47 protein-coding genes and 1 pseudogene (2 of these 48 running past the window's edge) are annotated in these 57671 nt (G+C 68.0%); 34 read left to right on the top strand and 14 right to left on the bottom strand.

The window, feature by feature from the left end; all coding sequences use genetic code 11:
* From hmgA to AC1RR5_RS21080, 9 genes are all read left to right on the top strand, one after another.
* A protein-coding gene (hmgA, locus tag AC1RR5_RS21120) for a homogentisate 1,2-dioxygenase (RefSeq protein WP_492924715.1) crosses the window boundary here: on the top strand, nt 1-1187 show its 3' portion. 115 nt of this gene lie to the left of the window's left edge; the window shows 1187 of its 1302 coding nt (coding positions 116-1302); the start codon falls outside the window, past its left edge; its stop codon occupies nt 1185-1187.
* Entirely contained in the window at nt 1184-2230 is a 1047-nt protein-coding gene (locus AC1RR5_RS21115; protein ID WP_492924713.1) for a fumarylacetoacetate hydrolase family protein, read from the top strand. The genes hmgA and AC1RR5_RS21115 overlap by 4 nt, the downstream gene beginning before the upstream one ends.
* A complete protein-coding gene (maiA, locus tag AC1RR5_RS21110) occupies nt 2211-2855 on the top strand; it encodes a maleylacetoacetate isomerase (protein WP_492924711.1) in 645 nt (214 codons plus the stop codon). The genes AC1RR5_RS21115 and maiA overlap by 20 nt, the downstream gene beginning before the upstream one ends.
* A gap of 29 nt (nt 2856-2884) precedes the next feature.
* On the top strand, nt 2885-3235 hold the full coding sequence (locus tag AC1RR5_RS21105) for a Rieske (2Fe-2S) protein (RefSeq protein ID WP_492924709.1): 351 nt from the start codon (nt 2885-2887) through the stop codon (nt 3233-3235).
* Nucleotides 3236-3319: 84 nt separating this feature from the next.
* Nucleotides 3320-4660: an MFS transporter gene (locus tag AC1RR5_RS21100; protein WP_492924707.1), complete on the top strand. Its 1341-nt coding sequence runs from the start codon at nt 3320-3322 to the stop codon at nt 4658-4660.
* Nucleotides 4657-6327: a dihydroxy-acid dehydratase gene (locus tag AC1RR5_RS21095; RefSeq protein ID WP_492924706.1), complete on the top strand. Its 1671-nt coding sequence runs from the start codon at nt 4657-4659 to the stop codon at nt 6325-6327. Before AC1RR5_RS21100 ends, AC1RR5_RS21095 begins: the two co-directional genes overlap by 4 nt.
* 66 nt (nt 6328-6393) lie before the next feature.
* Entirely contained in the window at nt 6394-6834 is a 441-nt protein-coding gene (locus AC1RR5_RS21090; RefSeq protein ID WP_492924705.1) for a nuclear transport factor 2 family protein, read from the top strand.
* Nucleotides 6831-7724, top strand: coding sequence for a fumarylacetoacetate hydrolase family protein (locus AC1RR5_RS21085; protein WP_492924704.1), 894 nt, complete (start codon nt 6831-6833; stop codon nt 7722-7724). Before AC1RR5_RS21090 ends, AC1RR5_RS21085 begins: the two co-directional genes overlap by 4 nt.
* The gene (locus AC1RR5_RS21080) at nt 7721-8743 is read left to right on the top strand and encodes a zinc-binding dehydrogenase (RefSeq protein WP_492924703.1); all 1023 of its coding nucleotides are present in this window, start codon (nt 7721-7723) and stop codon (nt 8741-8743) included. Before AC1RR5_RS21085 ends, AC1RR5_RS21080 begins: the two co-directional genes overlap by 4 nt.
* 4 nt (nt 8744-8747) lie before the next feature.
* On the opposite strand, the gene AC1RR5_RS21075 is transcribed toward AC1RR5_RS21080, so the two are convergent.
* The 3 genes from AC1RR5_RS21075 to AC1RR5_RS21065 all read right to left on the bottom strand — a co-directional run bounded on the left by AC1RR5_RS21075 (nt 8748) and on the right by AC1RR5_RS21065 (nt 11044).
* A complete protein-coding gene (locus tag AC1RR5_RS21075) occupies nt 8748-9452 on the bottom strand; it encodes a GntR family transcriptional regulator (protein WP_492924702.1) in 705 nt (234 codons plus the stop codon).
* An 8-nt stretch (nt 9453-9460) separates the two neighbouring features.
* Nucleotides 9461-10342: an NAD(P)-dependent oxidoreductase gene (locus AC1RR5_RS21070; RefSeq protein ID WP_492924700.1), complete on the bottom strand. Its 882-nt coding sequence runs from the start codon at nt 10340-10342 to the stop codon at nt 9461-9463.
* A gap of 93 nt (nt 10343-10435) precedes the next feature.
* Entirely contained in the window at nt 10436-11044 is a 609-nt protein-coding gene (locus AC1RR5_RS21065) for a VOC family protein (RefSeq protein WP_492924698.1), read from the bottom strand.
* Between the two features lie 174 nt (nt 11045-11218).
* On the opposite strand from AC1RR5_RS21065, the gene AC1RR5_RS21060 reads away from it, so the two are divergent.
* The 3 genes from AC1RR5_RS21060 (at nt 11219) to AC1RR5_RS21050 (ending at nt 15438) form a co-directional block, all read left to right on the top strand.
* Nucleotides 11219-13480 (top strand): TonB-dependent receptor, encoded by a 2262-nt coding sequence (locus AC1RR5_RS21060; protein WP_492924696.1) that lies wholly within the window; start codon nt 11219-11221, stop codon nt 13478-13480.
* A gap of 159 nt (nt 13481-13639) precedes the next feature.
* Entirely contained in the window at nt 13640-14878 is a 1239-nt protein-coding gene (locus AC1RR5_RS21055) for a multidrug effflux MFS transporter (RefSeq protein WP_492924694.1), read from the top strand.
* An 86-nt stretch (nt 14879-14964) separates the two neighbouring features.
* Nucleotides 14965-15438: a MarR family transcriptional regulator gene (locus AC1RR5_RS21050; RefSeq protein ID WP_492924692.1), complete on the top strand. Its 474-nt coding sequence runs from the start codon at nt 14965-14967 to the stop codon at nt 15436-15438.
* Between the two features lie 11 nt (nt 15439-15449).
* Here the strand turns inward: AC1RR5_RS21050 and AC1RR5_RS21045 are convergent, their stop codons facing one another.
* Nucleotides 15450-16124, bottom strand: coding sequence for a TetR/AcrR family transcriptional regulator (locus tag AC1RR5_RS21045; protein ID WP_492924690.1), 675 nt, complete (start codon nt 16122-16124; stop codon nt 15450-15452).
* A 149-nt stretch (nt 16125-16273) separates the two neighbouring features.
* Here AC1RR5_RS21045 and AC1RR5_RS21040 point away from each other — a divergent pair.
* The 4 genes and pseudogenes from AC1RR5_RS21040 to AC1RR5_RS21025 all read left to right on the top strand — a co-directional run.
* Nucleotides 16274-16717: pseudogene (locus tag AC1RR5_RS21040) on the top strand (TonB-dependent receptor plug domain-containing protein); the annotation flags it as partial.
* Nucleotides 16718-16849: 132 nt separating this feature from the next.
* The gene (locus AC1RR5_RS21035) at nt 16850-18445 is read left to right on the top strand and encodes a TonB-dependent receptor (protein WP_492924777.1); all 1596 of its coding nucleotides are present in this window, start codon (nt 16850-16852) and stop codon (nt 18443-18445) included.
* 20 nt (nt 18446-18465) lie between these two features.
* Entirely contained in the window at nt 18466-19413 is a 948-nt protein-coding gene (locus tag AC1RR5_RS21030) for an alpha/beta hydrolase (RefSeq protein ID WP_492924688.1), read from the top strand.
* 18 nt (nt 19414-19431) lie between these two features.
* Nucleotides 19432-21564, top strand: coding sequence for an MFS transporter (locus tag AC1RR5_RS21025; protein WP_492924686.1), 2133 nt, complete (start codon nt 19432-19434; stop codon nt 21562-21564).
* 323 nt (nt 21565-21887) lie between these two features.
* Here AC1RR5_RS21025 and AC1RR5_RS21020 read toward each other — a convergent pair whose 3' ends face one another.
* Nucleotides 21888-23057: a citrate/2-methylcitrate synthase gene (locus tag AC1RR5_RS21020; RefSeq protein ID WP_492924684.1), complete on the bottom strand. Its 1170-nt coding sequence runs from the start codon at nt 23055-23057 to the stop codon at nt 21888-21890.
* 122 nt (nt 23058-23179) lie between these two features.
* Here AC1RR5_RS21020 and AC1RR5_RS21015 point away from each other — a divergent pair, with 122 nt between their 5' ends.
* The 4 genes from AC1RR5_RS21015 to AC1RR5_RS21000 are packed head-to-tail and all read left to right on the top strand — an operon-like array spanning nt 23180 to nt 28435.
* Entirely contained in the window at nt 23180-25345 is a 2166-nt protein-coding gene (locus AC1RR5_RS21015) for a TonB-dependent receptor (protein ID WP_492924682.1), read from the top strand.
* Between the two features lie 36 nt (nt 25346-25381).
* Nucleotides 25382-26695, top strand: a complete 1314-nt coding sequence (locus tag AC1RR5_RS21010) for a CitMHS family transporter (RefSeq protein ID WP_492924680.1) — start codon at nt 25382-25384, stop codon at nt 26693-26695.
* 29 nt (nt 26696-26724) lie between these two features.
* Nucleotides 26725-28143, top strand: a complete 1419-nt coding sequence (locus tag AC1RR5_RS21005; protein WP_492924678.1) for an acyclic terpene utilization AtuA family protein — start codon at nt 26725-26727, stop codon at nt 28141-28143.
* A complete protein-coding gene (locus tag AC1RR5_RS21000) occupies nt 28127-28435 on the top strand; it encodes a DUF4387 family protein (protein WP_492924676.1) in 309 nt (102 codons plus the stop codon). Before AC1RR5_RS21005 ends, AC1RR5_RS21000 begins: the two co-directional genes overlap by 17 nt.
* Before the next feature lie 97 nt (nt 28436-28532).
* Here AC1RR5_RS21000 and AC1RR5_RS20995 read toward each other — a convergent pair whose 3' ends face one another.
* Both AC1RR5_RS20995 and AC1RR5_RS20990 read right to left on the bottom strand, forming a co-directional pair.
* The gene (locus AC1RR5_RS20995) at nt 28533-29624 is read right to left on the bottom strand and encodes an alpha/beta hydrolase (RefSeq protein ID WP_492924674.1); all 1092 of its coding nucleotides are present in this window, start codon (nt 29622-29624) and stop codon (nt 28533-28535) included.
* A gap of 380 nt (nt 29625-30004) precedes the next feature.
* Nucleotides 30005-30904: an SDR family oxidoreductase gene (locus AC1RR5_RS20990; protein WP_492924672.1), complete on the bottom strand. Its 900-nt coding sequence runs from the start codon at nt 30902-30904 to the stop codon at nt 30005-30007.
* A gap of 209 nt (nt 30905-31113) precedes the next feature.
* On the opposite strand from AC1RR5_RS20990, the gene AC1RR5_RS20985 reads away from it, so the two are divergent.
* Nucleotides 31114-32295, top strand: a complete 1182-nt coding sequence (locus tag AC1RR5_RS20985; protein WP_492924670.1) for a catalase family protein — start codon at nt 31114-31116, stop codon at nt 32293-32295.
* Nucleotides 32296-32666: 371 nt separating this feature from the next.
* Here AC1RR5_RS20985 and AC1RR5_RS20980 read toward each other — a convergent pair whose 3' ends face one another.
* Nucleotides 32667-33554 (bottom strand): helix-turn-helix domain-containing protein, encoded by an 888-nt coding sequence (locus tag AC1RR5_RS20980; RefSeq protein WP_492924668.1) that lies wholly within the window; start codon nt 33552-33554, stop codon nt 32667-32669.
* A gap of 187 nt (nt 33555-33741) precedes the next feature.
* On the opposite strand from AC1RR5_RS20980, the gene AC1RR5_RS20975 reads away from it, so the two are divergent.
* The 4 genes from AC1RR5_RS20975 to AC1RR5_RS20960 all read left to right on the top strand — a co-directional run bounded on the left by AC1RR5_RS20975 (nt 33742) and on the right by AC1RR5_RS20960 (nt 39932).
* Entirely contained in the window at nt 33742-35766 is a 2025-nt protein-coding gene (locus tag AC1RR5_RS20975) for a TonB-dependent receptor (RefSeq protein WP_492924775.1), read from the top strand.
* Between the two features lie 21 nt (nt 35767-35787).
* A complete protein-coding gene (locus AC1RR5_RS20970; RefSeq protein ID WP_492924666.1) occupies nt 35788-36936 on the top strand; it encodes a PepSY-associated TM helix domain-containing protein in 1149 nt (382 codons plus the stop codon).
* Nucleotides 36933-37142, top strand: coding sequence for a hypothetical protein (locus tag AC1RR5_RS20965; protein ID WP_492924664.1), 210 nt, complete (start codon nt 36933-36935; stop codon nt 37140-37142). The genes AC1RR5_RS20970 and AC1RR5_RS20965 overlap by 4 nt, the downstream gene beginning before the upstream one ends.
* A gap of 600 nt (nt 37143-37742) precedes the next feature.
* Nucleotides 37743-39932: a TonB-dependent receptor gene (locus AC1RR5_RS20960; protein ID WP_492924662.1), complete on the top strand. Its 2190-nt coding sequence runs from the start codon at nt 37743-37745 to the stop codon at nt 39930-39932.
* A 74-nt stretch (nt 39933-40006) separates the two neighbouring features.
* Here AC1RR5_RS20960 and AC1RR5_RS20955 read toward each other — a convergent pair whose 3' ends face one another.
* The 5 genes from AC1RR5_RS20955 to AC1RR5_RS20935 all read right to left on the bottom strand — a co-directional run bounded on the left by AC1RR5_RS20955 (nt 40007) and on the right by AC1RR5_RS20935 (nt 46757).
* Nucleotides 40007-42439 carry a TonB-dependent receptor gene (locus tag AC1RR5_RS20955; protein ID WP_492924660.1) on the bottom strand — a complete coding sequence of 811 codons (2433 nt, stop codon included), beginning with the start codon at nt 42437-42439 and terminating at the stop codon, nt 40007-40009.
* A 2-nt stretch (nt 42440-42441) separates the two neighbouring features.
* Nucleotides 42442-43422: a FecR family protein gene (locus AC1RR5_RS20950; RefSeq protein WP_492924658.1), complete on the bottom strand. Its 981-nt coding sequence runs from the start codon at nt 43420-43422 to the stop codon at nt 42442-42444.
* Nucleotides 43423-43534: 112 nt separating this feature from the next.
* The gene (locus AC1RR5_RS20945) at nt 43535-44062 is read right to left on the bottom strand and encodes an RNA polymerase sigma factor (RefSeq protein ID WP_492924656.1); all 528 of its coding nucleotides are present in this window, start codon (nt 44060-44062) and stop codon (nt 43535-43537) included.
* 147 nt (nt 44063-44209) lie between these two features.
* On the bottom strand, nt 44210-45403 hold the full coding sequence (locus AC1RR5_RS20940; RefSeq protein WP_492924654.1) for an LptF/LptG family permease: 1194 nt from the start codon (nt 45401-45403) through the stop codon (nt 44210-44212).
* A 10-nt stretch (nt 45404-45413) separates the two neighbouring features.
* Complete coding sequence (locus tag AC1RR5_RS20935; RefSeq protein WP_492924652.1) at nt 45414-46757, bottom strand: glycosyltransferase family 4 protein; 1344 nt, start codon at nt 46755-46757, stop codon at nt 45414-45416.
* A gap of 79 nt (nt 46758-46836) precedes the next feature.
* Here AC1RR5_RS20935 and AC1RR5_RS20930 point away from each other — a divergent pair, with 79 nt between their 5' ends.
* Genes AC1RR5_RS20930 through AC1RR5_RS20905 form a run of 6 tightly spaced genes read left to right on the top strand, consistent with a single transcriptional unit; the run spans nt 46837 to nt 53436 of the window.
* Nucleotides 46837-48003: a glycosyltransferase gene (locus AC1RR5_RS20930; RefSeq protein ID WP_492924650.1), complete on the top strand. Its 1167-nt coding sequence runs from the start codon at nt 46837-46839 to the stop codon at nt 48001-48003.
* Between the two features lie 5 nt (nt 48004-48008).
* Entirely contained in the window at nt 48009-48902 is an 894-nt protein-coding gene (locus tag AC1RR5_RS20925) for a hypothetical protein (RefSeq protein ID WP_492924648.1), read from the top strand.
* Nucleotides 48895-49779: a glucosamine inositolphosphorylceramide transferase family protein gene (locus tag AC1RR5_RS20920; RefSeq protein ID WP_492924646.1), complete on the top strand. Its 885-nt coding sequence runs from the start codon at nt 48895-48897 to the stop codon at nt 49777-49779. Before AC1RR5_RS20925 ends, AC1RR5_RS20920 begins: the two co-directional genes overlap by 8 nt.
* A gap of 55 nt (nt 49780-49834) precedes the next feature.
* Nucleotides 49835-51055 (top strand): CDP-glycerol glycerophosphotransferase family protein, encoded by a 1221-nt coding sequence (locus tag AC1RR5_RS20915; protein WP_492924644.1) that lies wholly within the window; start codon nt 49835-49837, stop codon nt 51053-51055.
* A complete protein-coding gene (locus tag AC1RR5_RS20910) occupies nt 51048-52205 on the top strand; it encodes a glycosyltransferase family 4 protein (RefSeq protein WP_492924642.1) in 1158 nt (385 codons plus the stop codon). The genes AC1RR5_RS20915 and AC1RR5_RS20910 overlap by 8 nt, the downstream gene beginning before the upstream one ends.
* Nucleotides 52206-52221: 16 nt before the next feature.
* Nucleotides 52222-53436 (top strand): glycosyltransferase, encoded by a 1215-nt coding sequence (locus AC1RR5_RS20905; RefSeq protein WP_492924640.1) that lies wholly within the window; start codon nt 52222-52224, stop codon nt 53434-53436.
* Here AC1RR5_RS20905 and AC1RR5_RS20900 read toward each other — a convergent pair.
* On the bottom strand, nt 53328-55466 hold the full coding sequence (locus AC1RR5_RS20900; RefSeq protein WP_492924638.1) for a TonB-dependent receptor domain-containing protein: 2139 nt from the start codon (nt 55464-55466) through the stop codon (nt 53328-53330). The genes AC1RR5_RS20905 and AC1RR5_RS20900 overlap by 109 nt on opposite strands.
* Nucleotides 55467-55670: 204 nt before the next feature.
* On the opposite strand from AC1RR5_RS20900, the gene AC1RR5_RS20895 reads away from it, so the two are divergent.
* The 3 genes in view from AC1RR5_RS20895 to AC1RR5_RS20885 are tightly spaced (at most 4 nt apart) and all read left to right on the top strand, a layout consistent with a single transcriptional unit that may run on beyond the window.
* Complete coding sequence (locus AC1RR5_RS20895) at nt 55671-55997, top strand: PepSY domain-containing protein (protein WP_492924636.1); 327 nt, start codon at nt 55671-55673, stop codon at nt 55995-55997.
* A 4-nt stretch (nt 55998-56001) separates the two neighbouring features.
* Nucleotides 56002-56679 (top strand): winged helix-turn-helix domain-containing protein, encoded by a 678-nt coding sequence (locus AC1RR5_RS20890; protein WP_492924634.1) that lies wholly within the window; start codon nt 56002-56004, stop codon nt 56677-56679.
* On the top strand, nt 56680-57671 hold the 5' portion of the coding sequence (locus tag AC1RR5_RS20885; RefSeq protein WP_492924632.1) for a sensor histidine kinase. 328 nt of this gene lie beyond the right edge of the window; 992 of the gene's 1320 nt are visible here — the first part of the coding sequence; it begins with the start codon at nt 56680-56682; the stop codon falls past the right edge of the window.

The following is a 57671-nucleotide window of genomic DNA, read 5'->3' as shown; positions in this document are numbered from 1 at the left end:
AACTGCTGTCGGGCGCGGCCTTCACCGCGCCGCGTCACGACAATCGCCGCTCCTGGCTCTACCGCCTGCGGCCCACGGCCATGCACGGCCGCTTCACGCCCTATGACGGCGCGCCCCGCCTGACCTCGGCGCCGTTCGACGAAGCCCCGCCCGATCCCAATCGGCTGCGCTGGGATCCGTTGGCGTTCGACGGCCACGCCGACTTCATCGACAGCCTGACCACCTATGCCGGCAACGGCGATGTCCTCCAGCAAGCCGGCATGGCCATCCACCTCTATGCCGCGACGCGCTCGATGCATCGGCGGGTGTTCTTCAATGCCGACGGCGAGCTCCTGATTGTGCCCCAGAAGGGGCGGCTGGATATCGAGACCGAGCTGGGGCGCCTGGAGGTTCAGCCAGGCTTCATCGCGGTGATCCCGCGCGGTGTGAAGTTTCGGATCGCCGTGCCCGAGGCCGGCGCGCGCGGCTATGTCTGCGAGAACTATGGCGCGCCGTTCCGCCTGCCCGAGCTTGGCCCCATTGGCTCCAACGGCCTGGCCAACGCTCGTGATTTCGAGGCGCCCGTCGCGGCCTTCGAAGACGTCGAAGGGCCGGTCGAGGTCGTCCAGAAGTTCGGCGGCCGGCTGTGGATCACGGCCCTCGACCGCTCGCCGCTCGATGTCGTGGCCTGGCACGGCAACCTCGCGCCCTACCGCTACGACCTGTCGCGCTTCAACACGATGGGCACGGTCAGCTTCGATCACCCCGATCCGTCGATCTTCACCGTGCTGACCTCGCCCAGCGAGATCCCCGGCACGGCCAACTGCGACTTCGTGATCTTCCCGCCGCGCTGGATGGTCGCCGAGGACACGTTCCGTCCGCCCTGGTTCCACCGCAACGTGATGAGTGAGTTCATGGGGCTGGTCCACGGCGTCTATGACGCCAAGGAAGGCGGCTTTTCGCCGGGCGGGGCCTCCCTGCACAACTGCATGAGCGGCCACGGCCCCGACCAAGCCACCTACGCCAAGGCGGTGTCGGCCGAGCTGGCGCCGCACAAGATCGGCGGAACCCTGGCCTTCATGTTCGAGAGCCGCTGGCTCATCTCGCCCACGCGCTTTGGCCTGGAGACCCCGTTGCTGCAATCCGACTACGATGCCTGCTGGAACGGCTTTAGCAAGGCTCAGGCGCCGCTGGAGGCCGACCAATGAGGCTGGCCTCTCTGAAGGGCGGGCGCGATGGGCGCCTGGTGGTGGTGTCGCAAGATCTCGCCTGGTGCGTCGAGGCTTCTGGCGTGGCTGCGACCCTGCAAGCCGCGCTCGATGACTGGGAGGTCTGCGAGCCGAAGCTGCGCGAGCTGTCGACCTGGCTGGAGGCCAACCTGGCCATGGGCGAGCCGTTCGATGCGGACGCCGCGGCAAGCCCCTTGCCGCGCGCCGTGCAGTGGGCCGATGGCAGCGCCTACGTCAATCACGTCGAACTGGTGCGAAAGGCGCGCGGCGCGCAAATGCCCGAGAGCTTCTGGACCGATCCCTTGATGTACCAGGGGGCCTCGGACGGCTTCCTGGCCCCGACTGAGGCTATCCCCCTGGCTGATCCGGCTTGGGGCGGCGACTTCGAGGCCGAGATCGCGGTGATCGTCGGCGATGTGCCGCTGGGCGCCGACAAGGCCACGGCCCTGGCGGCCATCCGCCTGATCATGCTGGTCAACGACGTCTCTCTACGCGGCCTGATCCCCGTCGAGCTGGCCAAGGGCTTTGGCTTCTTCCAGTCCAAGCCCGCCAGCGCCTTTTCGCCGGTGGCGGTGTCGCCTGACGCCCTGGGCGAAGCTTGGAAGGACAGCAAGCTGCACGGCGCGCTGGAGGTTACCCTAAACGGCAAGCCGTTCGGGCGCGCCGACGCCGGCGTCGACATGACCTTCGACTTTGGCGACCTGATCGCCCACGTGGCCAAGACCCGGTCCTTGAGCGCCGGCAGCATCATTGGCTCGGGGACAGTCTCCAACCGTGACGCCGACGGCGGGCCCGGCCGCCCGATCGATCAGGGCGGGCTTGGCTATTCGTGTCTGGCCGAGGTGCGGATGGTCGAGGCGATCCTGGAGGGCGCGCCGCGCACGCCATTCCTCAAGCGCGGCGACCATGTCCGCATCGAGATGCGCGACGGCGCCGGGCGCTCGCTGTTCGGCGCGATCGATCAGATCGTGGAAGGCCCGCTCGCCGAAGGGGAGGGCGCGCGTGCGACTGCGGCTGCATAGCTACTGGCGCTCGACGGCGGCCTATCGCGTTCGCATCGCGCTCGCGCTCAAGGGCCTGCCATTCGACACTGCCTATGTCGAGCTGCGGCGCGGCGAGCAGCGCAGTGAGGCCTATCGGGCGATGAATCCGCAGGGCCTGGTCCCCATGCTCGAAGCCGATGGCAAGGTCCTGACCCAGAGCATGGCCATCCTCGAATGGCTTGAGGAAGTTTATCCCGAACCCCGCCTTTTGCCCGCCGACCCTTTCGGTCGCGCCCATGTGCGGGCCACCGCCGCCATCGTCGGGGCCGACATCCACCCGCTGAACAATCTGCGCGTCCTTGAGCGTTTGCGCAGGGTGATCCTGGCGCCGGACCCGTCGGTGTCGGACTGGATCGCCCACTGGATCGAGGAGGGTTTTTCGGCGATCGAACCACGTCTGGCCACCCGGGGTTGGGCGTTCGGCGATCAGCCGGGCTTCGCCGACTGCTTCATCGTTCCGCAGGTCTATTCGGCCCGGCGCTTCGGCGTCGACCTGAAGGCCTACCCCCGTATCCAACGCATCGAGCGCCTGGCCGCCGAGCATCCAGCCTTCGCCGCCGCCCAGCCCGATCGCCAGGCCGACGCCGATCAGGTCGTGGCGTGACTGGTCATGGCGTGAGTGAGGCCGCATCGTTGCCCCGGCTGGACGCCACCCCGGCCGGGGTAGTGCTGTGCGAGCTGGCAGTCCTGGCCGATCCGGGCGCGCGCAACTTCGTCCTGGCGATCGGCGGCGGGCGCTTCCACGGTTTCGTGGTGCGCGAGGGCGATCAGGTTCGTGGCTTCGTCGATCGCTGTCCGCACCTGGGCCTGCCGCTGGCCAAGGCGCTCGACGACGATCTGGCGCCCGACGGGAAGATCGTCTGCGCTTGGCATGGCGCGGTGTTCGATCCGCTGGTCGGGACCTGTCTGGGCGGGCCATGCGTCGGGGCGAGCCTCAGCGCCTGGCCGGTCGCGGTAAAGGACGGCGAGGTCGTCACAGCCTGAGGCGAACGCTTGCATCGCGATCAAGATTGCATATTGTCGACAAAATAAGAACGATCCGGCAGGCCGGAACAGGGAGAAACCATCATGACGCCAGACCCCCAAGGCGCCGGCGGGCCTAAAGGTCCGATCGGGCCCTTTCAGATCCTGGTCTTCGTGCTTTGCTTCCTGATCGTGCTGGTCGACGGCTTCGACACCCAGGCCGTGGCTTTCGCCGCGCCCTTGCTGCGCCATGAACTGGCAGGCGGACCGCACGCCCTGGGCGCGCTGTTCAGCGCCGGGCTCTTCGGGGGGCTGCTCGGCGGGTTGATCTTTGGGCCGCTGGGCGATCGCATTGGCCGCAAGCCGATCCTGGTCGGGGCGATGGCGATCGTGGCGATCGGCAGCCTGGCCACGGCCTTCGCCCACGGCGTCGCCGCCCTGGCGGCCTTGCGCTTCTTCACCGGCCTTGGTCTGGGCGGCGCCATTCCGGGCGTGATCGCCCTGGCCGCCGAGTACGCCCCCGCCGGCCGCCGCAAGTCGATCGTGGCCCTGGTGTTCAGCGGCTTTCCGCTCGGCGCCGTCGTCGGCTCGCTGGTCAGCGCCTTGGTCATGCCCGATCTCGGCTGGCGGGCGGTGTTCATCATCGGGGGTGTGGCGCCGGCCATCCTGGCGCCGCTGACCCTGCTGGCCGCGCCTGAATCCCTGGCGCACCTGCGCGGCCGAGCCGGCGGCGAGGCCAGGGCCGCCAAGATCGCCGCGCGCATCGGCGCCGCCCAGGTGGAAGCCCTGGGCGCGGAACCGGCCCACGCCGCGCCGCGCAACGCCATCGCCGACCTCTTCCGGGAAGGCCGGGCGACCGGCACCGGCCTGCTGTGGGCGATCTGCTTCCTCAGCCTCTTGGCCACCTACTGCACCATCAACTGGCTGCCGACCCTGGTGCGCGCTGCGGGCCTGCCGTTGAAGACGGCCGTGCTGGCCGCCGGCGCTATCAACATCGGCAGCGTCGTCGGCAACATCATCCTGTCGCGCCTGGGCGAGCGCTTCTCGCCCTATGGCCCGATCGCGATCGCCTACCTGCTGGGCGGGATCTGTGTGGGCCTAATCGGCCAGGCGACATCGTCCTCGACCGCGATGCTGCTCGTCTGTCTGACGGCCGGCGCCTTCGCCGTCGGCGCGCAGCTTTCGATCACCGCCTTGATCGCCGCCTACTATCCGGCGCGGCTGCGCGCCACGGGTGTGGGCTGGTCGTTCGGCGTCGGGCGCCTGGGCGGCGTGGCCGGGCCGCTGTTCGCCGGCTGGCTGCTGGCCGCCGACATCGGCTTTTCGACCCTGATGTTCCTGATCGGCGGCATCTCGCTGCTGTCGGCCATCGCCGTCTTCATGCTCGGGCGCACCCAGCGTTCCGGCCAGGCCGATGTCGCTCCAGCCCTCGAGGCGGCGCGATGAGCCGGGGCAAGATCCATTCCCTGATCGTCACCGAAGGCCTAGACCGCGCGCCCCACCGCGCCTTCCTGCGGGCCATGGGTCATGACGACGAGGCCATCGCCCAGCCCTTCGCGGGCCTGGTCTCGACCGGGGGGGACGTCACGCCCTGCGCCATGACCCTCGCGCCGCAGGTGGCCGCGGCCAAGGCGGGGTTGCAGCGCGACGGCATCACGCCATTCGAGTTTTCGACCATCACCGTGGCCGACAGCATGGTGATGAACCATCCGGGCATGCGCTTTAGCCTGGTGTCGCGCGAGATCATCGCCGACTCCATCGAGGCGGTCGTGCGCGGCCATGGCTATGACGGGCTGATCGGCTTTTCGGGCTGCGACAAGACCTTGCCCGGCGTGATGATGGCCATGACGCGGATCAACCGTCCCTCGGTCTTCGTCTATGGCGGGGCGGCGCTGCCGGGCGGCGATCGCAACCGCGAGATCGGCATCGTCGATGTCTATGAAGGGGTCGGCAAGGTCTATGCCGGCGAGATCGATGAGGCCGAGTTGGCGCGTCTCGAGCGCGTGGGCATCGGCTCGCTGGGCTCGTGCGCCGGCCAATTCACCGCCAACACCATGGCCATGGCCGCCGAGGTCCTGGGCCTGGCCCTGCCGCATACGGCCATGACCCCGGCGGTGGCGGCCGCCCGGCGGGTCCTGGCCTCGGACGCCGGCCGCGTCCTGGCCCGGCTGATCCGCGACGGCGGCCCGCTGCCGCGCGATCTGGTCACCCGCAAGAGCCTCGAGAACGCCGCCGCCGCCGTCGCGGCCACCGGCGGCTCGACCAATGCGGCCCTGCACCTGCCGGCCATCGCCCACGAGGCGGGGATCGACTTCACCCTGGCCGACGTCGCCGAGGTCTTCGGCCGCACCCCGCTGTTGGCCGACCTCAAGCCCGGCGGACGTTTCTGGGCCAAGGACATGCATGCCGCGGGCGGGGTTCCGACCTTGCTCCGGGCCATGCGCCAGGCCGGCTGCCTGCACGAGGATACGCCCACCGTCGTGGGGCTGACTCTGGGGCAGATCGCCGACGCGGCTGAAGCCCCCGACGGCGAGGTCATCCGGCAGGCCGGCAATCCGATCTCGCCGACCGGCGGGGTCGTGGTCCTGACCGGAAGTCTCGCGCCCGACGGCGCCTTGCTCAAGACCGCCGGCCTTAAGCGCGCTCGCCATGAAGGTCCGGCCCGCGTGTTCGAGTGCGAAGAGGACGCGGTGGCGGCCGTGCGGGCCAAGGCCTATGCGCGCGGCGACGTCATCGTCATCCGCAATGAAGGCCCGCGCGGCGGGCCGGGCATGCGCGAAATGCTCGGCGTCACCGCGCTGCTCTACGGGCAGGGGGCCGGCGAGGATGTCGCCCTGCTGACCGACGGACGCTTCTCGGGGGCCACGCGGGGCATGTGCGTGGGCCACGCCGGCCCTGAAGCCGCCGCCGACGGGCCGATCGGCCTGTTGCGCGACGGCGACATCATCGTCATCGACGCCCAGGCTCGGCGCCTGGATGTGCTGGTCGCGCCCGAGGAGCTGGCGCGCCGCGCCGGCGAGCGGGCCGCGCCGCCGGCTCGTGAGCTTCCGCCGGTCCTGGCCAAGTACGTCCGCCTGGTCGGCCCGGCCCATCGGGGCGCGGTGACCTTCTGAACTTCCCCTTTCGAGCGGCCGCTTCGCGGCCGGCCAGATTGTATATTGTCTGCAAAGGAAATGGACATGTCCGACGCCAGTCCCGCCAGGGTCACCCTGGAGACCCGGGCCGAGATCGAAGACCTGATGAGCGAGTTCTCTCATCGGGTCGACAACGGTCTGGGCGCCACGATCCACGAACTCTTCGTGGAGGACGGCACTATCACCACCCCGGCGTTCCGGCTGGAGAGCCAGGAGGAGATCCGCGCGCGCTTCACCGCCCGCGGCGCTGATCCCAATCGCAGGACCCGCCACTACTGGACGAACCTGCGCCTGACCCGCCACGGCGACGCCATCCACGCGGTCAGCAACGTTGTCACCGCCGTCTCGGTGACGGGCCAGCCCTCGCAGCTGATGGGCGGCAGCTCCACGGATATCTTGGTCAAGACGCCGAGCGGCTGGGCCTTCAAGGATCGCAGCCTGGAGATCGTCTTCGACGGCTTCCTGACCCCGGCGGTGCACGCATGAAGATCGCCACCTTCACCCACGATGGCGTCACGCGCCTGGGTCTCGTCGAAGGCGACCAAGTCGCCGACCTGCGCGGCCTGACCCCCTATGGCGACATGATCGCGCTGCTCGACGCCGGCCCCGAAGGGCTGGCAACGATCAAGGCCGCCGGGACAAGCGCGCCGCGCCTTGCGCTGGCGGATGTGCGGCTCGAAGCGCCGGTCGGCCGGCCGCGCAAGTTCCTGGGCCTGGGTCTGAGCTTTAGGGCCCACGTCGAGGAGATCCGCGCCAAGGGCGTGCCGATCGAAATCCCCAACGCCCAGGTCTGGTTCAACAAGCAGGTGTCCTGCATCGCCGGGCCCTACGACGCCATCCACCGCCCGCGCGTCTCCGTCGAACTCGACTACGAAGGAGAAATGGCCTTCGTGATCGGCAAGCGCTGCCGCCACGTCAAAGCCGAGGACGCTCTGTCGGTGATCGTCGGCTACATGATCTGCAACGACGTTAGCGTCCGCGATTGGCAAAAGCGTTCGCCGACCGCACATCTGGGCAAGTCGTTCGACACCCATGGTCCGACGGGGCCCTGGCTGACCACAGCCGACGAGATCGCCGATCCGGGCGATCTGGGCATCCGCACCTGGGTGGATGGCGAACTTCGCCAGGACGGCCGCACGACCGACTTCATCTACTCGGTGGGCGAGATGATCGCCGAGCTCTCCACGGTCATCACCCTGGAGCCGGGCGACATCATCTCGACCGGCAGTCCGTCGGGCGTGGGCGCGCTGATGACGCCGCCGCGCTTTCTGCGGGCCGGCCAGACCGTCCGCATCGAAATCGAGGGCCTGGGCGCGATCGAAAATCCGGTGATCGAAGAGCCGGAAGGCTTCGTGTTCGAGGGCGGCAAGGCATGAAGGCAGTCCAGATCCATGGTTTTGGCCCGGCCGAGACCGCGCTCGAAATCCGCCGCGACGTGCCCGAACCGGCCGTCGGCCCAGGTGAGGTGCGCATCCGGGTGGCCGCCACCTCGGTCAATCCGATCGATGCGGCGGTGCGCTCAGGCTATGGCTCCAAGTTCTTCCTGGCCAAGGGACTGGTGCGGATGCCGCTGATCCCGGGTCGCGACATCGCTGGCGTGGTGGAGTCGGTTGGGGAGGGGGTTACCCGCTTTGCCCCCGGCGACAAGGTCTGGGCCGGCGTGCCCAACTTCGCCACCGCCGAGCTAGCGGTCGCGCCCGAGGCGTGGGTCGCGCCGTTGCCGGCGTCCTTGAGCTTTGTCGAAGCGGCGGCCTTTCCGTTCGCGGCCCTCACGGCCTGGACGGCGCTGGTGGATATCGTCGGCCTCACCCCGGACACCACACCGGGCAAACGCGTCGTCATTCCGCGCGGCGGCGGCGGAGTCGGCAGTTTCGCCATCCAGCTGATGAAGGCCTGGGGCGCGCACGTGGCCACCATCGTCAGCACCCGCAATGTCGCACTGGTCCGCGATCTCGGGGCCGATGAGGTCGTCGACTACACCAAGGACGACTTCGCTGAGCATCTGTTCGACTACGACATGGCTTTCGACACAGCCTTCGACACCGAGCAGAAGCTGCTGGGCACGCTGAAGATCGGCGCCAATGCGGCCTATGTCAGCATCGTCACTCCCAAGCTCCATCTGATCGACCAGCATGGCCTGGAAGCCGGGCTTGTGGCGGGCGAGGCCTTCCTCGCTGAACGCAAGGCGCAGCAAGCCAAGCTTGGCCGGCGCTACGACTGGTCGTTCATGGAGCCGAACGGCCCGGCCCTCGAGGCCATCGGCAAGCTGATCGACGCCGGCAAGATCCGGCCGGTGATCGATCGGGTCTACGCGATGGACGACATCGCGGAGGCCCACCGGTTCTGCGAAACCAAACAGGCCCAGGGCAAGATCGTCATCGAGATCACAGCCTGAAGGATCAGGCTGATAGGCGCCCGGCGGCCTGGGCGCTTTCTTCGGCCATGGTCTCGAGCCTCCGGCGCAGATTGGCCTCCACGGTGGTCAGGTGGCGTCGGAGGCCTTCGACCGCCGGGGCCACATCGCGCTTCATCAAGGGTTCGATGAAAGCGTCATGCTCGTGGACGGGCAGGTCGGGATGCAGATAGCCGGTGACGTTCTGCACCCGGATGATCTGGCGCGAAGCGATCAGGTGGGCGTTGATCAAGGGCCGGTTATGGCTGGCCACGACGATCGAGCGATGGAGCTCGTTGTTGAGCTGGAAGGCCAGGGCCTCGTCGCCGGCGGCCGCCGCGGCGCTTTCGGCCTTGTGGCGCTTGTCGATCGATTTCAGCTCGGCGTCGGTGGCGTTACGAGCCGCCAGCTCGATCCCCAGGCACTCGAGCGCCACCAGCAGGGCGTGGTTGTCCAGGACGTCCTCGAGCGTGGGCGTGGAGACGACCGCGCCGCGATTGCGCAGCAGTTCTAAGAGGCCTTCGGTGGCCAGCACCTGATAGGCCTCGCGCAGGGGCGAGCGGGAAATGCCATAGCGCTCGCACAGCAGCGCCTCCTGCAGCCGGGTGCCCGGCTTCCAGACCCCGCTGATGATCTCTTCACGCAGTTTGCCAAGAACCTCTTCCTGCAAGGAAGGGCGCGAGATCTTGAAGTCGTCTTTGGATCGAGCCATGGCCGTTCCTAGCAGGCAGTCGCAGGGTGCGCCGCCGAAGCGGCCGAAAGGCGGGGTAGAACCGCCAGGTCTTCATGAGCAAGGCCCTGGCGTGCGGCGTCTTCGTAGAGCGCCAGCGTGGTTTGCGCCAGACGCAGGTCCACGCCGTGGCCGGCGATGGCGGCGTGCAGGGCCCGCACATCCTTGAGCATGGTGGCCACTTCGCTGATCCGCGGCTCGCATGTCCCGGCCGCCATGCGCGGTCCGAAGATCTGCAAGGGCAGGGAGTCGGCATAGCCGCCGGCCAGGGCCGCGGGCAGGGCCGCGACGTCCAGGCCCAGGGCCCGCCCGGCGGTGACGGCTTCGGCGATGGCCATCATCGCCGAGGAGACGATCAACTGGTTGCAAAGCTTGGCGGCCTGGCCGGCGCCTGAAGGACCAAGATGGGTGTGAACCCGCGAGAGGGCCTCCAGCACGGGCCTGGCCTGGGCGATGGCGTCGGCCTTGCCGCCGCAGAGGACGGCCAGTTTGCCGGCCGCCGCCGCTGCGGGGCCGCCCGAGACCGGCGCGTCGATCCAGCGCGCGCCGTGGTCAGCCGACAGCCGTGCGGCCAGGGTCTTGGCCGCTTCCACCCCGATCGTCGAGAAGTCGACGACGACGGCGTGGGGATCCAGGTTGGAGGCCGCCCCGCCAGGGCCGAACATCACCGCCTCGACCGCGGCGGCGTCGGTCAGGCATAGGGCGACGATCTGGGCGCCTTGCGCCGCCTCAGCGGGTGTCGGCAACAGGCTCACCCCCTTGGTCAGGAGCCCAGCGGCCTTGCCCTGCGAGCGGTTCCAGCCGCGCACGGCAAAGCCCAAGGCGGCCAGGCGCTCGGCCATGGCTGCGCCCATGATGCCAAGGCCCAGCATGGCCACTATGCGTCCAGTTGCCGGAAGGGAGTCGCTGCTCATGGGTTCAGTCTCGCTTGTTTTTTGTAGATCGTCGACAAGATGCGCCCCAGATCAGGGCCGGTGCATGTCCCAGGGGCCCAGGCCCGGGGGTAGGGGCGGACGGGCCGTCAGGCTTTCGATCGCCTCGCCGGCCTCGAAGCGCGCGCAGATGTCGTCCGGGTCGATGATCACGCCCATGAAGTTTTCGACATAGCTGCCGGCGGCGAAGAAGGCGTTGACCTCGGCGGGGGTGCGCAGGATGTCGTACTGCAGCTCCACCTTCACCCCGTCTGGGTCGCGATAATAGAAAGACACGGTGGGGCCGTGAATGATTGGCCAGAACGGCTCGATGCCGATGGCCTTCAGGCGCCGATAGGTGGCCAGGAGCTCGCCCAGCTGATCATAGGTGAACGACATATGCTCCACGCCAGCCGATTGCGGCGACAGGGGCGTGGCGTCGGCGGCGTTGATGATGCCGATCCGGTGGTGCTCGTCGTCATAGGTCAGGAAGCAGACGAACTCATTCTCGAAGGCGATCTCGCCGTTAAGCACGGTCAGGTACCAGGCCTTGGTCTTCTCATAGTGGGCGGTGCGCACGACCACATGGGCCAGCTTGCACGGCTTGGGGGCGATGGGGAAAAGCGTCTCGATCGATCGGGTCAGCGTCGTGGTTTCGGTCATGGAATCCTCCCGGGTCGATAGATTGCATATTGTCGACGATATGTCATTTCGTGCTTGATGAATTGTCGACAATATGCAGTTTTAAAGCCAGGCGCGCGGCGCGTCGAGGAGGCATAATTCTCCAAATCCGCGCGAGGACCGACGAGCGCCCAAGAGCGCCGAGGGGAGGAAAACATGGATCGCTACACCCGTAATCGGGCGCGCCTGCTTGCCAGCGCCGCGCTGTTGTCCGGCTTGAGTCTGGCGTCCGTCGCCCAGGCCCAAGCTCAGAGCGCCGCGCCCGCTGTCTCCGACGGCTCGCTGCTCGAGGAAATCACCGTCACCGCGCGCAAGCGCTCGGAGAACCTGCAAGACACGCCAGTGGCGATCACCGCCGTCAGCGCCGCGGCGATCGAGCGCAAGGGCATGACGCAGATCACCGACATCGCCGCCAGCACACCGAGCCTCACGCTGCAGGGCTCAGCGCCGCTGTCGGGCAACTCCTCGGCCGCCATCGTCTTCATGCGCGGCATCGGCCAGATCGACTTTACGATCAACACAGAGCCGGGTGTGGGCGTCTATGTCGACGGCGTCTATGTCGCCCGCAGCGCCGGGGCGGTGCTGGATCTGGTCGACATCGAGCGCATTGAAATATTGCGCGGCCCGCAAGGCACGCTCTTTGGCCGCAACACCATCGGCGGCGCCGTCAATGTGGTCTCCCAGACCCCGGCGGCCGAGTTCGGCGGCTTCTTGACCGCCACCATCGGCTCCAGCGACCGCCGCCAGCTGCAAGGTTCGATCGACCTGCCAGTCAGCGACACCTTTCGCACCAAGTTTTCAGGCTTCGCCCACAAGCGCGACGGCTACGTCAAACGTCTCCTGACCGGCGAGAAGCTGGGCGACGATGACGCGCTGGCCGGCCGCGCGCAGTTTGAGTGGAAGCCCAACGACACCTTCAGCGCGCTGCTCTCGCTCGATGCGACCAAGAAACGCGAGGCGCAGGCCGGCGTGGTGGGGCTTAACATCGACGGCACGGCCTTCCCGCTGGCCTTCCTGATGAACGCCCGGGTGATCGGCGGGTCCTGCGCGGCCGCACCCAACACCAGCCGCAACTGCCTGGGCGCGGCCTGGCTAACCCACGATCCCTACACCACCAACGCCACCCATCCGACCAGCTCCGACGCCGACACCTCCGGCGCCAGCCTGATCCTCAACTGGGACACCGACCCGGTGGCGATCAAGTCGATCACCGCCGTGCGCCGGCTGGACGCGGCCTTCTCGCGCGACACCGACAACACCCCGCTGGAGTTCCTCTATTCGGATATCTCCCAGTCCCAGCACCAGTTCAGCCAGGAGCTGCAGTTCACGGGCCGCGCCTTCGAGGACCGTCTGAAGTGGCTCGGCGGCGCCTACTACTTCCGCGAAAAGGCCTTCGAGAACTATGTCAGCGCCGGCCTGGTCAATGGCGCTCAAGGCCTCAACCACACCCTCAACGACAACTGGGCGCTGTTTGGCGAAGCCACCTTCGACATTACCCCCAAGCTCCACCTGACCGGGGGCCTGCGCTACACCGACGAAACCAAGAAGTTCCGCACCGACGCCAAGATCATCTCGGGCATCCGTTCGCCGATCGGCACCCAGATCGTCACCGACACCAGCTGGCAGACCCGTCACTTCAAGGAAACCTCGCCGCGGGTCACCCTGGCCTATGACGTCAACGACGATCTGATGACCTATGTGACCTATTCGAAGGGCTTTAAGAGCGGCGGCTTCAACGCTCGTTATTCCTCGCCGGTGCCGGCCCTGATCTCGTTCGATCCCGAGTTCGCCACCCTCTATGAGGCGGGCGTGAAGTATCAGGCGCCGGCGCGCAATCTGCGCCTGAACCTGGCGGCCTTCCGCACCGACTATACCGACGTGCAGGTCGAGTTCAGCGTCCCGGGCGTTCTGGGCACCATCACTGGCAACGCCGCGGCCGCCAAGATCGACGGCTTCGAGGCCGAGGCCACCTGGATCCCGGTCGCCAAGTTCGAGATCGACGCCACCTTGAGCTATCTCGACGCGCGCTACACAGAGACCACCGGCACGACCGCCGGGGTGACGGCCGGTAAGAAGCTGCCCCTGACGCCCAAATGGTCGGGCAGCGTCTCGGCCTCCTATCCCTTCGACCTGGGAGCAGGCGGGACCCTGACCCCGCGCTTCGACTACGCCTATCGCGGGGCCGTCTTCAACACCGCCGACAATGCCCCGATCGTGCGTCAGAAGGGTTATGGCGTGCTCAACGGCGCCATCGCCTGGGAGCCGACGGCCGGGGACGTCACCGTCACCCTGGGCGGTCGCAACCTGACCGACAAGCGCTACCTCCTGACCGCGACCTACAGCGACGCGGCGGGCCTGGCCGAAGGCACCTATGCGCGGCCGCGCGAGTGGTACCTCAGCGTCAAGAAACGGTTCTAGGCCGCCTGGCGCCGGGCCGCTCCCTGGCCCGGCGTCCCTTTCTTTGGAAAGGCGTCTCTTGCAGGCGCAGGAGGTCCGTTAGGCGCATTAGATGTAATCTTGCATCTAATGCGCCTTTCGCCATAATTGAGCCTGTTATTCCAGTCGGGGTGTCAAAGCGTGGTTTCCGATCTATCGCCGTCGGCGGACGCCGCCGAGCCCTTGCGCGCCCAGGCCTCATCGGGGTCGCCGACGAAGACTAGGGATAGGCTGATCCACGTCCTGATCCTGGGCCTGCTCTGCGCTCTGCCGCCGCTCTCGATCGATATGGCGCTGCCGGCCATGGACGGCATCGCCGCTGAATTCGATGGCGCGGCGACCAAGACCGGCCTGACCTTGAGCCTCTTCATGCTGGGCTTTGGGATCGCGCCTATGATCTACGGCTTCGCCTCCGATCGCATTGGGCGCAAGACGCCGCTGCTGGTGGGGCTGGCGCTCTTCACCTTGGGCGGGATCTTCTGCACCCTGGCGCCGGGCATCGACGGTCTTCTGGCCGCCAGGGTTCTGCAGGGCGTAGGCGCAGCCGCCGGCCCGACCTTGGCCTACGCCTTGAGCCGCGATCGCCTTCAAGGACCGACCCTGCATCGGCGTCTGGCGCTTTTGACCATGATCCTGGGCGTCGCGCCAGTGATTGCGCCTAGTCTTGGCGCCCTTGTCCTGGAGCGCTTCGACTGGCGCGGCGTCTATGCGGTTCTGGGCGGCTCGGGCCTCCTGCTTTGCTTGCTAGTGATGCTTTGCCTGCACGAGCATCCCCGCACCAAACCCAGCCAAGGCGATGGCCCTGAAGACGCCCGCCGCCCCGACGGCCAAACGGTAGGCTATGCCGCCGTCCGGGGCTTAAGCGCCGGCTCGATGTTCGCTTATGTCGCCGGGTCGCCCTTCTTGCTGATCCAGACCTTTGATCTCAGCTACAGGGTATTTGGCGGGCTATTTGCCTTGACCGCCGCAGGCATCGTTGTCGGGTCAGCCGCCTCCGCGCGCCTGGCCAAGAACGGACGCGGGCGCGCCGTCGTGCGGCTGGGCGCCGGCCTGGCCCTGATCGGACCGATCATCGCAGGGCTGGGCCTGTGGGCTCATCTGGGCGGCCTGATCGTACCGATGACGGGCTTTGTCGTAGCGACCTTCGGCTATGGCCTGATCATGCCGACGGCCTCGCACGCGGCGCTTGACCGTGCCCCGAGGGCGGCCGGAATGGTGTCAGCGGCGATGAACAGTTTCCAGATGGGCTGCATGGCCGGAGCCAGCGCGCTGGTCGCGGTCGCCCTGGCGCCGTTCGGGGCCGCGGCCCTGGTCGGGGTGATGGGGCTCTTCGCCCTGGCCTCGCTCCTGGTCACCGCGTTCCTAGCCAAGGTCGGCTGAGGTGGGGTGGCGCGGGGGCGACCGTCAAGATTTTGGATTTGGCTGCGCCCTTGCACCTATCGCCGACGCGCCCTTAAAAACCGATCATGGATCAGCTCCGCTACGACCCGAAGCTTCAGGCCGCCCAGGCCCTGGAAGGGCTCTATGGCCGCATCGCGCCTCACGTCTTTGGCCATGCGGCAGGCATGCTGGACGGGGAGGTGACCTTCAGCCGGGTCATCGCGCTCTTCCGCCTCTATCGCCATGGGCCGCAGACGGTGGCGACGTTGGCCCAGGCGGCCCGGCTGAGCGCGACGGCCGGCAGTCGCATGGTCGATGGTCTGGTTTTGCTGGGCGTGGTCTCGCGCCAGGAATCGGCGGTCGATCGGCGGCGCAAGGATGTGGCGCTGACCGACCAGGGTCAGGCGCTGGTGGCGCGCCTGCGTCAGGAGACCGCTGTGGCTTTCGGGGCGGTGCTATCTTCGGCCCCGGACGATCTGGTCGCCAACCTGGCCTCAGCGCTGGCGGCGCTGTCGCCCTGGCTGCCGGCTGGTCCGGGCGCCGCGCCCCGAGAGGCCTAGAGCTAGCGGCCCTAGCCCTGCGACCAGATGATGGCGTCGCGCAGGGGTTTGGGCGGCGGAGCGGGCAGGGGGGCGTAGGCGATCTTGCGCGCCCGATCTTCGGCCACGCCAAAGGCCCGTAGCAACATCAGGCCGCAGGCGGCGACGTCTTCAGTGGCCAGGCCCTCGGTCATCGCCCTGCGAAGCGCCATCACCACCAGACCAAGGCCCAGGTCCATGGCCGGGCCGGCGGCGGGGACGGCGACGGCGCCGCGGGCGATGGCGCCGGCCAAAGCGGCCTCGGCATGGGCGCGCATGTGCGGCGTCAGGGCGCCGACCAAGGGCGTGACCCGCACCACCACCCCGCTGCAAGAGCGGTCGGGAGCTAGGCGCGCGATGCTGTACTGGATGTTGCGACAGATGCGTTCGGCAGGATCTTCGATGGTGTCGAAGAGGGCCGACTGTTCGCGGTTGAGCTCATCGGCGATGGCCGAGGCCATGGCCGCCAGCATGTCCTCGAAGGTCGAGAAGTAGTTGTAGAACGACCCCCGGGCCAAGCCAGCCGCATCCCGAACGTCGTCGACGGTGACCTTGTCCACGCCCTGTGCGTCGAAAAGCCCGAAGGCGGCCGTCAGGATCGAGGCGCGCGTGCGCGCCCGCTTTTCCCGGCCTGCCCGCGTGCGATGCGACTCGATCTGTGCGTCCAACTCGGCGCTCCGTCCCTCCGCACATCTCGTTCCAACGTACGGTTCCGTCAATCATGAAGATTATTGACGCATCGTCATTATGACGATACGTCATTCAAATAACAAGCACTGGGCGGGGCTCCGCACCGGCGCGACAAGGGAGGAAGCCGATGAACGGAAAGTTTTTGGGCGTGAGCCTGCTGGCGCTGAGCATCGCGCCGATGAGCGCGCTGGCGCAGACGGGCGCTGCCGATGACGCCCAGCGGATCGAAGAGATCGTGGTCACCGCCCAGCGCCGTAGCGAGAACCTGCAGTCGGTGCCGATCGCCGTCAGCGCCGTGACCGCCGCGACCCTCGAAGCCGTCGCCGCCCGCGACGTCACGGACCTCAACCGCCTGACTCCTGGCCTGCACATCCAGGCCGCCACCGGCTTCATCGCCCCGCGCATCCGCGGCATCGGCACCACGGCCCTGGGCGCGGGTCTGGAAAACTCCGTGGCCACCTATGTCGATGGCGTCTATTTCGCCTCGGGACCAGGCTCGCTGCTGTCGCTCAACAACATCGCCCAGGTCGATGTCCTTAAAGGCCCGCAAGGCACGCTCTTTGGTCGCAACGCCACCGGCGGCCTGATCCAGATCACCACCCGCCAGCCCGAGCACACCTTCGGCGGCAAGGCCGCCATCAGCTACGGCAACTACCAGACCGCGCGCGGCGACCTCTATCTGACCGGCGGCCTCACCGATGACTTGGCCGCCGACATCTCGGTCGCGCTGACCGCCCAGGGCAAGGGTTACGGGACGAACCTGGCCACCGGCAACGACGTCTATCGCAACGACTACGACCTGGCCGCGCGCTCCAAGTGGGTCTGGTCGCCCAGCGACGCCACCAAGGTCGAGGCGATCGTCGACTACATGCGCCGCACCGGCAACGCCACGGCCGGCGGCACCGAGGTTCCGGGCCGTAAGCCTTTGTTCGGCGCGCCCTATACGGGCTCGCCCTGGGATCAGAACAGCAATGTCGATCCCAAGCAGGACCTGACCGGCGGCGGCGTCAGCCTGCGCCTTGACCAGGATGTCGGCGCTCTGCGCTTCACCTCGATCACCGCCTGGCGCGAGTCGTCCTATTTCGTGCGCTTCGACACCGACACCACGCCGACCCCGGCCATGTCGCTGGAGAACTCGACCCTGAAGGACCACCAGGTCAGCCAGGAGTTCCAGCTGCAGTCAGGGGAGGGCGCGCCCTTCACCTGGGTCGGCGGCCTCTATCTCTTCGACGCCAAGGGTTCGTTCGATCCCAACATGCTGCTGTTGGGCGGGCCGTTGGTCGGACCGACCTCGCCGATCTCTCAGATCTCGACCTATGGCAGCCAGAAGACCCAGTCGGCGGCCGTCTACGGCCAGGCGACCTTCAAGCTTGGCGAGGCCACCAACCTGACCGCGGGTCTGCGCTACACGACCGAAAAGCGCCAGCTGGACTCGATCACCTACGGGGTGCTGTTCAACGGCGTGCCGCTGGGCGCCCTGGGTCCGCCGATTGCGGCCAAGCGCAGCTTCTCCAAGCCGACCTGGCGCCTGGCGATCGACCACAAGCTGGCCGCCGGCCCGATGATCTATCTGTCCTACAACCGCGGCTTCAAGAGCGGCGGCTTCAACGCCGGCATCCCGACCGACCCGCCGTTCAATCCCGAAGTGCTGGACGCCTATGAGGCCGGCATGAAATCGGAGCTGTTCGACCGGCGCGTGCGCCTGAACCTGGCGGCCTTCTACTACGACTACAGCAACATCCAGGTTGGCCGGTATCAGAACGGCCAGATTGGCTACTACAACGGCGCCTCGGCCAGAATCTACGGCCTGGACGCCGACTTCGAGGCCCACCTGGCGCGCGGCCTGACGCTGATGGGCGGGGTGAGCCTGGTTCACGACCGCTTCACCGGCTTCCCCAATGCGCTCTTCTACTATCCAATCCCGGTCGTGGGCGGGAACCGGGCGGTGATCGCCTCGGCCAAGGGCAATCGCCTGCCGTTGACTCCGGACGCCACCTTCAACCTCAACCTCCACTACGAGAAGCCGATCGCCTCGGGGACCTTCGGTCTGGACGCCGGCTACTATTACAACGCCGGCTTCTACGGCCAGTCGGACAACCTGCTGAAGCAGAAGTCCTACGGCACGGTGGACGGCTCGCTCAGCTGGCGCGCGCCCAACGACCGCGTGACCGTCCGGGTGTGGGGCAAGAACCTCTCCAACGAGGTCGTGTTCACCGCGCTGGGCGCCTCCGACATCTCCGATCTCGTCCAATACGCCGCGCCGCGCACCTACGGCGTGGCGCTCAGCACCTCGTTCTAGGCCTGAAGGCAGTACAGACCATGGCGTCCGATCCGATCTACGATCCCCTGCGTCGCTTTCCGGCCATGGACCTGAAGGGCCTGAAAATGGCCCGCATGATCATGAAGGCCGCCCAAGGCGCCAGGTCCAAAAAGACCTCGTCCAAGGTCGAGATCGATGATCGGATCGTCGAGCGGGCCGGGCGCAAGATCCCGGTCCGGATCTATCGGCCCAAGACCATCGAGCGCCCCGGCGTGCTCGTCTTCTTCCATGGCGGCGGCTTCGTCGTCGGCGATCTCGACACCGAGCACGAGCGCGGCGTCGACTATGCGGCCTTCGGCGAATGCGTGGTGGTCTCGGTCGACTATCGCCTCGCGCCGGAGAACCCGTTTCCGGCCGCCCATGAAGATGGCTGGGAAATCCTCTCCTGGATCCGTGAAGGCGGGCTCGGCGAAGGGGTGGATACCCGGCGCCTTGGCGTGGGCGGCGGCAGCGCCGGTGCGTGCCTGGCCGCGGGCCTGGCCCTGCGGGATCGGGATGAGGGCGGAAGTGTCATCGGCTTTTCGCTGCTGATGCAGCCGGTCGTCGACCACCTCTCGACCCAACCGTCCGCCAAGACCTTCACCGACACCCCGTTCTTGCGGGCCGGCGATCTGCCCCAGGCCTGGGGGGCCTATCTCGGCAAGTCGCCCCCCGATGACCGTCGGCTCAGCTACGCCGCGCCGTTCCACGCCAAGTCCTATCGCGGCCTTGGGCCGACCCTGGTGGTGATCGGCGAGGATGACCCCTCGCGTGACGAGGCTCTGGACATGGGGCTGCGCATGGTCGCCGACGGGGTCGAGGTCGAACTGCACTACTTCCCCGGCGCGCCCCACGGCTTCGAAATGGTCGAGACCGCCCCCGCCACCAAGACCTCGATGGCCCTGCGCGCGGCCGCGCTTCGGCGGGTCCTGGGTCGTCCCGCGCCGCGTCCGACGGCCGAGCGCTGAGCCTTTCTGGAGCAAGCCATGCGCGTGCACGATGATTTTGCGCCCCTGAGCGCCTTTCCGTCCCATGACCCGTCCGACCTGGCCGCCCTGGCCAGGACGCGCAGCGCCCTGACGGCTGCCGCAGCTCAGCGGCCCAAGCGTGTCTCCGACTGGGTCAGCGTCGAGGATCGCACGATCGAGGGGCCAGGCGGCCTCTTGGGCGTCCGGCTTTACCGTCCCACCGGCGGCCTGGGCGCCGTGCCGGCCATGCTCTATCTGCACGGCGGCGGCTTTGTGCTGGGCGACCTCGACACCGAGCATGACCGCTGCGTCGACTACGCCGAGCAGGTCGGCTGCCTGGTCGTGTCGGTCGACTATCGCCTGGCTCCAGAGCAGCCGTTTCCGGCCGCCTCCGACGACGCCCTGGCGGCTCTGACCTGGCTGGCGACGCACGCGGCTGAGCTGGGCGTCGATCCCGCGCGTCTGGCGGTCGGCGGCGGCAGCGCCGGCGCCGCCCTTGCCGCGGGTCTTGCCCTTCGCGTGCGTGACAAGGGCGGCCCGAAGATCGCCTATGTGTTGCTGACCCAGCCTGGCCTGGATCACACCCAAAGCCAGGTCTCGGCGCAGACCTTCCGCGACACGCCCTTCCTCAAGGCCGCCGACCTGGCCCCGACCTGGCGAGCCTATCTGGGCGCTAGTCCTCCGTCAGACGAACGTCTGTCCTGGGCGGCGCCGTTCGCGGCCAGGAGCCTCGAGGGCTTTCCGCCCGTCTGTCTGATCGTCGGCGCGGCAGACCCTGTGCGCGACGAAGGCTTGGCCTTCGCCCGCCGTCTGATCGCCGCCGGCGTCGAGGTGGAGCTGCATCTGCTGGCGCAGACCCCGCACGGATTTGATCTCGTCGAGGGCGCGGAGATCACTCGCAACGCCCTGGCCATCCGCGTGGCGGCCCTCACCCGCGCCTTCGATCGACAGGTCGCCGCGCCGGCGCCGTCGGCGGGGCGTGGAGTACTGGTCGCGGCCTGCATCGGCATGGCCCTAAGCATCCTGCCGATCTTCGCGGGCACCTTCCCGGTGTTCCTCGGGGCCCTGAGCGCCGAGCAATCCTCGCTCGCTGCGATCTTTCCGAGCCTCTTGCTGATCGCGGCGGTCGCTGGCTCCCTGGCCAATCTCGCCGCCGGCTGGGCGATCGATCGGATTGGACCGCGCCGCGTGGCCTTGCCGGGCGTGGTGTTGTTTGGCGCGGCGCTGGCCAGTCTATCTCTGGCCGACACGGTGGGGGCAGGGGTCTTCGGGCTGGCTGTCGCTGTCGGGGTGGCCTCGGCGCTTTGCGGACCGGTGGCCTACGCCAAGGCCGTGTCGGGATGGTTCACCGCCAAGCGCGGCGCGGCCCTCAGCCTGGCCGTCACCGCTGCGCCCCTGCTGTCGATGGCGCTCACCGCGCCGCTGGCCGCGGCCCTCGTCGAACGCTTCGGCTGGCGCGGCGCCTATGTGGTGCTGGGCGCCGGCGTGGCGCTGACGGGCCTGGTCGTCCTTGCCCCCTGGTTTCGTGATCCGCCCAAGCCAGCCGATGGCGAGGGCGCGCCCGATATCGGCGTTGATTTTGGCAAAGCGCTGTCTGGCTTGCCTTTCTGGCTGACCACCCTGGCCGTGGCCTTGGGCGGGGTGGTGGCTACGGCCGCGTCAGGCCAGATGCTGGTTGTCGCCGAGGCCTTGGGCCTGTCGCGCACCGTGGCGGTGGCGGGGCTTTCGGCCATGGCCGGGGCCGGCCTCCTGGGCGCCTTGGCGTTCGGTGCGGTCATCGACCGTCTACCCGCCCCACGCCTAGTCGCCATCAACTTTGTCCCCGCGTTCCTGGGCGTGGCGCTGATGCGGTACGGCCATGGGCCGACCGCCTTCGTCGCCGGCTGCGCGCTGCTCGGTGTGGGCAACTTCGCGGTCGGCTCGGCCTTGCCCTATCTGATGGCGCGGTTCTTCGGCCTGCGGCGGATGGGCGAAATCTTCGGAGCCTGCGCGGCGGTGGTTGCCATCGTCTCGGCGACCGGGCCGATGTGGTTTGGCTTGGCTCAGGCCAGTGGTCTTGGGGTAGCCCCGGTGCTGGAGGCGGGCTTGGTGGGTCTGGTGGCTGCGGGTCTGTTGCTGCTGCCGCTGAAACGCTACCCCGAGAGCTTCTAGCAGAGATAGGCGCTCTCCGCAGGCTAGCATTGGACGACGTTGACCATGGCGTGCGACCGGTCATGGCATAGGAATGGGTGAAGCTCAGGCATCAGAGGCGCGGGCGAAGGCCGCGATCAGGAAGGCGATCGACGGGGCCCTCGTCCTGGACGAGCGGCCTGCGGTGGCCCAGGCCGGTGCCAACGATCGGCTGATCGTGGTCGGTCATATTTGCCTCTAGAGCATCAGCCCTCTGGCTTTACGTAGTCCGAAGGCACGACGCGCCTCCACTAAACGTCGCGTTCTCGTAGGCGCACCAACGGCGGCTTCTGGCGCAATGCGGCTTAGGCGGGCAGTTGGCCGCCATAGGCCGCGCGAGGGCGGAACAGGGCGTGGTCCTGGTATTGCTCCAGGGCGTGGGCGATCCAGCCGACCATCCGGCCAACGGTCGAGACCGCCAGCTCCTCGCCCTTGAGGCCCAGCACCTTGCCCAGGAAGATCGTCGGCACGATGAAGTCGGGTCCAGCCCCCGTCAGGTCGTCGATCGTCTCGATCACCAGGCGCAGCGGTGCGAACAGGGACACGGGAATCCGGCGTTCCAGCGCGGCGAGCAGCGCCTGGGCGCGGGGGTCCTTGTCGGCATAGAGGTGGCCGCCGAAGCCGGGCAGCGCCTCGCCGACCCGAAAACGCGAGAGCACCGCTTCTTTCGGGTCGCCGGTCATGACCTCGTCCAGGAAGCGCGACACCGTCTCCGCGCGACCCAGGTGCAGGCGGCGGCCACGCCCAGCGACGAGGCCCGCCATTGCCGCCCCATAGGGCGTGACCCCAGTATTGGCGGCGGCCCGCACGGCGTAGGTCGTCGGATCCAGCTCGTGGTCGGCGGCCAGGACGATGCAGCGCCGGATCAGATCCTCATAGCCAGCCGGCGCGTTCAGCGAGCGGGCCAGGACCTCGTGAAGCAGACCCGGTTCCAGCGGGTCGCCGTCGCAGGCGATCGCCGCGAAGCAGCGGATCACCCCGGCCCCGGCGCGGGCGTAGCCGGCCGGCGTCAGGTCGTGGGCGCGGGGGTTGGCATGCTCGATCAGGCCCAGGAGGCCGATGGCGCGCGGAATGCGGGGAAGGGCGGCGAACGCCCGTCGCGCGGCCTCGTAGTCGTCGGGCAGTATCAGCGAGATCTCGGCGAAGGCGTCGGGCGCGTTCCACAGGCGGCACGCCACCTCTTCGAGGGTCGCGGTCTCGGCTAGGTCGATCGCCGAGACGCCGCGATAGAACGGCCCCTTGGCGGTCATCAGGGTGACGGAGGTCGACTTGATCAGACCGGCGGACGGATCGGCCGGACGGCTGCGACCGCGCGCCTGGTCGATGTCGGCGCGCCAGTAGCGGCGACTCCTGGAGCCGGGCTGCTTTTCCGAGCGAATGCCCTTGCGGCTGACATAGGCGTACAGGGTCTGCAGGCCGACCCCGAGGGCGTCGGCGGCTTCGTCCGCAGACATGAACAGGTCGTCGCTCTTCATATTGACGAAATCCGTACAGATTGACGCAGCCAATTACAGATGGCTCGTATCACCTCAAGCGCGTCAAGAAAATACACATTGACAGAAACCGTCAATGTGAAAGCGCAACGGAGGGAATGACCATGAGTGCTCGCTTTGGCTTGCTGGGATCGGCCTGCGTCCTGGCGCTATCCGCCGCGTCGACGGCGCTGGCCCAGACCGCCCCGACCCCCGAACCTTTCGCCCTGGACGAGGTCGTGGTCACCGCCCAGAAACGCTCCGAGAACCTGCAGGACGTGCCGCTGACCCTGTCGGTGTTTGGCGCCAAGCAGATCGAGGCCGCCCGCATCGTCCAGGTGCAGGACGTGGCCAACCGTACGCCGGGTCTGGCCTTCGACAACTTCCCGTCCAGCCAGCCGCGTCCGGTCCTGCGCGGCATCGGCTCGTCCGATCGCGGCGCGGCCGGCGACCCGTCGGTCTCGGTCTTTGTCGACGAGGTCTATTACGGCCGGCCTTCGGCGGCGGCCTTCGACGCCTTTGACGTCGATCGGATCGAGGTCCTGAAAGGCCCGCAGGGCACGCTGCTGGGCAAGAACGTGGTCGGGGGCGCGGTCAGCGTCTTCAGCAAACGCCCTGTGCTTGACGCCTTCGACGCCGGCGCGGCCGTGACGGTCGGCAACTACTCGCGGCTTGAAGGGGCGGGTTTCGTCAACGCGCCGGTCGGCGACAAGGCCGCCGTGCGCCTCAGCCTGAGCAAGCGGACCCACGACGGCTACACCAAGAACGCCTTCGCCGGCGGCGCGGCCGAGGACCAGGACACCACCAGCGGCCGCGCGCAGCTGCTGTTAAAGCCGACGGATACGTTCACGGCCTTGTTGGCCATCGACGGCACGCGCGATCGCGGCGCCGGCGACGCCCGCCACAGCTACGAGCTGGACCCGACCGCGCCGGCCAGCGCCCTATGGCGCGTCAACCGCAAGCGCGACCAGTTCTACGCCGAGACCAACGGCCGCAACGACCGCGACACCTGGGGCGCGCGCGCCAACCTGACCTGGGACCTGCCGGTGGCGACGCTGACCTATATCGGCTCGTACCGCCACCTTGCCTATCACTACGCCGAGGACTTCGACGGCGGCAATCCGACGATCTACGCCCTGAATTTCCGCGGCGGCCAGGACGAGAAGAGCCACTTCCAGAGCCAAGAACTGCGGCTGTCGGCCCTGCCCAGCTCGAAGCTGTGCTGGGTGGTCGGCGGCTACTACTACAGCGGCGACACCGACCGGATCGACACGCTGTGGGGCGACATCAAGTCCCGCCCCACCCCGCCGGCGACCTATGCCGCCCGCGACCGCTTCATCCAGGCCGCGACGACCAAGAGCTATGCGGTGTTCGGCGACGCCACCTGGCCGCTGACCGACCAGATCAACGTCTTCGGCGGCCTGCGCTACTCCAAGGACGACAAGGACTATGCGCTCAACAACCAGGACTCCACGGCCCTGCTGCGCGCCTCGGCCCGCTACGCCATCACCGCCAGCCACGACTGGGACAAACTGACCTGGCGGCTGGGCGGCGACTATTCGCCAAGCGACAATGTCATGCTGTACGGCGTGATCTCGACCGGCTTCAAGAGTGGCGGCTTCCAAGACACGCCTTCGACGGCGAGTTCGGCCGCGACGCCGTTCAATCCAGAGACCGCCAAGCTCTACGAACTCGGAGCCAAGACCACGCTGCTGGATCGCCGCCTGACCTGGAACACCGCGATCTACCAGACCGACTACCAGGACCTACAGGTGCGCAGCACGCGGGGCTTCGACACCATCACCACCAACGCCGGCAAGGCGCGGATCCGGGGTGTCGAGACCTCGATCGACGCGCGGGTGGACGAGCACATGCGTCTGTCGGCGACCTATGCCTATACCGACGGCAAGTTCCTCAGCCTGTTCGATCGCGGGGCCGACCGGTCCGGCAACCGCATGACCCGCAGCCCGCGCCACAAGCTGACCCTGTCGCCAAGCTTCACCCAGGCGCTGGGGTCCGGCGCGCGGCTTGAAGCGGCTGTGGACGCGACGATCGAGAGCAAGGTTTATGACGACCTCGACAACAACCAGATCATCACGCGCAAGCCTCGCACCCTGGTCGACGGACGCCTGGTCTACGACAGCGCTGATGGTCACTGGAGCCTGTCGGTCTGGGGCAAGAACCTGACCAACGACATCTCCAAAACCCATCAGGTCGTCTTCCAAGGCACGAACCTGGCGATCTACGCCCCGCCCCGCACCGCCGGCGCGACGCTGCGCTGGAAGTACTGAAATGATGGCGATCTGTGGGACCCGATGGAGGCAACCATGACGCTGGCGGTGCTGGGCTTCCTGATGGTGATCAGCTTCATGACGCTGATCATGACCAATCGCCTGTCGGCGATCACGGCGCTAATCGTCGTGCCGATCGCCTTCGGCCTCCTGGCCGGAGCCGAACCGCAACTGGGCGTGATGATGGTCAAGGGCGTCACCCAGCTGGCGCCGACGGCGCTGATGCTGGCCTTTGCGGTCCTCTATTTCGGGATCATGATCGATGCGGGCCTGTTCGACCCGCTGGTCCGCTGGGTGCTATCGATGGTCGGCGACGATCCGGCGCGCGTGACCTTGGGCACGGCGCTTCTGGCCATGGTCGTTTCGCTGGACGGCGACGGGGCGACCACAGCCTTGGTGACGATCTCGGCCCTGCTGCCAGTCTATCGGCGGCTGCGCCTCAATCCGCTGATCCTGGCCCTGCTGCTGGGGCTCAGTAACACCATCGTCAACCTCGTGCCCTGGGGCGGGCCGACTGCGCGGGCGGCCAGCGCCCTACACCTGGAGCCGAGCGCTGTCTTCCTGCCGATGATCCCGGCCATGGTCGCGGGCCTGGCCGGAGTCCTCGCGCTGGCATGGTGGCTGGGCCTGGGCGAGCGCCGCCGCCTCGGGCGTTTGTCCCTGGAACCGCTCGACCCCGTGTCCGCCGACGCGCCGCTGGTCGAGACCGGGGAAGCCGAGGCCAAGCGGCCGAGGCTGATCTGGTTCAACCTCGCCCTGACCCTGGCCCTGGTCGGCGGCCTCGTCACTGGCGCCGCGCCACTGCCGGCCCTGATGATGGGCGCCTTCGCGATCGCCGTGATCGTCAACTATCCCGACATCGCCACCCAGCGCACGCGAGTGGCCGCTCACGCCAAGAATGTGCTGGGCGTGGTGCTGCTGGTCTTCGCGGCCGGCGCCTTCACCGGCATCCTGTCGGGAACGGGCATGGTCAAGGCGATGGCCGACGCCACGCTCATGGCCATTCCGCCCCAGATGGGGCCGTACCTGGCGCCGATCACCGCCCTGATCAGCATGCCCATGACCTTCTTCATGTCCAACGACGCCTTCTATTTCGGCGTCCTGCCGGTGATTGCCGAGACCGCCGGCAAGTTCGGCGTGCCGGCCGAGGCCATCGCCCGCGCCTCGATCGTCGGCCAGCCGGTCCACGGCCTCAGCCCCCTGATCGCGGCCATCTATCTCGTCACCGGCCTACTGAAGGTCGAGGTCGGCGCCGCCCAGCGGTTCTCGCTGAAATGGGCCATCGCCGCGTCCCTGTTGCTGCTGGCCGCCGCCCTGGCGACCGGCGCCTTCCCCTTGCGCGCGGCCTGATGACCGCTCCCGTTCCGAAAGAGTCTTCGATGCACGACGGCAAGCTCCCCGACGGCGGGGTCAAGATCCTGGTGCCCTGTGGGGCGCTGGGGGGCGGGGTGCGCCCCGACGAGGTCGAGGCGGGTCTCGCCGCCGGAGCCCACGCCATCGCCCTCGACGCCGGCTCGACCGACAGCGGCCCGGCCTATCTGGGGACGGGCAAGTCCAAGTACAGCCGGGCGGCGGTCAAGCGCGACCTGTCGATCCTGATGGACGCCCGCGATCGCGCGGGGATCCCGCTGCTGATCGGCTCCTGCGGCACCTCCGGCTGCGACGAGGCCGTCGACTGGACCCTGGAGATCGTCCAGGAAGTCGCCGAGGAGCTGGGCCTGCGCCCCCGGATCGCCGTGCTCTACTCCGAACAGGACAAGGCGGCGCTGAAGGCCAAGAACGCCGGCGGCCAGGTCCGGCCGCTGCCGCCGCTGGGGCCGTTGGACGACGCGACGGTCGACGCCTGCGCCCACATCGTCGCCTTGCTGGGTCCCGAGCCCTACATCTCGGCCCTGCGGGGCGGGGCCGAGATCGTGCTGGGCGGGCGCACCACCGACACCGCCGTCCTGGCGGCCGTGCCGCTGATGCTGGGCGCGGCCGCCGGACCCGCCTGGCACGGGGCCAAGGTCGCCGAGTGCGGCGGCCAGTGCACGGTCAATCCGATGAACCCTGGCATCCTGTTCTCGGTCGACGCCGAGGGCTTCGAGGTCGCGCCGCTGTCGCCCGACAATCGTTGCGAGCCGCACACCGTGGCCGCCCACATGCTCTACGAGAACAGCGACCCGTTCCGCCTGATCGAGCCGGGCGGCGTGCTGGACGTGACCGCTTCGCAATACCAAGCCTTGGACGCACGGATCGTGCGCGTCACCGGCTCGCGCTGGGAGCCGGGCCCCTACACGATGAAGCTGGAAGGCTCTGGCGGCGGTCCGTTTCAGACCATGATGATGGTCGGCATCGAGGACCGGGCGGTGCTGGCCGATCTCGACGGCTTCATGGCCCGGATGGACGAGGTCCTGCGCGATCGCGTGCGTCGCTCCATCGGCGAAGCGGCCGGCGACTTCGACATTTCGCTACGCGCCTATGGCTGGAACGCCGTCTCCGGGATCACCCGGCCGCCGGGAACGCCGCCGCCCCTGGAGGTGGGCTTGCTGTTTGTCGCCACGGCGCAAAACCAAGCCCTGGCCACCCAGATCGCCAAGGCCTGCAATCCGTACTTCTTCCACTTCCCGGTGCGCAGGGACATCGAGCTGCCCAGCTACGCCTTCCCGTTCTCGCCGGCCGAGGTCGAGCGCGGCCAGGTCTTCGAGTTCAAGCTCAATCACGTCGTCGAGACGGCCGATCCGTTCGAGCTGGTCCGCATCCGCTGGGTCGACGCCGGCGTCCAGGACAAGGAGGTCCGCGATGGTCAAGCTGCATGAGGTCTGCCACCAGATCCGCTCCAAGAACGCGGGGCCGTTCTGGGTGACCATCGACCTCTTCTTCGACGGCCTGGAGAACTATGGGCGGTACAAGGATGCGCCGGCCCTGTCCGCCGCGGCGGTGGCCAAGACCTTCGACGTCGACCCTGCCCAAGTGAAGCGATTCGCCGTCGACGCCCTGAGCGTCGTGAAGCTCTCCTATCCCCGCAAGACTCCTCAAGGCGGGGTCGTTGAGCGCGACATGCACAGCGGTCAGCAATATATCCGCCTGATAGACACAGTCGTTGATTGAGCGGGCTCTGGGTCTGGCGCGTTGTCGACGCGGATCGCAGGGAGCCGTCCTGCCAAGCCAACAGCTCGGGCAGGACGGCGAGCCACATTGTCAAAGCCTATATCCCGAAGGCGGCCTTCAGCTTTCCGCCCGCATAGGCCTCGGCGTCCTTGGCGTCGGCCACGACGGAACCCATGCCGAAGAACTCGTGGGTGACCCCTAGATATTCCTTCAGGTCGGTCTGGACGCCGGCGGCCTTGAGCTTGTCGGCCAGGTTCGCGCCGTCGTCGCGCAGCGGGTCGATCTCGGCCAGGATGATCGTGGTCGGCGGCAGGCCGTCGAGCTTGGCGGCCACGAGGTTCAGGCGCGGGTCGGTCGCCTGGGTCGGGTTGGCCAGGGTGTTGGTGAAGAACCAAGCCAGCATCGGCGTGTTCAGCGGCTTGGCGGTCGCCTTGGCGACCTTGGAGCCGGTGGCCATGTTGCTGTCGGCGACCGGATAGACGGCGATCACGGCCTTGGGCGCCTGCAGCTTCTGGTCGCGGGCGGCGATGGCGACGTTCACGGCCATGTTGCCGCCGGCGCTCTCGCCGGCCACCGCGATGCGGGTCGGGTCGCCGCCGAGCGTCTTGGCGTTGGCCAGCAGCCACTTGTAGGCGGCGATGGCGTCGTCATGCGCGGCCGGGAACTTGGCTTCCGGTGCGTGGCGGTACTCGATCGAGACGACGATCGCGCCGCTTTCCTTGGCCAGGGCGCGGGCCCCGCCGTCATAGGTGTCGAGGTTGGCGATCACCCAGCCGCCGCCGTGGATGTAGAGCACGACCGGCGTATTGGCCCCGGCGCCGGCGGGTGTGTAGACGCGGGCCTTCTGCGCGCCGGTCGCGGCCGCGTAGGTGATGTCCTTGGTGGTCACCGTGGCGTCGGGCGCCAAGCCCTTCTCGGTCATGATCGCCTTCACCGCATCGGCGGGCGAGGGTTGAGCGCGGGCTTCGGTCGGCGACAGGGTCTCGATCGGCTTGCCGCCCAGCGAGGCCAACCGGTCCAGCACGGCCTGCATGTCGGCGTCGGGCTTGCCGTCCTGCGTGGTCTGGCTAGCCGCGGCCGGCGTGTCGCCTGTGGTCTTGGCGTCCTCGTGCTTTGGCGAGCAGGCGGTCGCCACGAGGGCGAGGGCGGAAACCGCGCCCATCAGGGCGATCATCTTGCGTTGGGTCATGAACCTCATTCCTGCTTTGCGAGGTCTGACAACGGAGGCTTGTGACGGAGGTTCCGAAAGGCGTCTGTCGCAAAGCGGCGTCGTCGTTTCTATGAGACAGGCAGGATCGGCGCCGACCCATGAGACAAATTCCTGGTCGTGCTCAGGCGCCGGCGAGAGCCATCGGCATCGCGGGCTTTCGCTTTCGAACGGCCGGCGGAACAGCGTGGAGAAGGACTGGAATGGACAGGGGGGGCGGCGGCCCAGTTCCTGCGTAAGGCGCGAGAGGACGGCTGCCGCCTGTTCGGGGTCACCGTTTCGGCGGACGACAACGCCGCCCGCGCCAACACCGCCCTGTGGCGGTGGGGCGCGGTGTGCTGCGCAGCTAGCCCGAGGTCAGGTCAGGCGATACCGGCGCCGCCGGTGACGCCATAGACCTCGCCCGTGATGAAGCTGGCTTCCTGAGAGGCCAGCAACACATAGACCGGGGCGATCTCCACGGGCTGGCCGGGGCGACCAAACTGCGAGTGTTCGCCGAAGTGCTGAACCTTCTCCTGGGTCTGCCCGCCGCTCGGTTGCAGCACCGTCCAGAAGGGTCCCGGCGCCACGGCGTTGGCGCGCACGCCGACCTTGATCAGCTGCTTGGCCAGGGCTTTGGTGAACGCCACGATCCCCGCCTTGGTGGTGGCGTAGTCGAGCAGGTTCTCGGACGGCTCGTAGGCCTGGACCGATGCGGTGTTGATCACGGCAGCGCCGGGACGAAGGTGGGGTTTGGCCGCCTGGGTGATCCAGAACATTGCGTAGAGATTGGTTTTCAAGGTCTGGTCAAACTGCTCGCTGTCGATCGCGCCGATATCTGGCCGGCTGACCTGCTTGCCGGCGTTGTTGACCAGGATGTCGAGGCCGCCCAAGCCCTCGACCGCCTTGGCGACGAGGTCGCGGCAGAAGGCTTCATCCTTGATGTCGCCTGGCAAGGCGACCGCCTTGCGGCCCGCCGCCTCGATCAGGGCGATGACCTCGCGCGCGTCGCTTTCCTCGCTCGGCAAGTAACCGATCGCGACATCCGCCCCCTCACGGGCGAAGGCGATCGCGGCGGCCCGGCCGATGCCGGAATCGGCGCCGGTGATCAGCGCTTTGCGGTTCTGGAGTTTTCCCGAGCCTCTGTAGCTCTCTTCGCCGTGGTCGGGCCTGGGATGCATCTTGGCGGCCAAGCCCGGCGCGGGCTGGGGCTGCGCCGGGAACGGCGGCTTGGGGTATTGCTCGCGTGGGTCCTGCATGCGCAGCCGGTCGTCCTGGCTCATCCGATATCTCCATGGCGTGGGGTCAGAGACCAACGGTGGGGAAAGGACGGCGTTCCGGCTTGGGGCAAGGTGCAGGGATCGGGCATTGGCCGGCTTGTTGTGCGCGTGCTGTCGGTCTCAGCCGGCGGGGACGCTGATACGCCGACGAAGCTCGGGGAACAGCGCTCCGTGCGGCGAGTTGAGCCAGGACGCCTTTGCCGGAGCCCTTCATGACCTTGTCGCCTCACGACCCTCTTGGCCTGCAGCCCGACGGCGACCGCCATGCGGGGTCCGCCCAACCGGCCGAGCTGCGCAGCTTCGCCGCTGGGACGCCGCTGCCGTTCGACGCGACGGATGAGCACCCGGAGAAGGACGAGGCGGAAACCACGGCGGGGTTGATCGAGACGCTGCGCAAGATCGCCGAGACGACCTATGCCGACGGCGATCGAGCGCTGCGCGGCGTCCATGCCAAGAGCCATGGCGTCGTTGGCGGGCGGTTGGAGATATCTGCGCTGCCGCCGGCCCTGGCCCAGGGCCTGTTCGCGCAGCCCGGCAGTTACCAGACGGTCATGCGGCTGTCGACCGCGCCGGGAGACATCCTCGATGACAACATCTCGACGCCGCGCGGCCTGGCCTTGAAGGTCTTCGGCGTTCAGGGGCCGCGCCTTTCCGGTTCGCAAGACGCCGCGACCCAGGATTTTGTGCTCGTCAATGGCAAGGCGTTCCTGTCGCCCAGCGCCAAACATTTCCTGGCCAATCTGAAGCTGCTGGCGGCCACCACCGACAAGGTCAAGGGCCTGAAGAAGGTGCTGTCGGCCGCGCTGCAAGGCGTTGAGAGCCTGGTCGAGAAGGCGGGCGGCGAAAGCGCGGCGATCAAGGGTCTGGGCGGGCATCCCAAGACTCATCCGCTGGGCGAGAGCTACTTCAGCGCCGCGCCGATCCGCTTTGGCGACTTTGTCGGCAAGATCGGCCTGCGCCCGGTTTCGCCTGCCTTGACCGCCCTGACCGATGCGCTCGTCGATCTCGACGACAAGCCCGATGGCCTGCGCGCGGCCGTCCGGGATTACTTCCGTACTCAAGGCGGGGAATGGGAACTGTGCGTTCAGCTGCGCACCGACGCCAAGACCATGCCGATCGAGAACTCGCACGAGGCTTGGCCCGAGGACGAAAGCGCATATGTCGCGATCGCCCGCCTGATCGTCGACGCCCAGGACGCGTGGGATCCGGAAGTCACGCCGCGGCAGGACGAAGCCCTAGCCTTCAGTCCATGGCACGGCCTGGCCGCCCACCAGCCGCTGGGCTCGATCATGCGCGTGCGAAAGGCTGTCTACGAAGCCTCGCAAGCCTTCCGCCTGTCGCGGAATGGTTGCCCGATGCACCAGCCGGTCAGCGTCAACGGCGTCGGTCGCTAGACGACGATCCGGACCGGGACGGTCTTGGCGGCCGGCGTCAAACTGTCCTTGGCGTAGTGGCCGACGCGGCTCTGGGGGTGCGCCATGCCGAGAAACGCTTCTCCGGCGCCGTCTCGACCTTCGCTCGCAAGGCGCCCTATGCCTCAGGCGTGGTCATCGCGACGGTCGGTCTGATCATGGCCGTGACCGCTCTGCATACAATCTTGCGATAGGCTACTTGGCCGTCGCCTCGCCCTGTTCGCGAACCTGGCGTTCACCCTCTGCGGCAAGGTTGTCCCAGGGTTTCAGCCAGGTGAGTACGCGCGGACCTGTGCTCAGTCGGCGCTCGCACGAGTGGTCACCTTGAACGGCTCATCGCGACGGCGGCCCGCTTAATCCAGATCAACGTCGTGATCGCGCCAAAGCGAGGGCGGCGCGCCGTGGACACGTGCGAACGCCGCCGCGAACTTGCTGGGGTTAGCGTAGCCTACGGCCATGGCGGTGCTGGTCACCGATAGGCCGCAGCGCAGATGTTCCAGAGCGCGATCCATCCTACGCCGCGTGAGATAGGCAAACGGCGCCACGCCCGTCGCGGCCCGAAACGCGCGTGTAAAGGTCGACGGGTCCATCTCCACGACACGAGCCATCGCGCCGACGCTGATATCCAGCGCCAAGCGCTCGTCGATCAGCGCCAGCACGCGATCCAGCCGTCGCTTCGACAGCGCGGCTACGGTTCGACGCGGCGCGGGCGCAATAGCAGGGGCCTCGGCCAGCCGCTTGAGAACTAGGCTCAGGCCATGATCGAAGAAGGCGCTGGAGAGCCCATGCGCTTCTGCGTCGCGCCACATGGCGGTCATCACCGCCGTCAGCAGCGGATCGGCGTGCAGCCTCGAGGCAGCCCCCACCAGCGCGTCCGGCTCGACCGGCAGGGAGCCGCGCGCCCTTAGCGCCTCCAGATCGACCGCGACGCCCAACATGCGGGTGCTGGGCCAGAATCCGCTCGCCGCATCTTCGGGCAAGGCGATGCCGATGGTGCCGGGACGCAGCGATCCTTCCACCCGGGCGCGCTGACCGATCCGTCGCAACTGACCGGGTCGGCCCAGGCACATGTTGAGCATCAGATAGGGGTGGGGCTGGAACTCGCCCTGGAAGGCTTCGAAATCGGTGATGGCCAGCCTGACCGCACCGCCCGGCTCACTGCGGAGCAGGCTGGGGGTCGCGCCGACGTTGCGCATGCGTGAGCGGTAGGCCTCGACCTGCGGATCGGTAGGGGGAGGCATCGCACGCTCCGTTTCAGCCAAGAACGGGTCGCTCGCGCCAGGATTGGAGTGGCGGCCGAGGGACCGACGGCCTAGGACCGCCACTTGATATTCAATCGCAATAGCGACTCGCGGTCCAGGCGATCGATTGGGGGTAGTTTTGAAAAGTCGTCTTATGACCTGCGCTTGCGCGGGCGCCTTGCTGTCTGTGCTGGTGTTCACGCCGGTGTTTGCCCAGGACACCGAGGTGACCCCACTGGACGCAATGGTGGTGACCGGCGAGATCATCGCCCGCCCCCTGGCGCGCTCCGGCGCCAGCGCAGAGGTTCTGGACGCGGCGGCGTTTGAGCAGCGGCCAGGTCTATCGACGGTTCGCGATGTCCTGGCCCAGACCGCCAACTTCGCGATCGTCACCGGAACCGGCAAGGCCCCGACGGTCCGCGGCGTCGACGGCACCGGCCCGGCCGAAAACGCCAACGCCTTCTTCGCCGGCAGCCGGCCGCGACTGAACTGGCGCATCGATGGTCGACCGGCCAGCTACAATGAGGTGGTCTTCGGCGATCTGGGGCTATGGGATGTGGCGCGGATCGAGGTGCTGCGCGGTCCGCAGAGCACATTGGTAGGCCGCAACGCCATCGCCGGCACCGTGGTCGTTGAGACCCTGGATCCCGAGCCGCGCTTCGCGGGCGCGGTCCAGGCCGTGGTCGGCGATTATCGGCAGCGCCAGGGGTCGGCGATGCTGAACCTACCCATCGTCAGCGGCAAGCTGGCCCTGCGCCTGGCCGCCGATGCGTTCCGCAGGCAGGCGGCGACCTCCTATAACGCCTATCCCGGCGTCGACAATCCAGGACGGATCGAAGGACTGACCCTTCGCGGCAAGCTTTTGCTCACGCCCGACGAGGGATCGAGCAGCCGGGCGCTGCTCACCGTCGTCCACACCAAGTCCAAGGCGCCCAACGGCGAGATCATCGTCCGACCTTTCGGAGACCGGCGCTCGAACTTCCCGCGCCAGCCGGTGCACGAGCCGACGACGACCAGCGTCAGCCTCGACGTCTCCCATGCCGTAAACGAGGCCCTCACGCTCGAGCTCAACGCCTCTGGCACGGAGTTCGACTTCCGTCGCCGGGCCGCGCCCGCCTCCAGCAACGCCACGATCGACACCCGCGAATACGTGCTGGAGCCGCGCGTGCGCTACGCCGGCGCGTCGGGAGGCTCGTTGGTGGCTGGGGCCTATCTCTACCGGGCGCGCCAGGACGAGTTCATCGAGTTCTTCGGCGGCCAGAATTTCGATGACCGCACCGACACGGCCGCGGCCTATGTCGAGACGGTTACGCCGCTCTCGCCGACGATCGACCTGGCGGCTGGCCTGCGGTACGAGCGCGAGAAGCGCCAACGAGCGGGCGGCGATCCGACGGGGACCCTGGTGCGCATCCGCGCCAAGGAGACCTACGAGGCCTGGCTGCCCAAGCTGGGCGTGGTCTGGAGCCCGTCGGCATCGCGCAGCGTCGGCCTGCAGATCTCACGGGGCTATAACGCCGGCGGGGGCGGCATCACCTTCGCCTTCCCGATCGTCAACTACAGCTACGACGCCGAGTTTGTCTGGACCGGCGAACTGTTTGGACGCCAGTCGTGGTCGAATGGGCGGGTGCAGACGACCCAGAACCTGTTCTACTCGCGCTACACCGACATGCAGCTGCCGTTCGACCTGACGCCGACCGTGTCCAGCGATGAGTCATTTGTCGTGCGCAACGCGGACGTCGTCGAGACCTGGGGCGGCGAGTTTGGGGTTCGCGCCGCGATCGCCAAGGGCCTGCGCGCGCACGCCACCCTGGGCCTGCTGGGGACCAAGGTCGCCAAGTATCCGGGCTCGGGCATCGAGGGCAACGATCTGCTCACCGCGCCCCAGGCCACGGGTTCTGCCGGCGTCGACTGGGAGGAGGGGCCCTGGAACGCGGCGGTGACCCTGCGCTACTCGGCCGCCTACTTCACCGACGTCAACAATCGGGCGCGCGGGCGGACCGATCCCTATGCTGTCGCCGACCTTCGCCTGGGCTACGATCTGGGCCGCGCGCGGATCACCGCGACGGTCAGGAACCTGTTCGACGCCGAGCGGCCGGTGGCGCGCTATCCCGGCTTCGCCCCGGCCGGCTCGGGCCGCCCCGACAGTGACTATGACTCGGCGGTCCTCCTGGCCCCGCGGACGGTGAGCCTGGGTGTGCTGGCGAGGTTCTAGCGAAGTCTTGGGATTGATCCGATGAGCCGTGGGCCCCTCCGTGTCTGGTTCCTGATCCACAAGTGGACCAGCCTGGTCTGCACGGCATTCCTGCTGGTGCTGTGCCTGACCGGGCTGCCGCTGATCTTCCACGAGGAGCTGGAAGACCTGATGGGACATCGCGCGCCGCTGGAGGCCGTGGCGCCGGGCGTACGGCCTCCCAGCCTGGACGCGCTGGTGGCGGGCGTGCTTGCCCAGCGTCCGGGGGAGGTGGCGCAGTCGCTGCTGTTCGAGCCCGAGAGGCCCGTGGTCATCGTGGCGACCGCGCCCAGCGTCGCGGCCTCGCCGCGTCAGGCCCACATGCAGCCGGTGGACCTTCGCACCGGCAGGCTGGCGCCGCCGCCGCCGCAACGCGAGGGGTTGCTGTGGTTTGTCCACGAACTGCATGTCCGGCTGTTCCTGGGCCTGCCGGGGACGCTGTTCCTTGGCGTCATGGGACTGCTGTTCGTCGCCGCGACCCTCTCCGGCGTGGTCGTCTACGCGCCCTTCATGCGCAAGCTCGCCTTCGGCGCCATCCGTCTTCGACAGAGCCGACGCCTGATGTGGCTCGACCTGCACAATTTGCTGGGCGTGGCCATCGCCGCCTGGCTTTTGGTCGTCGGGGTGACGGGCGTGTTCAACACCCTGGACGAGCCGCTGGCGCACCAATGGCGTAATGGGCAGTTGGCGCAGATGCGCGCGCCGTATGGCGATGCGCCGCCCGTGACGCGTCTGGGATCGCTGGACGCCGCCGTCGCCACGGCTCGCCGGGCCTCGCCCGGCATGGAGCCGTCGGTCATCGCCTATCCTGGCTCGTTCTTCGGCACGCCACACCACTTCAACGTCTTCATGCGCGGAGACACGCCGGTTACGGCGCGCCTTCTCAAGCCGACCCTGGTCGACGCCCAGACGGCGACCTTGACCGACACCCGTGACATGCCGCTGCACATCCGCGCCCTCTTTCTCTCGCGGCCGCTGCATTTCGGGGACTACGGCGGCTTGAGTCTGAAGATCGTCTGGGGGCTGCTCGACCTCGCGGCCATCGTCGTCCTGGCCAGCGGCCTCTACCTGTGGATCGCGCGGTTTCGCGTGTCGGCCGCCACCCGGCTCGACGCCTTGGCCAGCGCCGCGATCATGGAGCTGAAGCGATGAGCCGAACGCCGACGTCCCGTCGCGGCCTGTGGCGAACATTCCGCGTCCCGCTGCTTCTGGCCGCCGTCAGTGGCGCAGGCCTCGTCGGCTCGCTTCTGGTCGACGGAGGCCTGGACCTGCTTCTGGCGCTGGCGGTGGCCGCGCCCCTTATCGCTGTCGTCGCGGCGGTGGCCGCGGCTTTGCGTGACCGGTCCAAGTCCTCTTGAACGTGACGGCGAGCAGGCTTCAGCTCATCGACGCGCCCCACCCGCCTGTGCACCTGCTGCTCGGCTCCGACGCGCGGCGCCCGGGCGCGCGCCAATTTCGCGACTATGGGGGCGGAGATCAGGACTTGGGAAAATCTTACGATCAGCACCGACTTCCCGGCGCATGACGGAAGGCGGGCCGGCGCCGGCTCAGCGCCGCAGCTGATCGGGACCTCGCCCGACAGCGGCACGCTGAGATCGGGTTTCCAGAGGTCATCCAAGGTCGGGGGCGCACGGACCTGGGGTCCGCTAGCGTAGACACACACTTCTAAGCGTTTCGCACGGACTGTTTTCGGTAGGGTCAACGATCAGTTCGATCGCGTCCGTCGCGCTAAACTCCTCTAGAGCGCGACGCGGTAAGACAGAACCGCAAAGGCCTCCCGCAGATCCACGAGCATCGCGCGACCGCGAACTGTTGCGGAGATTACGGGTTCATTTCCATTTTTATACAAATTCCCAAGCTTCGCAATTTCTGGCTGAGACAGCCGTCGGGGGAGGCTATAGGGCGCGAATGACAATCGTTCGCACTTAGGCGAGCTTCAGGTCCGGGATTTCAATCACATGTCGATCAACCGCGGGTTCCGCGGCGCGCCTTCGCGCGCCTTGCTTCTGGCCTCGGCAGCGAGCCTTTTGGCCACGCCGGTCCTGGCGCAGACCTCTACCGAGGTGAGCGGCGTGACGATCACCGGCCAGACGTCCTACAAGGCAGGCGCGATCACCTCGGCCACCAAGACGCCGACGGCGCTGATCGACGTGCCCCAAGCGGTCAATGTCGTCACCGTCAAGCAGCTCGAAGACCAGGCGGCCAACGGTATTGCCGACGCCGTCCGATATGTGCCCGGCGTCTTCGCCTCGCAGGGCGAGAACAACCGCGACACCCTGAGCTTCCGGGGCAACCTGACGACCGCCAGTTTCTTCATCGATGGCGTCCGTGACGACACCCAGAGCTATCGTGACCTCTACAACATCGAGCGCCTGGAGGTCTTCAAGGGGCCCAACGCCATGATCTTCGGGCGCGGCGTCACCGGCGGCCTGATCAACCGTGTGACCAAGGTCGCCGACGGCCAGCAGCACCTGGGGGCGCGGCTGGAGGCCGGCAGCTTTGACCACTACCGCGCCCAGGTCGATCTCGGCGCGCCAGTCAGCGAAACAATCTCGCTGCGCGCGGCCGGCGTCTGGCAGGACAGCGAGAGCTTCCGCGACGGCGTCTACAACAAGCGCTGGGGCTTCAACCCGACGGCCACCTTCAAGCTGGATCCGGACACCACCCTGTCGATCGGTTACGAGCGCTTCCACGACAAGCGCGTCGGCGATCGCGGCGTGTCGTCCTACCAAGGCAAGCCGCTGGAGACGCCGCGCAGCCAGTTCTTCGGCGACCCGGCCCAGAGCCCGAACTGGATCGATAGCAACGCCGGCGCCGTCTTCGTTGAGCACCGGTTCAGCGACACGATGTCAATCCGCAACCGCACCCGCTACGCCTATTACGACCGCTTCTACCAGAACGTCTTCCCGGGCGCGGTGAACACCACGGCCCAGACCAATCCGGTCGGCCCGGCCGCGGGCGTCTATGCGCCCGGCTCGATCGTGGGTATCAGCGCCTACAACAACGGGGCCAAGCGCCGGAACCTGATCAACCAGACCGACTTCAACGCCAAGGTCTCGACGGGCGGGGTTGAGCACACTCTTCTGATCGGCGCCGAGTTCGGTCGCCAGACCACCAGCAACCTGCGGACCGAAGGCTTCTTCCCGAGCGCGACCAGCGCCAGCGGCGTGCAGACCATCTTCGCGCCGGTGACTGCCTCGCGCATCAGTCGTCCGGACATCCAGTGGCGTGAAGCCGCCACCAGCGGCCACAACTTCAGCATTGCCAAGCTGGCGGCCGGCTATATGCAGGACCAGATCGAGCTGTCGCCGAACGTCCAGATCGTCGCTAGCCTGCGCTACGAGCACTACCAGACCGACGTCACCAATCGGAACCCATTCTTGGCCGCCGGCGTGCAGCGCAACTTCAGCGCGACCGACAATCTGTGGTCGCCGCGCGTGGGTGCGATCTTCAAGCCAGACGCCAAGACTTCGATCTACGCCTCATATTCGAAGAGCTATCTGCCGCGCGGCGGCGATCAGCTGTCGGCGCTCAGCCTCTCCAACCAGAGCCTGGATCCGGAGAAGTACGAGAACTACGAGCTTGGCGCAAAGTGGGACGTTCTGCCGACCTTCAACCTCAGCGCGGCCATCTTCCAGCTCGACCGCGACAACGTGCTGGCGCTGAGCGATCCCAACAACGCCGCCTCGCCGACCATCCCGATCGGTCGCCAGCGGTCCAAGGGCGTCGAGCTCAGCGCCCAGGGCGAGATCACCCGCCAGCTCAGCATCGTGGCCTCCTACACCTACACCGACGCCAAGTTCCTCGACGCCCAATCGGCGACGGTGCGGGCCGGCAACCGTGTCAACCACGTGCCCAAGTCGTCGGGCGCGGTCTGGCTGCGCTATGACCCCAACAAGACCTTCGGCGGCGCCCTGGGCGTGACCAGCATGGGCAAGCGCTTCGCCGCGACCGACAACACCGTGTCGCTGGACGGCTTCACCCGCGTTGACGGCGCGATCTACTACAAGGTCAACGCCAACTACGACCTGCAGCTCAACGTCGAGAACCTGCTGGACAAGCGCTACTTCCAGTACGCCGACAGCAACAACAACATCTCGCCGGCCTCAGGGCGTGCGGCCAAGGTGAGCCTGAACCTGCGCTTCTAGATCGCGCACCGGGTATCGGTCTGACGGCGGCCCGATCTCGTACTCCGAGGTCGGGCCGTTCGCGTCTCGGCGGACTAGAAGCGGGTGCTCAGGCGCAGGCTCACCGTCCGCGGACGGGGCGGCGTGACGATCTGGTCCCGGGTGATCAGGTAGGGATTGCCGAACGAGAAGCTGTTGGCGTGGTTGTTCAGCGGATTGTCGATTGTCGCGCTCAGCGTCCAGCCCGGTGTGGTCAGGCTGGCCACGCCCCGCAGGCCCAGATATTCGCCCATTTCGTGGGCCTTGTCGGCGTCGAAGGTCAGGTAGGACGAGCCGACGTAGGAGGCCTGGCCCTGCAGACGCAGCGTCGGCCCGGCCTCTAGGTCGCGGTGGTAGTCGAAGCCGAGGCTGGCCGAGGCTCGCGAGACCCCGGGAAGGGCTGCGTCCTTGCGCGTGCTGAAGGCGGCGTTGAGTTTGGTCACTTCCGGATCGTTGAGCAGGGCCGCGGCGCGCAGGTCGAGCCGTTCGTTGACCCGGAAGGCGGCTTCGGCCTCGATGCCTCGGTTGGCGCCGTTGCCGATATTGGCCGTATAGGCCGTGCCGTCGGCCAGGTACTGATCGCTCTGCACCGACTCCCAGGTGGCGTAGAACACCGCCGCCCGGCCCTGGAGGCGATCGCCGAAGGTCCTGAACTTGGCGCCCAGCTCATAGTTCCAGAGCTCGTCCGCTGCATAGCGGAGAGGCGGGGTTTCGGGGGCGTCGAATACCTGGCCGATCCGCCCCGCCGTGTTGAATCCGCCCGGACGGTAGCCCTCGGCCGCCTGGGCGTAGAACAGCAGGCCGGGCCGCGCATCGTAGCTGACCAGGAGCTTGGGCGAGAAGCCGGCGGCGTCGGCCGATCGCTCGGCGAGGCGATGGCCCGCCGCCTGGGTGACCGTGGAGTCGGTGTCGAAGCTGAAGTCGAACCAGCGCAGACCCGCCGTGGCCGACAGGTGTTTGGTGGCGTCGAAGGTCACCTCGCCATAGAGCGCCGCTTCGCTGATCTCGTCGCGCCGGCGCTCGGCGTAGACAGAGCCCGACCGGGCGGGCAGGGCGTGGAGACTGGAGGTCAATCGGATCGAGCCGCGCGAGGCAAAGGCCCCGACGAGGCCATGCAGGCGATGATCGCTGGGCGTGGCGTAGGTGACTTCGGCCACCGTCAGGTCGATGCCCTTGTCCTCGTCGAACGCCACCGGGGCGCCGGCCAGGCCGTACAGCGTCGAGACGGAGGTGGCGTCATAGCGGCTGTCGAAACCGTGCGACAGCTGCGCAACCGAGCCGGTCAACCGGCCCCAGCCGCCTTCGCCGGTAACCGTCAAGGAGGCGTGGTCGAAGTCGTTGTCGTGCGGCTCGCGCACCAGGGAGTCGCGCGCCTTCGGCCCTAGCCGCCGCAGTCCGTACTGAGTGTCATTGTTGCTGATCGACTGGTGGGTCAGCCCCAATGTCAGGATCCAGCCCGGCGTCAGGGCTGCGCGCAGGCTGAACCGCGCTCCGACCCGCTCCGAGCCGTTGGCGCGGCGCAAGCCCAGCGCTGGGTTGGCGATATAGCCGTCCTGGGTCTCACGATACACGACCGTCCGTAGCGCCACCCGGCCGTGGATCAGCGGCAGGTTGGCCATCGCCTCCAGGTCGCTGTCGCGGCCCCCGCCCTTGGTGAAGCCCACCCCAGCCAGCACGCTGGCCGAATAGCGGTCGAGGTCAGGCTTGCGCGTGGAGATACGCATCACCCCGCCCAGGGAGCCGCCGCCGTAGAGCGTGCCTTGCGGCCCGCGCATGATCTCCACCCGCTCGACATCGGCCAGCCGCAGGTCTGGATCAGGCGCGCTGTAGGTGATCGGCACGTCGTCGAGATAGAGCGACACCATCGACTGGGTCTGGCCGGTGAAGGCGCCGTCCGACAGGCCGCGCAGGAGAACCTTGTCGCGGCCGGGGCCCAGGTTGGTCACCGTCATGCCGGCGACCTGGCCCGTCAGGTCGTAGAGGCTGGCAAGCGCCTGGCGCTCGAGTTGGGCGCCCGACACCACCGAGATGGCGTAGGGTGTACGGCCAGGCAGGTTGGGATAGCGCTGGGCCGTGATCACCACCTCGCCTAAGCCTAGGGGCGCAACGGCCGTTAGAGCAGGCTTGGCGGGTCGGGACGGGACGGAGAGGCGATGGATGATCACCGTGTGCGGATCTGGCTGGCTGGAGCCGCAGCCGCTGCCGGCCAGCAGACGGTCGAGCGCGGCCGTGACCGACAGGCGTCCGGCCAGGGCAGGGGCTTGGCCTCGGCAGGCCTCCAGGTCGCCACCCAAAGACAGTTCGGCCTGCAGGGCGAAATCGATCAGCGCGGCGTGGACGGGCTTGGCGGCGATCTGCAGTCGCACGACAGGCGATTGCCGGCCAGCGAACAGGCGTGGCGCGGCCTCGGCGTGGCCGAAGCTCGTCAAACCGACGCCCAGGGCCGTGACCCAGAACCGGCCGCAGAAGCGGTCGCGCTTACGCGTCACGGTCAGCGGCGGGCCGGCTTGGCCTTGAGGATGACCCCTTTTGGCGTCGTCTCGGCGAGGATCGGCGCGAACAGTTCCAGGCGTCGGATCATGGCGGCTTCCTCGTCGATCAGCAGCACGCCCGACACTGTCACCGAGACGGCGCTGGGATCAACGCGGATCGGCGTGGCGACATAGCGATTGAGGTCGGCGACGATCCGGGTCAGCGGCGTACGGTCATAGATGAGCTTGCCGGACTTCCAGGCGAAGGCGGCGTCCGGAGCGACCTCGGTCACCTTGGCGGCCGCGCCCGGCGCCCTTGCCAACTGCTGGCCGCGGGCCAGCCTCACGGTTCCCTCCTGGCCGCCCGAGACGGAGACGAGGCCGCGACGCACCGAGACCGCCAGTTGGTCGGCGTGGCTGAGGATGTTGAACTCCGTGCCCAGCACCCGCACGTCACGCGCGCCGACCGCCACCACGAAGGGGCGGTTCTCCAGGTGCGCGACGTCGAAACTGGCCTCGCCGTCGACCAGGGTCACGTCGCGCTGCTTGGCGCCAAGCCGGACGCGCAGGGTGGTCGCGCCGCCCAGGGTCAGCCGCGAGCCATCGGCCAGGGCGACCTCACGGGTTTCGCCGCGCTGGGTCGAATAGTCGGTGAAGGTCGGCCCGGTCAGCTGCGGTGTCACGACTAGCGCCACCACGGCCGCCGCGGCGGCGACACCGAGGCCGATCAGCAGCCCGCGCCGCGAGGCGGCGGCCGGACGCCGCAGGGGCGTGACGTTGGCCGGCAGCGGCGCGTCCTCGGCCTCGATGTCGTTGGCCGGGAGGTCTTCCAGGTCCAGCCACACCGCCTCGACAGCCTCATAGGCGGCCGCGTGCGCGGGATCGGCTTCCAGCCAGGCCTGAAACGCCGTCCAGTCCTCCAGGGCGGCGTCGCCCTGCAGCTTGGCGAACCAGTCGGCCGCCGTGTGCTGGATCGGATCGTGTGGGACGGACTCGGTCATCGACGGTTTGCGCTTCCTTCGCGCCGGGTCTGGACCGGGCGCCGACACAATGACGCCGCGCGGCCGCAAGGTCCTCTCCACATCCCGGTAAGGTGAGGCATTTCGGTCACAATCATCGGCCCACCCGTTTGACCAGGTGGCCGAGGGCCAAGCTAACGTGCTTCTCGACGGCGCTGCGCGAAATGCCCATCCGCTCGGCGGTCTGGGCGTGGGTCAGGCCCTCGAACTTGTGCAGGCGGAAGACGCGCTGGGTCACCGGCGACAGGGTCTCCAGCGCTTGAGACAGCTTCTCCAGCCGCTGCCGGGCGATCACCGCGCTCTCGGCGTCCGGGGTGTCGGCGATGTCCAGGGCGCCGACAGTGGCGTGATGGGTCCGTCGCCACTCGGTGTCGCGCGCGCCCGAGCGCTTGGCCCGGCGCAGGCGGTCCAGCATCAGGTTCGAGGCCAGGCGGTAGAGATAGGCCGGCGGGTTCTCGATCGGCGCCTCGGTCACCGCCTGGACCTTGAGATACAGCTCCTGGACAAGGTCTTCGACATCGCCTCGCCCCCCCAGTCGCGCCAGGAAGAACCGCCGCATGTCGTCGCGGCGTTCCAGATAGGCGGCCGCGAGCGGCGTGAGTTCGGAGGAAGCGTCCTTCATCGCGCGCGAGGATCGAGGCGTTCGGGGGACAAGATCGGAGTCTGCTTTCGGCCCGCTGGAGGAGTCGGTGTGAGCCCGAGAGACATGACTTGGCGGCGTGACCAAGGCAAGCCGACCCGAAGGGGAGGGATGTCGGCGTTTTCGACTCTAAGCGACCGCGCGGCGCGCCCCAAACGCCTGGGCGATGGCGGCGAAGAGCGCGGCGGTGCGCTGGGTGACCCAGCTGACCGGGTTCTCACCGGGGCGCTTGCGGCTGGTGACCCAGGTGGCGATGCAGGTGGCCGCGAAGGTCGCCGCCGGCAGACCGACGGCGAGGACCGCCGGAACGCCAGGGCCCGAGGCCATGGCCTGGCCGAGGATCATGGCGGTCTCGAACAGGAACAGCAGGACGCCGCCCGTGGCCATCGCCGAGCCCGACCCGGCGCGCTTGGCGCTGAGACCGAAGGGCACGGCCAGCAGCGGCAGCAGGGGCAGGATCAGCGCCCGCGACGCACGGGCGTAGAGCTCGGCCAGCATGGCCTGACGGAGTAGGGCGGTTGGAGCCTTACCGAACCCCTGCTGGGCCAGCTCGATGAGCGTCAGTTCGCTGACATCGTCGCCGCGGACGCGGAACAGCTTGCCGGACAGCGAGAGCGGCACGTCGAAGGAGAAGGCCGCGAAGTTGGTCATATAGACCTGGGCGTCGGGCGTCGTGCTCACCTGTTGGCCGTCGTGCAGGTCCAGCGTGACGCCGCGATCGCCCGCATCCCTGCGCACGACCGCCGAGACCGCCGTCAGGACGTCTTCGCGGCCGTCCGGCTCGATCTGGCGGATGAAGACGCGTTCCAGATGGCGCCCGCTGGCGTCGGTGCGATCGGCGGTCAGGAAGAGGGAGCCGTTGGACAGCAGGGCCTTGGGCCGCACGTCGCCGTTCCACCCGGCCTTTTCGACCGCGTGCAGCACCGCGTGATAGGCGTAGCGGCTGTAGGGTTGGACGAAGCCGAACAGCAGGATGCTGAACGCCATCAGCAGGACGCCCAGGCCCACAAAGGGCGCGGCGAAGCGGCCCAGCGACATGCCGCTGGCCAGGATCGCGTCGATCTCCGAACTCTTGTTGAGGCCGTTGACCACCACGAACAGCCCGATGAAGAAGCCGCCGGGCAAGGTCAGCCCCACATAGTGCGGGACCAGATTGACCAGCAGCTCGCTCAGATATTTGAAGCCGTCGGTCGTTTGCGACAGTAGCTGGAAGGAGCGCATGATGCGCTCCATCAGGAACACCATCATCGTGCTGATCAGCACGGCGGCCATTGGCGTCAGGGCCCGCCTCAGCAGGTAGCGGTCGAGGATTGTCGCGATCATGAGCGCGCTTTCAGGTCGCGGGCAAGACGGCTGGTTGCGGCTCGGCCAGGGCGCCGGAGCGCCATATGGGCGCGAGCAGCGCGCGCGAGGCGGTGCGCACGTCCAAGGCCTCGGCATAGACGCCCAGCACCTCGTCCAGAATCTCCGTCCAGCGGTAGGCGGCGCTGCGCGCGAGCGCCTCGGCGCCCAGGCGAAGCCGTTCCTCGCGATCGACCAGCAAACCCGACAGGGCATCGGCATAGGCTGACGGACGATCCGCGCAGAGGAGGGCGTTTTGGCCGTGCCGTAGCAGGGCGCGGGTGTTGGGCGCGTCGGCGCAGACCATGGCCAGGCCGCTGGCCATCGCCTCCAGATTGACGTTGCCGAAGGTCTCGGTGGTGCTGGGATTGAGGAAGATGTCGCCGCTGGCCAGGGCCGTTGCCAGCGCTTCGCCTGACAGGAAGCCAGCGAACACCGCGTTTGGCAGCCGCTCCTGGAACCAGTCGCGCGCGGGGCCGTCGCCGATCACCAGCACCTGGGGCGCGTGGCTCGCCGCTTCGAGCCGGCCGATCGTCTCGGCGAAGGCCGCCAGACCCTTTTCCATGACGAGCCGGCCCAAGAACACGATCACCGGACGATCGGGCGTGAAGCCCTGACGCAATCGCCAGGCCCCGTTGCGCCGTCGGGGATGAAAGAGTTCGGCATCGACGCCCCGCGCCCAGGTCCGGACGCGCGTGGTCGGGCTCTGAGCTCTAAGCTCGTCGCCGATGGCCTCGGTCGGGGCCATGACGTAGTCGCAGGCGCCGTAGAACTTCCAGAGCTGGTTACGGACCAGCGGGCGCAGCCGGCCCAGGCCATAGTAGTCGAGATAGGTGTCGAACAGGGTGTGCAGGCTGGCGACCACCGGGACCTTCAGCTTGCGTCCGAACTTCAGCGCCGCCGAGCCCAACAGATCCGGCGCGGACAGATGGAAGAGGTCGGGCTTGAAGGTTTCGATGTCCCGCCGAAGCGCGGCAGGGAGGCCCAGTGCCAGGCGGTAGTCGCGTCGGAAGGGGATCGTCACCGACGGCACGGAGACGAGTTCGCCGGCCGGTTCGAAGGCAGGGTTGGGTCCGGTCGGGGAGTAGACCCGCACCTGCGCGCCGATCGTGCTCTGCAGGTGGGCGACAAGGCGGTTCAGCGACTTGTTGGCGCCGTCCAAGGTGTAGTTGTAGTTCCCCGAGAACAAGGCAATCCGCAACGGGCGCGCACCGTCGGTGTGCGTTAGCGCCTTGATATCCATGATCGTCCTTCCACGCGCCACGCCCCTGGCCTTGGCCTTGGCCTTGGCCTTGGCCTTGGCGACCAAGACGTCGCGCGGGCGACGCCCCCACACAGAATTTCGAAATCGATGAGACCCCGCGCCGCTCACGCCGTCGTTGGGCCAGGGCGACGGGGCCTCTTCGGGAAGCATGATGCGCGTAGTGGATGTCGCCGAATTCTATTCGCCCACCGGCGGGGGCGTGCGGACCTATATCGACCGCAAGTTCGAAGCCGCCGCCCAGCTGGGCCACGAGCTGTTCGTCATCGCGCCCGGACCCACCGACAGTTTCGAGCCGCGTGGCTCGGGCGGCGTGATCCAGGTTCGCGCGCCACGCCTGCCATTCGACGCCAACTATCACATGTTCTGGGACGCGGCGCCGGTCCATCGCCAGCTCGACATCTTGGCGCCGGACCTGGTCGAGGCGTCCTCGCCGTGGCGCGGCGCGGCGGTCGTCGCCCGCTGGGCGGGGCGGGCGCCGCGCGCCATGTTCATGCACGCCGACCCGGTGGCCTCCTATCCGCAGCGGTGGCTGGCCCCCGTCGCCAGCCCTCAGCGGATCGACCAGCTGTTCGGCTGGTTCTGGAGCTATCTGCGCAAACTGGCCGGAGGCTTCGGCTCTGTCGTCGCTGGCGGACCCTGGCTGGCCGACCGTCTGATGGGGCAGGGTGTGTGCGCCGTGGAGAGCGTGCCGCTGGGCATCGATCGCGGCGCGTTCTCGCCCGCAAGGCGCGACGAGGCGTTAAGGTCAAGTCTGCTGGCAGCCTGCGGCTGTCCTGACGACACCAAGCTGGTCCTCGGCGTCGGGCGTTTCCATCCGGAAAAGCGTTGGCCGATGGTGATCGAGGCGACGATGCGGGCCCGCGCCGACGCCCCGATCGGTCTCGTCCTGATCGGCGACGGCATCGACCGCACGCGCGTGGCCCGCGTGGCCGCCGGCTATCCTCACGCCCGGATTTTGCCGCCGATCCGCGATCGTGGCCTGCTGGCGGCCCACTTGGCCAGCGCTGACGCCCTGGTGCACGGCTGCGAGTCCGAGACCTTCGGCCTGATCCCGGCCGAGGCCATGGCCAGCGGACTTCCCGTCGTGGGACCCGATCGCGGCGGCTTCGCCCACCTGGCCCAGCCGGCGACTTCGGAACTCTACCGCGCCGGCGACACCGAGGCCGCCGCGGCCGCCATTCGCCGGCTGCTGGCGCGCGATCCGAGGGCGCTGAAGGCTGCCGCGATCGAGGCCGCCACCCGGGTCCGCCGCGACATCGACCACTTCGCCGATCTCTTCGACCACTACGGATCGATCGCGGATGGTGCGCGGGCGTGAGCTGGATGACGACTAAGAACAAGGCCTCGTGGTGGTGGCCGTGGCTGGGCGGCGCCCTCTCGGTCGGGATGGTCGCGGCCATCGCCCTGCAACTCGGCGGCGCGAGCTCGGATGTCCTGAAGACGATCGCCGGCCTGCCGCCGCTCGTCTGGCCGGTCTTCCTGCTGCTTTATCTGGCGCAGACGCTGTTCGACTACGCGATCTTCCGGCGGCTTTGGAGCCTGCCCCTGGCCGGTGTCGAGGCCCTGCTGCGCAAGAACGTCATCAACGAAGTGGTGCTTGGCTACAGCGGCGAGGCGTTCCTCTATGTCTGGGCGCGGCGGGCGCCCGGCGCGGTCGCCGCGCCGTTCGCCGCCATCAAGGACGCCAACATCGTCTCGGCGTTGCTGGGCAATCTCCTGACCCTGGTCCTGGCGGTAGTCAGCGCCACGCAGCTGCAAGACCTCGATTTCACCCGACGGCTCGGGCCGGCTCTGTGGTCGGGGCTCATTCCGCTGGCGATCTCGCTCGGCGTCCTGGCGTTCGGACGCCGGGTGTTCTCGCTGCGCCTGGAGCAGCTGATCTATGTCGCCGTCGTCTGCGGTCTGCGCCTGGTCTTTTGGAGCCTGCTCACCGTGCTGATCTGGCGCATGGCGCTGCCGCAGGTCGCCCCCGGTCTGTGGGTCGTGCTGCTGGCGATCCGATGCCTGGTGTCGCGGGTTCCGCTGCTCTCCAACAAGGACCTCGTGTTCGGGAACCTGATGCTGCTCCTGCTAGGGGCGCACTCCACAGTGGCCGTGCTGCTGGCGGCGCTGGCCGTTATGACGCTGGCGTTGCACCTGGTTGTCATCGTCGGACTGGGCGCGGTCGATCTGGCGCGCGCCTCCGTAACGCCGAAATTGGCTGCCGCCCATGACTAGCTGGCGTCTGAAAGTCCCCGGCCGCGACATCTGGCGGGTCGGCCTGGTCGAGGCGCCAATCGCCGACGTCGTCCGGCGCGGCTTCGCCCCCGACGCGCCCGTCCATTGGCTGCCCGAGGAGGGGCGACTGAAGTTCCTGGCCGATCCGTTTGGCGTTTGGCGCGACGGCCGTCTGCATCTGTTCGTCGAGGCCTATGACTATCGGACCCGTCACGGCGTCATCGAGCATATCGAGCTGAGCGCGGACTTCGCGCCGGTCAGGCGGTCGGTCGCGCTGCGGGAACCCTGGCACCTATCCTATCCGCAGGTCTTCGACGCCGATGGCGAGACCTGGCTGCTGCCCGAGGCCTATCGGTCCGGCGTGCTGACGCTCTATCGCGCGGTCGCGTTTCCCGATGTCTGGGAGCCGGTGGTCCGACTGGACCTGGACACCCCGGCCATCGACGCCACGCCGTTCCGCCACGATGGTCTGTGGTGGCTGGCCTATTCGCCCAAAGGGCCACAGCGCTGGAAGCAGGGGCGGCTGCATCTGGCCTATGCCGAGCGCCTAACAGGGCCTTGGCGCGCCCATCCGGGCAATCCCGTCCGCAACGATCTCGCGTCCAGCCGGCCGGGCGGCACGGCGTGGATCGAACATGGCTTGCCGCGCCTCCCGGTGCAGGACTGCACGCACACCTATGGCGGTGGTCTCCGCCAGCTGACGGTCCTCAAGCTCGGCCCCCGGCATTTCGAAGCGGAAGCGGGACCGCCGCTACGCCTCCCGCCCGGCGCAGGACCGTACACGCAAGGCCTGCATACGCTGTCGGCCTGTGGCCCGGTCACGTTGTTCGACGTCAAGCGCATCGACCGGTCGCTGTGGACGCCGCGCGCAGGTTGAGCCTTTGCCGACAAAAATCGGTGAGAGGATGTCTTGCCCACGACGTCGTTTGGCCATGCGCATCGGGTTCCTCTTCAATCACGACCAAGTCCACCAGGTGGCTCACAGCCTGCCGATCGCCCTGGCTTTGGCGCAGGCGGATCTGCGGCTGGAGATTGTGGTGGCGACCACCAACCGGCGCATGACCGCCGAGGTGATCCGGATGGGCGAAGGGCTGGTCGGCCACGGCGTCGACCTGGTCGAGCTGGGCCTCAAGCGACGAACGTCGCAAGCCCTGGCCGCTACCGCCGAGCCCCTCCTGCCGGCGGCCAAGTTGCTGGTCTATGGCGACAATCTCGACTTCTTCCGGTCGCTGGACATCCTGGTCGTGGCCGAGAAGACCTCGCTGATCCTCAAGACCCGCTACGGCCTCGACCATCTAAAGATAGTCCATACCCGGCACGGCGCGGGCGATCGCGCCATCGGCTTCGACGAGGCCAGCGCCGGCTTCGACCACGTGCTGGTCTCGGGCCGCAAGGTTCACGACCGCCTGGTCAGCGAGACCGGCGTCGATCCGCGCAAGATCTCGGTGGTCGGGTATCCGAAGTTCGACCTCCTGCCTCGGGCGCGGACTACCCATCCGCTGATCGACGACGGCCGGCCCGTGGTGCTCTACAACCCGCACGTCTCGCCGCACCTGTCGTCTTGGTACGAGGCGGGCCGCCAGGTGCTGGACTGGTTCGTCGAGCACGACGACCACCACCTGATCTTCGCGCCGCACGTCATGCTGTTCGAGCGGCCGTTCGTGGTCACCATCGACAAGCTGCGGCTGGACTGGGTCGGGCGGATCGATGAGCGCTATCTGCGCGCACCCAACATCCATATCGACCTGGGCAGCCGCGCCTCGACCACCATGGCTTACACCCAGAGGGCCGACATCTATCTCGGCGACGTCAGCAGTCAGGTCTACGAGTTCCTGCTTAAGCCTCGGCCCTGCGTCTTCCTCAACACCCACCGCCACGCCTGGCGGGACGACGCCAACTTCGGTCACTGGCGGGCTGGGCCGGTGATCGAGACACCTGACCAGCTGGGGGCGGCTTTGATTTCGGCCCGGACCGAGCACGAGACACGCTGGCGTCCCGTGCAGCAGGCGATGTTCGCCGAGAGCTTCGACTTGACCGAGGAGCCTTCTGCGGTCCGCGCCGCGCGGGCGGTGGCGCGCTTCGCCGGCCTGGACTGGTCGATGGCGGCGCTTCCGGAACTGGATCTGGCCGAGCCGGAGCGGGCCCATGGCTGAGTTGCGCATCGCCTACGTGATCAACTCCCTCGAGGGCGGCGGCGCGGCCTTGCCGGTCCCGGCCGTGGCGCGGGCCCTGATCGCTCAGGGCGCTCGCCTGGTGGTCTTCGCCCTCACCCGTCGCGACGGTCGCGCGGCGCAGGCGATGGAGGCTGCCGGCCTAACCGTCCACGTCCGGCCGGGCGGCGAAAAGGACCACCGCAAGGCCCTGGCCTGGCTCGACGCCCAGCTACGCGACTGGCGGCCCGACGTCATCTGGACCTCGCTCACTCGCGCGACCTTGCTGGGCCAAATCGTCGGCAAGCGGCTGGCCGTACCCGTGGTCAGCTGGCAGCACGCCGCAAAGCTAAAGCTTGCGAACCTGTTGCTGCTGCGCCTGCGCCGGGCGCGTTCGCGGCTGTGGGTCGGCGACTCACACAGCGTCACTGACCTGACCGCCGAACGATTGGAGGTTCCACCCGAACGACTGGTCGCCTGGCCGCTGTTCGCTGCAAACCCTGACATGTATCGGGCCTATCCCTGGCGCCCGGGCCAGACCCTGGAGCTGGGGTCGCTGGGGCGGCTACATCCGGTAAAGGGCTACGACATCCTGATCGAGGCGCTGTTGCGGCTTCAGACCCAAGGCTGCTGCCTGCCGGCCGCGATCCGGGTGCGGATCGCCGGCGAGGGCAGGGCGCGCACCGCCCTGGAAGAGCGCGCCGAGCGTCACGGTCTGAGCTTCATCGAATTCACCGGCTTCAACGATCGGCCCTTGGAGTTCCTAGCTGACCTCCATCTTTATCTGCAGCCGTCGCGGTCCGAGGGCCTGTGCATCGCCGCCCACGAGGCCATGCAGGCGGGATTGCCGGTCATCGCCTCCAGGGTCGGCGAGCTGCCCTACAGCATCGAGAACGGCGTGACGGGCCTGACCGTGCCGCCCGGCGATCCCTGGGCGCTGGCCGAGGCGCTGGGTCGCCTGCTGTCGCGGCCCGAACGCCTGGCGCAGATGGGCGTGGCAGCGCGAGCGCGGGTGCTGGAGCGTTTCGGCCAAGAGGCCTTCGATCGCACTGGCGCGGCGATCTATCGGCGCTTGCCGGACTTCATCGCCGAGACCGTCCAGGCGCCCGCGCTGCGCCCGTCGCCGGGGCTAGGCCAATCGGCCTGGCGGTGACGAACCTGGAGATCCCGTGCGCGTCCTGACCTTCCTGCACAGTTTCGAGCCCGGCGGCGTCGAGCGCATCGCTTTGCGGCTGGTGCGGCAGTGGCGCGCTCTGGGCGTCGACGCGCCTCTATTTCTTGGGCGAACCGACGGCGACATGCGTGAGGATGTCGGCGCGGGCCTGGACTTCGTTCTGCCGCCCTATGCCGGTTCAAGCATAGCGAAGATCGAGATGCTCTGGTTGATCTGGGTGCTGCCCACGGTCGTGCGCCGTGTCCGTCCCGACGTCCTGTTCTGCGCGGGAAACACCTATGCCGTCGTGGCCGTGGCGCTCAAATTCTGGCTAGGGCGCGATTGCCCGCCCGTTCTGGTGAAGATCAGCAACGATCTGGATCGTCACGACAAACCGGGGTGGTTTCGGTTCCTGTACCGTCAATGGCTCAAGGTCCAGGGACGCTATCTCGATCATTTCATTGGCATGGAGGCGCCGATGGCCGACGAGATCCGCGAAGGCCTGGGCATATCCGCCGATAGGATCACGATCATCCCGGACCCCGCCTTGTCCAGGCCGCTGATCGAAAGGCTGCGGGCCGAAGCGAGGTGCGATCGGCGCCAAGGCCCGGGCCGGCGGTTCGTCTGCGTGGGCCGCCTCACACCGCAGAAGAATATCGCCTTGATGCTGCGGGCGTTCAGGCGCGGCACACGGGAAGGCGACACGCTGACAGTGATCGGGGAAGGACCTGAGCGCGAGAAACTGGCGGTCCTTGCGCGAGGGCTCGGGCTTGAAGGGCAGGTGACGTTCCGGGGCTATGTGCCGGAGCCGGCTAGACTTTTGCTCTCGTTCGACGTCCTGCTCCTGTCCTCGAACTATGAGGGCGTGCCCGCGGTCATTCTTGAAGCGCTGGCCGCTGGACTTCCCATCGTCGCCACCGATTGCAGTCGCAGCATGTCGACCCTACTGGGCCATAGTGCGATGGGCCAACTGGTCCCGATCGGCGACGAGAAGGCGCTGGCCGAAGCGATCGCAAAGGCGCGACCGTCTTCGCAAGACGAGCACCTGAGCCTCGCGCAAGCTCGGCGCTTCACGATCGAGGACGCGTCCGAGGCCTATCTCCGCGTCCTGTCGCGGCTTCGTCAGGGCGCGCCGTATTCGAAGCCGGTGTCCTTGGCCTTGCCGCCGGCTCCGAATTTCCAGGACAGACTGACGAACGCCGTGCGGCCCAGCTGGCGGCGCTCGAACTGATCGCTTAGGGCCGGGGTGTCGATCACCGTGCGGTCGCGCTGCTGGTTGAAGAGGTCCGAAACCGTGAGGACAGCGGACAGGTCGCTCGTCAACTTGCGCCGGTAACCCAGATTGACGCTGCTGCTGGGACGGCGGTGGCCCTGGGCCGTCAGGCGCTTGCCGCTATAGCTGGCGCTGACCTGGAGGAAGTCCTTGGGCGTCGCCGCATAGTCGACACTGGCCTTGCCGGTGTAGCCGACCGCCGAGCGCTTGGCGGCAAAGCCCAGATTGGCCGCGTCTATCTGGTTGTAGAAGATGTTGCTGCTGAGATTGTAGCTCACCGCGCCGACGACCTTGCCGTTGGCCGACAGCTCGACGCCGCCGGAGGTGCTCTTGCCCAGGTTTTCCTTGGTGATCAGCAAAACGGTCGAGCTGATATAGCGGCTGACATCGGTCATGCCGTTCAGGCTGCGGCGGGCATAGGCCGTGGCCGCCAGGGTCGCGCCATGGGTGCGGGTTTCATAGCCGATCTCGAACGCATGCGTCTCTTGCGGCATCAGGTTCGGATTGCCGGCTCGGGCGCTAAAGGCGTCGATGACCACGAAATAGGGGTTGAGGTCCTCGGGCTCGGGACGGGCCACCCGCTTGCTGTAGCTGAGACGCAGCTTGCGATCCTCGCCCAGGTCCTTCTCCAGGTGCAGGGTCGGATAGCCGCGGAAGTAATCGCTGCTGTTCTTCAAAGCGCTGGTGAGCTGGTTGGTGTCAATCAGCGTCTGCTCCAGCCGGAGGCCGGCCAGCAGGGTCCAGTCGCCGAGCGGTCGCTCGTAGGTCCCGTAGAGGGCATGCACTGTGCGCTTGTAGAGGAAGCGGTTGGTCTGGGACGGATCGGCTATGGGCAGGTCGCCGACGATCGTGCCGCCGTAGTTGTCGTAGTCGTCATCGTCGCGCTGCAGGTCGTACCCGAGCTTCAGCTTGGCTTTGCCGGGCAGGGCGCCGGAATATTCGGCGGAGAGTTCGTTGGTGATCTCGTCGGCGCGGGGGATCAGCGCCTCGCGAAGGTCTGGGCCCAGGGGGCTGCAAAAACGGCTGACATAGGTCCGGCGGCGGTCCTCCTTGGTTTCGCCCCGCTGCAGGTCGAGCGTGAACTCACCGTCATTGGCCAGGGCGCGGCGATAGCCGGCCGAGATCTGGGTGCTGGTCTCGTGGCCGCGTCCCGCGCCCAGGCGGTCGTAATCTTTCAGCACCGCGCCGTGGGGATCGGCCGCCCGGTTGCGCTCACCGATCGTCAGGGTCTCGGCGCGGCGGTTGTAGCTGACCGCGCCGTTGATCCGGCTCTTGGCGTCGAGATCGTAGTCGAAGCCGACTGAGCCGATCTTGGAGTCCCGCTGCTGGGTGCTGACCACGGTCTGGTCGCTGGCTGCGACTCCGCCGGCGACAGCGTCGCGGCGCAGGCGGTGGTCAATGGTCGTGCGCTTGCGGGTCTCGTGGCGCAGCGAGGCCGAGCCGAAGAGGTTCAGCGCGCCGGACCTGTAGGCGGCCGTGGCGCCGAGATTGTAACGGCCCTCCGTTCCGAGGCTGGCCTGGGCCGTGCCCGCGCGGCCAGCGCGGCGGTTCTTCTTGGTGACGATGTTGATGATCCCCGACGACCCGTCCGGCTTGAACTGGGCCGACGGGTTGGTGATCACCTCGATCGACTCGATCGAGTCGGCCGGCATCTGCTGCAGGATCGCCCCGCGATTAGCCGCCGACATCATGGTCGAGGGTTTTCCGTCGATCAGCACCTGGACGTTGCTGTCGCCGCGCAAGGAGAGGTTGCCCAGCACGTCAACCTCGACGGAAGGGAGGTTGCGCAGCACGTCACCGACCGAGCCGGCGGTCGCCTGTAGATCGTGCGCCACCGAATAGGTCCGACGGTCGATGGCGGTATTCACCGCTGGCTTCTGGGCGGTGATCACCACGCTGGAGACAGCCGGGGGTGGGGCCAGCTGAGCCAGCGCTGGCGCGCCGGGGGCGCAGCTGGCCGCCAGGGCCGCCATCAAGGTCTTGCGCATGCCGTCATCCCGCCCAGCCCAACTGCGGCGGGTATCGGCGGTGGCGTCTTCCCAGCCTATGGCGGCCAGATTGATAATTCCCAATCTCGCCGCCAGGCGATTGGGAATCGGTAATGTCGCGGCCATCGTGGGCGAAGACGAGCCGGCGCATCGTGGGCGTCAGTCGGGATCCGTTGAGGATCTCCATGGAAAGGGAAGTCGCCCATGAAGACGCTGATCATCGCTGCGGCTCTGATCGTGGCCACGCCGGTCCTGGCGCAGACGGCCAAGACCTTCTCCGGTCACGAGCTGGCCAAGTCCGCCAAGGTCTCGATGCACGACGCCGAAGCCATCGCCCTGAAGGCCCGTCCGGGCGTGATCAAGGATCGCGAGCTGGAGAAGGAGAAGGGCGGCAGCGGCTTGCGCTATACGTTCGATCTCGTCGGCAAGGACGGCAAAACGTACGAAGTCGGTGTCGACGCCGCCGATGGCAAGGTCCTCGAGAACGGCCTCGACAACGATAAGGACCAGAGGTCCCGCGGAGCACGATGACGGCATGAAGATTCTGCTGGTCGAGGACGACAAGGAAGCGGCGGCCTATCTGCGGCGCGCCTTGTCGGAAGCCGGTCACACCATGGACCATGCGGCCAACGGCCGTGAGGGCCTGATGCTGGCCGTCGGCGAACCCTATGACGTCATCGTGCTCGATCGCATGCTGCCCCAGCTGGATGGCCTGGGCATCCTGCGCACTATCCGCTCGGCCGGCGTCAAGACGCCCGTGCTCCTGCTGACGGCGCTGGGCGGCATCGACGATCGCGTGGAAGGCCTGGAGGCGGGCGGCGACGACTATCTGGTCAAGCCGTTCGCCTTCGCCGAATTCCTGGCCCGGGTGAACGCCCTGGCCCGCCGCCCGCCGCCTCAGGAGATGGTCTCGGCCCTGCAGGTGGCCGACCTGCGTCTCGATCTGCTCCGGCGCTCGGTCACTCGCGCGGGCCAGCGCATCGACCTGCAGCCGCGCGAGTTCCAGCTGCTGGAATATCTGATGCGCAACGCAGGAAGGGTGGTCACGCGCACCATGCTGCTGGAGAGCATCTGGGAGTTCCACTTCGACCCCAAGACCAACATCGTCGAGACCCACATGAGCCGGCTGCGCGGTAAGGTCGATCGGGGCCATGCCCAGGAGCTGATCCATACGGTGCGCGGCGCCGGCTACTGCCTGCGCGAGCCCGACTAGGTGCTGCGCTCGACAAGCCTGCGTCTGGCGGTCCTCTACACGCTGGGCTTCGCGCTTTCGGTGGTGCTGTTGGGCGCGCTGACGCTCTACAGCACCCGCGCGGCGCTGTCGGAGCAGTTCGACGCCCGCATCCGGTCGGAGTCCGCCGCCCTGACCCAGGAGTTTTCCACTGAGGGCCTGGACGGCGTCGTCCAAGCGGTGCGCGAGCGGGACCGCACGCCGGGCGCGCTCGACTACGGTCTGATCGGTCCGGACGGCCGCTCGCTGGCCGGTCGCTTCTCGAAGGTGTCGGACGAGGCCGGCTGGTCGACGATCCGCGCGCGCCAGCGCGATGACAAAGACGAGCCGATGCGCGTGCTGACCACCAATCTCCCGGGCGGCTACCAGCTGCTTGTGGGCGACGACGAGGAGCGCATTGAGGCGCTGGACACCGTCGTCCTGCGCGGCTTCGCCGGCGCCCTGGCCGGGGTGATGATCCTCGGCGTGGCGGGGGGCTTGGCCTTCAGCCGCGACGTTCACCACCGCCTCTCGGCCATATCGGGCACGGCCGAGGCGATCATCGACGGGGACCTGAACCGGCGCGTGCCGGCGCGCGGCTCCACCGACGACATCGACCGGCTGGCTCACACCTTCAACCGCATGCTGGACCGCATCGGCGCGCTGATGGAGAGCCTGCGCCAGGTCTCCAACGACGTGGCCCACGACCTGCGCACGCCCCTGACCCGCCTGCGCCAGCGCCTGGAAGCGGCCCAGGCCGCGCCGGCCGAGCAGGGCGAGGCCATCGACGGGGCGCTGCACGATCTCGACTCCATCCTGGAGACCTTCGCGGCCCTGCTGCGCATCGCCCAGATCGAGGGCGGCGCGCGGCGGGCGGGGTTTCGGCAGGTGCGCTTACGTGAACTGGCCGCCACCGTCGTCGACGCCTTCGCGCCGTCGGCCGAGGAGGCGGGTCAGTCCCTGTTGCTGGAGCCTGGCGACGATCCGGTCATCGA

This window comes from Caulobacter sp. GW821-FHT11E11, assembly GCF_058808315.1.
The sequence above is the reverse complement of the archived record's forward strand: the minus strand, read 5'-3'. Positions and strand labels throughout refer to the sequence as shown.

Coding starts and splice junctions, on each gene's coding strand:
- AC1RR5_RS21115 (WP_492924713.1), top strand. CDS start 1,184: ATGAGGCTGGCCTCTCTGAAGGGCGGGCGCGATGGGCGCCTGGTGGTG.
- AC1RR5_RS21100 (WP_492924707.1), top strand. CDS start 3,320: ATGACGCCAGACCCCCAAGGCGCCGGCGGGCCTAAAGGTCCGATCGGG.
- AC1RR5_RS21095 (WP_492924706.1), top strand. CDS start 4,657: ATGAGCCGGGGCAAGATCCATTCCCTGATCGTCACCGAAGGCCTAGAC.
- AC1RR5_RS21090 (WP_492924705.1), top strand. CDS start 6,394: ATGTCCGACGCCAGTCCCGCCAGGGTCACCCTGGAGACCCGGGCCGAG.
- AC1RR5_RS21085 (WP_492924704.1), top strand. CDS start 6,831: ATGAAGATCGCCACCTTCACCCACGATGGCGTCACGCGCCTGGGTCTC.
- AC1RR5_RS21080 (WP_492924703.1), top strand. CDS start 7,721: ATGAAGGCAGTCCAGATCCATGGTTTTGGCCCGGCCGAGACCGCGCTC.
- AC1RR5_RS21075 (WP_492924702.1), bottom strand. CDS start 9,452: ATGGCTCGATCCAAAGACGACTTCAAGATCTCGCGCCCTTCCTTGCAG.
- AC1RR5_RS21070 (WP_492924700.1), bottom strand. CDS start 10,342: ATGCTGGGCCTTGGCATCATGGGCGCAGCCATGGCCGAGCGCCTGGCC.
- AC1RR5_RS21065 (WP_492924698.1), bottom strand. CDS start 11,044: ATGACCGAAACCACGACGCTGACCCGATCGATCGAGACGCTTTTCCCC.
- AC1RR5_RS21060 (WP_492924696.1), top strand. CDS start 11,219: ATGGATCGCTACACCCGTAATCGGGCGCGCCTGCTTGCCAGCGCCGCG.
- AC1RR5_RS21050 (WP_492924692.1), top strand. CDS start 14,965: ATGGATCAGCTCCGCTACGACCCGAAGCTTCAGGCCGCCCAGGCCCTG.
- AC1RR5_RS21030 (WP_492924688.1), top strand. CDS start 18,466: ATGGCGTCCGATCCGATCTACGATCCCCTGCGTCGCTTTCCGGCCATG.
- AC1RR5_RS21025 (WP_492924686.1), top strand. CDS start 19,432: ATGCGCGTGCACGATGATTTTGCGCCCCTGAGCGCCTTTCCGTCCCAT.
- AC1RR5_RS21020 (WP_492924684.1), bottom strand. CDS start 23,057: ATGAAGAGCGACGACCTGTTCATGTCTGCGGACGAAGCCGCCGACGCC.
- AC1RR5_RS21015 (WP_492924682.1), top strand. CDS start 23,180: ATGAGTGCTCGCTTTGGCTTGCTGGGATCGGCCTGCGTCCTGGCGCTA.
- AC1RR5_RS21010 (WP_492924680.1), top strand. CDS start 25,382: ATGACGCTGGCGGTGCTGGGCTTCCTGATGGTGATCAGCTTCATGACG.
- AC1RR5_RS21005 (WP_492924678.1), top strand. CDS start 26,725: ATGCACGACGGCAAGCTCCCCGACGGCGGGGTCAAGATCCTGGTGCCC.
- AC1RR5_RS21000 (WP_492924676.1), top strand. CDS start 28,127: ATGGTCAAGCTGCATGAGGTCTGCCACCAGATCCGCTCCAAGAACGCG.
- AC1RR5_RS20995 (WP_492924674.1), bottom strand. CDS start 29,624: ATGACCCAACGCAAGATGATCGCCCTGATGGGCGCGGTTTCCGCCCTC.
- AC1RR5_RS20990 (WP_492924672.1), bottom strand. CDS start 30,904: ATGAGCCAGGACGACCGGCTGCGCATGCAGGACCCACGCGAGCAATAC.
- AC1RR5_RS20985 (WP_492924670.1), top strand. CDS start 31,114: ATGACCTTGTCGCCTCACGACCCTCTTGGCCTGCAGCCCGACGGCGAC.
- AC1RR5_RS20980 (WP_492924668.1), bottom strand. CDS start 33,554: ATGCCTCCCCCTACCGATCCGCAGGTCGAGGCCTACCGCTCACGCATG.
- AC1RR5_RS20970 (WP_492924666.1), top strand. CDS start 35,788: ATGAGCCGTGGGCCCCTCCGTGTCTGGTTCCTGATCCACAAGTGGACC.
- AC1RR5_RS20965 (WP_492924664.1), top strand. CDS start 36,933: ATGAGCCGAACGCCGACGTCCCGTCGCGGCCTGTGGCGAACATTCCGC.
- AC1RR5_RS20960 (WP_492924662.1), top strand. CDS start 37,743: ATGTCGATCAACCGCGGGTTCCGCGGCGCGCCTTCGCGCGCCTTGCTT.
- AC1RR5_RS20950 (WP_492924658.1), bottom strand. CDS start 43,422: ATGACCGAGTCCGTCCCACACGATCCGATCCAGCACACGGCGGCCGAC.
- AC1RR5_RS20945 (WP_492924656.1), bottom strand. CDS start 44,062: ATGAAGGACGCTTCCTCCGAACTCACGCCGCTCGCGGCCGCCTATCTG.
- AC1RR5_RS20940 (WP_492924654.1), bottom strand. CDS start 45,403: ATGATCGCGACAATCCTCGACCGCTACCTGCTGAGGCGGGCCCTGACG.
- AC1RR5_RS20930 (WP_492924650.1), top strand. CDS start 46,837: ATGCGCGTAGTGGATGTCGCCGAATTCTATTCGCCCACCGGCGGGGGC.
- AC1RR5_RS20925 (WP_492924648.1), top strand. CDS start 48,009: ATGACGACTAAGAACAAGGCCTCGTGGTGGTGGCCGTGGCTGGGCGGC.
- AC1RR5_RS20920 (WP_492924646.1), top strand. CDS start 48,895: ATGACTAGCTGGCGTCTGAAAGTCCCCGGCCGCGACATCTGGCGGGTC.
- AC1RR5_RS20915 (WP_492924644.1), top strand. CDS start 49,835: ATGCGCATCGGGTTCCTCTTCAATCACGACCAAGTCCACCAGGTGGCT.
- AC1RR5_RS20910 (WP_492924642.1), top strand. CDS start 51,048: ATGGCTGAGTTGCGCATCGCCTACGTGATCAACTCCCTCGAGGGCGGC.
- AC1RR5_RS20900 (WP_492924638.1), bottom strand. CDS start 55,466: ATGCGCAAGACCTTGATGGCGGCCCTGGCGGCCAGCTGCGCCCCCGGC.
- AC1RR5_RS20895 (WP_492924636.1), top strand. CDS start 55,671: ATGAAGACGCTGATCATCGCTGCGGCTCTGATCGTGGCCACGCCGGTC.
- AC1RR5_RS20890 (WP_492924634.1), top strand. CDS start 56,002: ATGAAGATTCTGCTGGTCGAGGACGACAAGGAAGCGGCGGCCTATCTG.